The sequence below is a fragment of the Bacillus sp. LSHTCR4 genome (assembly GCF_057197025.1).
The window spans coordinates 1,222,537-1,280,207 of the sequence record NZ_JBXUNO010000001.1 but is presented as its reverse complement, the minus strand read 5'-3'; the positions used below and the strand labels follow the sequence as shown (position 1 = coordinate 1,280,207).

Below are 57,671 nucleotides of genomic sequence, written 5' to 3'. Positions count from 1 at the left end.
CACGATCACTTGGATCTATACTACGTTTAATATCAAGGCCTGTGTGCACCCAAACTGTTTTCATTCCAAGAGTAAGCGGTGTTTCAACTGGCATTTTAAATGAAAATGGAATTTCTCTTTTTTCATTCGGCTCAACAGAAAAAGGTTCTGTTAAACGAACTCGCTCTAAATCATATGTTGTTGTTACTTTTTTATCATCCACTTCTCGTACATATGATGTTGATAACGTTAAGTAAATGCTTTCAATTTGTTGGCTAACGGAACCTCCCGTTATATGAACCTTCCCGTATATCTCTTCACCAACAATATACTCACCTTTTTCAAGAACTGTATCTACTTTTGCATTACCGATACCAACGCTTGCTAAAAACTTTTGAAACATGGGGCCTCCATCCTTTCTAAAGCAAAAGCTACATCTTTTTTTAAATCTTGTACATTCTCATAATACGGCGTTTTTATTTGTAACATTCGCATCAGCATTTCACGGTTGTAATTTTCCAAAGTTAATTCGTCATACCATGGGTTTTCATTTTTTTCATTAGATTCATAGCCTGCATATAATAAAAATAACGAGAAATGACCAAGCGCATAAAAATCGCTACGAAAGTGAACTTCTCGCATCAAAGCTTGTTCACCTTCATAAGTTGTAGCTCGTTCATCACCTTCACCTTTCAATTTCGCCAACCCAAAATCAATAATACTAACTTGTTTTTCTTTCATTAATATGTTTGGAATGCGTAAATCTCGGTGAATAATACCTTTACTATGAAACACCGATACAATTTCTAATATTTCATATAAAATTTTAAAAACTTCACGTTCTGTATATACATGCCCATCCGAGAAAATATAATCTTCGAAATTTTTACCAGGCATATATTCCATCACAAAAAAGCTTTTTTTCTCCCATACGAAATGATCGTATAAGCTAGGAATTGCATGATGATTTAATGTTTGTAAAATCATTTTCTCTTGTTCAAATGATTTTCTACCAGACTCATATCTTTGTTTACTTTGTCTTAATTGTTTTAAGACTTTATATCTATTTATTTGTAAATCATTAACGACATATGTAACCCCATAACTGCCCATTCCAATTACTGATTCAATTTTATAACGTTCTGCAACAATTGTATTTTTTCGCAGTGGTCTATCAAATAAAGCTAGTATACGACGCCATTTCATCAGCTACTTGAAAAGAAGCTACGGCTTTTACGTTTTCTTTTATAATGATGATGCCCATAACCAGATGAACGTCGTTTATAATCGCTACTTGAATAAGAGCGACCTCTATGGCGATAATCACTACTAGAATACGAACGATATTTTTTCTTTCCTAATAAAGAATCAATAATTTTTTTGAACATCCCTTCACCTCTTGAGTAAAATTTTCTTTTAATTATACCAAGTATTGCTGGCTAGATTTGTGACAAGTTTGTAAAGAGTAAAAAACGACGAGTTAAGCCCGTCGTTACTTTCACTCATCCTCTTCATCAAACACTTCATCAATCATACATTTCTCTAATAAATACTCGAATGTAATATCTGCGAGATCTTCAATTTCTTCTCTTTTTGGCACGTATCCTCTTTCAATTAGTTGCTCATAAAAAAACTCCGCAATCTCTTCCGTATCAATCACGACTTCAATTTCCTTCATGAGCATCACTCCTTTATTTCTGTTTTATGAAAAAATCTCAAAATTATGTATATGAGATTAGAAAAATAGTTTTTCTTTTTTTATAGGTCATATCCTTTGGACGAGGTGCATACGATGGTAGTACAAGCTATCAAAAGGGGGAAATAATTATGGAATATCAATATGAGGTAAAGCAAGAAGTAGGACAAACAAAAGAAGAGTTCATGCATGAAGATCAATGGGCAGACTCTCTTATTAAATGGCTTTTTATTTTTTTAATAATTGTAGGCATACCTTATGCTGCATATGTTGTTGTTCAATTCATTCTCTCTTTCTAGTTAACTATTTTTTCTCTGTCAATTTAACTAAATAATTATGAACAACATCCATAACAATTTTGTATTCTTCATCTTTAAATGTATCAAATAACAATTGGTAATCGTTATAAATATCAAGTAATCCATCAATGATTTCTTGACGATTTGTCTTAACACTCACTTTTTTTGAGTTGTTAATTGACTTTAATTTTCCTAAATCTAATTTATTCATACCTGCTTTATCTTGTTTCATTTTCTTCAAAATTGCATTTGCCGTTTGAGCATTGGCAAGTAACGTTAAATCTGACTCATCCGCTTCTAACCATTCACCATCCGTAATTCGTGACAGTTCATATATTGTATCTTCCCATGCGTCATTTTTATATCTCCATACTTCTGTACGAAAACCAACAATTCGAAACACATCTTTATCGTATCCTGTTACTTGCACGAGATCACCAAATGTGAAATTATAGTTTAATTCGATCCACTCAGTTTCACCTTTTTTCATATCTTGCTCTGAAACGTGCTGCAATGTTTGCTCTACGTAAAACCCATCGTGATTATTGACTTCGTATACGTAAACTCCATCTAAAACCTTCATATTTGTGATTTTACCAACGGTTCCATATAGCGTAATCACGACTATGTCCCCTACGTTATATTTAGGTTGCTTTTTCCTTGCCATCTATATCTCTCCTTTTTTTGACGTCGTGATTTTGATAACAGTATATGCAACCTACATAAAAACGCTTATCACAGAAGCGTATATTCATAAATTTTTTCAATAAAAAATATCACCATATGAAAATTTATTTACAACGTAAAAAAAGCTAGCAAATAGACTAGCTTCTCGTCAAAAAAAAGTTCTTATAGTTTTATCTATCTTGTATGTATAAATCCCACGCTTCATCAAATATAGACATACTTGCTAGCATTCCACTTAATTCTAAGTATGAACTAATTTCATCGTAATCTTCAGATTGCTTTGGAAAGCTTAAATCATCATACATCGCCTCTGCTAAATTCGATATTTCATTACTAAATAAAGCTGCACGATGCTTCATCATATAGTGGTAAAATGTCTTTTTCAAAAATATTCCCTACCTTTCTAACTTGGGTACATTATACAAGGCAAAAAAGAAAAAAACCAGCATAAAAGCTGGTTAAAAGTCGAAATAATTTCTTTTTAATAAACGTGGCCTTCCCATTAATTCTTCATATGTTAGTTGTTTTGGTAAATCTTTCGTATAAATTAAAAACAATTGATCTTCTATTTCTTTCACTGTTTGATCTGATTGATAGTCCATACCGCATGAGGAACAAGAAATGCATGGTGTCTCTTGGATTTCAATGGCTTTCGTACCATCTGGTAATTCCCAAAATACAGTATTTAAGCTTTCTTTTGCTTCTGTACTGTCACACCACATACAATTCATACTGCATCACCCTCAGTTTTTTTGTCGTTTTCTTCTAATTTAGCCATTTGTGCTTGATATTTTTTATCTTTCAATTGGTCGCGCTTATCACGTTTATCTTTTAATGATGCATGCGTTTCATTATCTTCATAGTCTTTACGACGGTTCATACGCTGTAAATCGTCTGGAACAAGGTTAAATTTCTTATCGCTCATAAGACCCGCGATACCAACATCTGAACGTTTTTCTTCGTAGTTTGGATAGATTTCTTTAAAGTATCCTTCTGCTCTTCCTGGGATGTAGCTTTCTGGCTCTGGATACGTTGTAATAACACCTTCAAAGTTACGAAGTACAACTTTATCTGCACTTTGCGAGATTAAATAGTTTGGCTGAAGCGCAATTTTACCGCCGCCTCCTGGTGCATCAACAACGAATGTTGGTACTGCATAACCAGACGTATGTCCGCGTAAACCTTCGATAATTTCAAGACCTTTAGAAACTGGTGCACGGAAATGACCAATACCTTCAGATAAGTCACATTGATAAATGTAGTATGGACGTACACGGATTTTTACTAAGTCATGCATTAATTTTTTCATAATTGGAACGCTGTCGTTAATACCAGCTAAAATTACTGCTTGGTTTCCGACTGGAACACCAGCATTCGCTAACATTTCACATGCTTTTTTCGATTCTTCAGTAATTTCAATGGATGTATTGAAATGTGTATTTAACCATACTGGATGGTATTTTTTAATAATGTTACATAAGTTTTCTGTAATACGTTGCGGGAATACTACTGGTGCTCTCGTTCCGATACGAATAATCTCCACATGCGGAATCTCTCGTAAATTTTTTAATACATATTCTAAAATTTTATCGTTAATTAGAAGACCGTCACCACCAGAAATTAATACATCTCGTACTTGTGGTGTTTCACGAATGTAAGCAATTGCATCATCTAATTGTTTCTTCGGCACACCCATTCCAATTTGTCCACTAAAACGACGGCGTGTACAGTAACGACAATACATAGAACATTGATTCGTTACTAAGAATAGTACGCGGTCAGGATAACGATGTGTTAACCCTGGAACTGGTGAATCTTCATCTTCATGAAGCGGATCTTCTAAATCATATTTTGTTTTATATAACTCTTCCGAGATCGGTACAGATTGCATCCGAATCGGACAGCGTGGGTCATCAGGATTCATTAACCAAGCATAGTACGGTGTAATATTTAACGGGATCGTTTTCGTTGAAATTTTAACGCCCTCTTCTTCATCAGGTGTTAAGTTAATCACTTTCTTTAAGTCATCTAACGTTTTGATCGTATTCGTTAATTGCCAAACCCAATCATTCCATTGCTCTTCAGTAACATCTTTCCATAATTCGATATCCTTCCAGTGACGATTTGGTTTGTATACATCATGTAACATTGCTATTCCCCCTTTTTATACGCTCATCCTTTATATAAGCAATAGTTATGCCAACTTTACTTTATTGATAAGTAAATGTACGGAGAACCCTATTATATAAGCGAAAAAATTTTTAAAAGCACTGTATGAAATTCATACATACTATCATATTCATTACTTTTTATATATGTAAACGCTCTTTTATTGGTGCAAACACACAAAAACCGCCAATTATTCGGCGGTTTTGTCGTACTTACTCAGTTTATATTGAAGTGTTTGACGAGGGATGCCTAACATTTTTGCAGCTTGTAGTATATTCCCTTCCGTTTCAATTAACGCTTGATCTATTAATTCTTTTTCTGTTTGATGAAGTGCCTCTCTAAGCGGCAATATGCTCTTCTTCTTTGGAAAACTCTCTTTCCGAAATGTACGCGGTAAACAATTGGCTGTTAATATATTCCCTTCTGCAATAATGACAGCATGTTCAATCGTATGTTTTAGCTCCCGAACATTTCCAGGCCATTGGTAAGCTTGTAATCTTTCTTTCGCTTCCTTATCCATTTGAAGTACACCTTTTTTATAACTTTTATTATATTCTTTCAAAAAATAAGTCGCTAATAATAATACATCCTCAGTTCTTTCACGGAGCGGCGGAATATATAATGAAAAGACATTTAATCGATAGTATAAATCAGTACGAATTTTATTCTCTTTTAAACATATTTCTGGTGGCTGATTCATTGCGGTAATAACGCGAACATCTACTTTTCTCGTCTTATTATCACCAATACGACGAATAACACCATCTTCTAGTACACGTAACATTTTCGCTTGTAAATCGAGTGGCATTGAATTCAGTTCATCTAAAAACAATGTCCCTCCATCTACAAGTTCAAATAATCCCGCTCGTTCAATTGCCCCAGTATAACTACCTTTCGTCGTTCCAAACAATAAACTTTCTAATAGAGACTCTGGCAAAGCTGCACAGTTTTGTGCAATAAACGGCTTGTTCTTCCGTTTAGAAGCTTCATGAATCGCTTGTACAAATAACTCTTTCCCTGTTCCTGTTTCCCCATATATTAAAACATTCGCATCAGTTGGGGCTACTTTTTGTGCTAATTCTTTCGTCTGTTTAAACCGAGCATCATTCGTCACGATTGTCTCAAATGCAACATCCTTTTTGATCGCTTTTTTTCTAGATGATCTCTTTATTTTCGACTGCAAATCGACTATTGTATCTGTAAGCTTTTGAACTGTGGAATAATCCTTTGCGATTTCAACAGCTCCAGCAATATTTCCATCTATAAAAATAGGTAACGTCGTATTTACTGTACAAATGTCTTCCCCATTTAAATTTTGATAATGCTGCACTTGATGAACGATTGGTTTTTTTGTATCTAGTACTTTCATCAACGTACTTGTTTCCCTAGATAAAGAAGGGAACGCTTCTAACAAATGTTTACCTAGCACTTTTTCAATTTTTGATCCATCGTGTTTTGCAGCTACAGTATTATAGAAAATTGTAATACCATTTTCATCTACTGCGTGTATAGCCTCATCAATACTGCCCAAAATCGCTTCAATGACTTCTTGTGTCGAAACTGCTAGCAATGTCATCCCCCCTCTTGCCGAAAATCCAGCAAATACTATGCCGAATTTCCGGCACGCCTATGTGCGATTATAAGCATGACGATTCCGTTCTATTTTTATAACGTACTATTTAGACAAATCTTTTACCCATATATTCATATCTTCTAGCTTATCAAAAATGTAGCAATTGTTCGCCAATCTTCCTGTATACGTATAGCCTAACTGATGAAAGGCTGCATTCATTCCGAAAGAAAGCGATCGAGCAATTGTATAAGAACAGAAAATCGATTTTTCTTGAAGTTCTTCTTCTAACTTAATTAATAAACTTTTCATAAACCCATGTTTACGATATTCGGGTAAGGTAGCACAATTCGTTAATTCTGCATTTCCTTCTTTTATATTCATTTCTGCAGACGCTGTACTAATTATTTTCCCCTCGAATTCATACACATAGTAAATTGTATCGTCTTCTTTCATCGTTTGTTTTACATAACTCGCTTCGTTTAAAGGAGTCGGATACACTTCAAATACTTCTCCAAAGACAGCTGCTAATTCTTCTGCGTCCTCTTCTGTCGCTTTTCTTAATAGAAATTTCTCTGGGACTATTTTTTCCTTTACTTCTTTTGCTTTTACACCGCTTAAAATGGTATCTTCCTCAGCCCAATGTATACTATTTCGTCTTTCATCATTATTAAATTTCACGAAGAAGTATGCATCGTGACCTTGAAAATAATGTGGTAATGTTGCTTCTAATAAAAAACCGAAAGAGAGCCATGTTGAAACATGCTCTCCCTTTCCTTTAACAATACATTTAGTGAAAGAATGTTTCTCTGCTAATTCGTCAATTGTTTGGATGATTCTCTCAATATTTCCTGTGTAGTGGTCTACTCGAATACGTTTATTAAAATAGTCTAAAACGCCTTCTACTGTATAGCCATTCGTCTGTTCTCTAAAAGATTCATAGTATTTCATTTTTTCACCTCACACCAATCTAGTAATGTACATGCAATAATTTTTGCGGCAGCTATCATTTTATCAACTTCTATATATTCGTTTGGATAATGCGCTACTTTCGTTTCTCCTGGGCCAAATACTATCGTTGGTACACCTGCGATTTGTGTAAATAAACCTCCATCAGTCCCCCACGGTGATGCTTCAATAATCGGTTTGTTCCCTTCAATTTCAACAAAGTTATGTTCAAGTGTTGTAATTAACTCATGATTTTCTTCTAGTTCACCAGGAACCCATCTTGCTCCAAACCATTCCACTTCTACAGGATTTTCAACAAACCAATTGTCCACATCATTTAATTCAGCGATCCAATTCTCGAACTCTTCTTTTGCTGCCTCTATAGTCTCATTCGGCGCAATACCGCATCTTCCTTCTAAAATTAACGAATCAGGAACAGAACTTGGCCAGCTCCCGCCTTCAATTTTCCCAATATTAATTGGAATTGGAATCGGGATTCCTTTAAATAATGGGTCTGTAATTCGGTCATTTCTCTTCTCTTCCAGCTTTCTCAAATGATCTACAACAAACATACTTTTTTCAATTGCACTTACTCCTTCATAACGCGTCCCACCGTGTGCAGCTTTCCCTTTCACATGTAGACGAAACCACATGGACCCTTGTTGTTTCGGGAAAAACTTCATATTTGTTGGCTCTGGAATAATGACACCATCCGCTTTATATCCTCGTAATATAGTCGCTAATGTTCCTGCCCCGCCGCTTTCTTCTTCTATTACACTTTGAAAATAAATATCTCCTTTTAATTCAATACGAGATTCAATAATTGCTTCCATTGCAAGCATTAGTGCGACATTGCCGCCCTTCATATCTGTCGTTCCACGACCATATATACGATTTCCTATTTTCTCACCACTATAAGGATGATGGTCCCACTGATTCACATCTCCTTCTGGTACGACATCAATATGCCCATTTAATATCATGGATTTCCCGTCGCCGCTTCCTTTAAGAGTTGCCACAATGTTTGGGCTATCTGCAAAACTTGAACGCGGTGATACAAAATAAGGATGATCTTTCATTTTAGAAAATGAAGGCTCCCATATATCAAGATCTAAACCTAGCTCACGTAATTTTTCAATCACAATTGCCTGCGCACCACTTTCATCACCAGATACGCTCTTTTCTTGAATTAATCGTTTTAAAAATTTTACGCTTTCTTCTTCATGACTCTCAATATAATCACAAACTTGTTTTTTTAATTGCTCCATATATTACATCTCCCCTCATTCAATTACTAGTAAGTTAGAGCCAATTTTAAAATCCGCTTCTGTATGTTGTTTTATATCTTCCACTGTGTATGGGCTCATCAATTCTTGTAAAATAAGTCCACCCTGCGTTACTTCCATTACTGCCATATCCGTAATAATTAAATCCACACATTTTTTTGAAGTTAATGGTAATGTACACTCGGAAACAATTTTTGCATTTCCGTATTTATCGACATGATTCATCACAACAACGACCCGCTTCGCTTTTTGAGCTAAATCCATTGCTCCTCCAATACCTGGAACGCGTTTTCCTGGAACAATCCAGTTTGCTAAATCACCATTCTCACTTACTTGTAATGAACCAAGAATCGTTATATCTAGTAAACCTTTTCGAATCATCCCAAACGCCGTGCAACTATCAAAATAACTTGCTCCTGTAATAAGAGAAGTTGGCAAACCTGCTGCGTTACATAAATTTTCGTCTTCATTTCCTTTACTTGGCGTAGGTCCCATACCTACAATTCCATTTTCCGCATGAAACATAACGTTTATATCGTCAGGCAAATGATTTGGTACAAGCGATGGTATACCAATTCCTAAATTTACAATCATACCATTTTGTATTTCTTTCGCTGCACGTCTAGCAATCTTATCTCTCACTTCTACGCCCATACCCATTTCCAATTCACTCCTTCCGACGGTACGATATAATTTACAAATACTCCTGGGACAACAATTTCTTCTGGATCTAAACTTCCCAGTGGAACGATTTCTTCTGCTTCTACAATCGTTATCTCCCCGGCCATAGCAACGTGGGGGTTCATGTTACGAGCGCTCTTATCAAACACAAGGTTGCCGAACGGATCTGCCTTTTTCGCATATACAATCGCAACCTCAGCAGTTAATCCTGTTTCAACTAAATATGTTTTACCATTCATTTCAACAGTACGTTTTCCCTCTTCTACAATCGTATCAACACCTACATCAACTAATACGCCACCAAGTCCTACACCACCAGCGCGAATACGCTCTGCTAATGTTCCTTGAGGAGAAAACTCAATTTGTAACCTTCCTTCGTTTAGCTGTCTTCCTGCATTTGGATTTGAACCAATATGAGAAGTAATTAATGATTTTACTCTTTCATTCGTAACGAGACGACCGATTCCTACATCAGGAAATCCCGTATCATTTCCAATTAAATTTAAATTTGTAACTCCTTTTTCTAAAATCGCCTGTATTAAAGATGGAGGGGATCCAATCCCCCCAAATCCCCCAAACATTAATGTCATATCATCGTGAAACAAAGAAATTACTTCCTCTATCTCTTTTAATTTACTGAATGTATTCGTAATAGTTGTCATGCGATACTATGCCCTCCTTTTTGCATCATTTCCTCCACACTTTTTGCAAAAATTGAAAGTAATTCATCTAACTCGGAATATGTAGTTGTCATTGGCGGTGCTACAAGCAGTGCGCTATCTTCTTTTCCTGCTTGCCCTGAAACAGCTTGGTATAAAAGAAGACCATTTTTAGCTGCAACCGAAATAAGTTCTGACGCTTTTGTAAACGGTTGCAATTCTACTCCAATCAGCAATCCTTTTCCACGCACATCAGCAATGATTGTCGATTGTTGCTGAACTTTCTGTAATCCTTTTATTAAATACTCTCCCTTTTCCGCTGTTTTTTCAGGTAGATTATGTTTCTCCATATATTCAATAACAGCTAGAGCTGTTGCTGCAGATAATGGATTTGCACTTAACGTATGCCCACTCATAACAGAACGGGATCCTCGTAAAATCGGCTCCATAACACGGTCGCTTACAACCGTCGCTGCCATCGGTGTGTATCCAGCTCCTAAACCTTTACCAAGGGTCATAATATCCGGTTCTACACCCCAATGCTCCATTGCAAACCATGCACCAGTACGACCAAGCCCAGTCATTACTTCATCAGCAATAAATAAAATATCATAATGACTACAAATATCTTTAATAACTTTATAATATTCTTTCGGTGGAACGACTGCGCCTCCAGCTGCTCCAATAATCGGTTCAGCGATAAAGGCTGCAATATGTTCTGCTCCAATCCTTTCAATTGATCTTTCTAGTTCAGTCGCACAAGCAAGTTGACAAGTTGGATATACCTTCTGCACCGGACATCTAAAACAATATGGAGCTGGAATAGTTGGATAATCTTCTAAAATTGACACGAAACGTTGTCTACGCAGTGGGTGCCCAGACATTGATAAGGCTCCCATCGTAATACCGTGATAACTCATCCATCGTGACAAAATTTTATGCTTCCCTTGAATACCTCGCTCTTGAAAATGCTGAATTGCAATTTTCATAGCTGTTTCATTTGCTTCCGTACCACTATTTACAAAAAAGCTCCAGTTCAAATCTCCTACACTTAAATCGCTTAATTTCTTCGCTAATTTTTCAGCTGGTTCACTCGTAAACTGTGATCTATAAACGAAAGCAATCTCCTCTGCTTGCTTTTTGATAACGTCCGCAATCTCCTTTACGCCATGCCCAATACCTGCCGTAATTGCTCCTGACGAGCCATCAAAATATTTATTTCCGTTTTGATCATACAAATAGACACCTTTTCCATGTGAAATCATTGGATACGGCTGACCAACAAGTGGTTTAATTAAGTAATCGCGCATAGCGCTCCCCCATTTCTCCAATTTGTATATATATATGAAGAAAATTGACGTTTCTTTCATAAAAAAGAACCCTCTGCGAAAGCAGTGAATTTATCAAAAAACTATTATAAAATATACAAATGAGTGCTAAATACCAATTTCAAAAACAGAAAATTCAGAACTTAAATCAGAGACCAACCCTTATCTATACGCTCAAATAACCCTCCCTTATATAAAATTAACGCTTCACTAAATATTTTTCTAACATAGTGCCAGCTTCTCTCAAACACCGACATTGTGTAAACTTCGACGAAACTCCCTTTAAACTCCTTCCTGTTCTTCTACTTTATATTGCATATTTTCAAACAAATATCGACAATTAATCCTACTAAATGCATAGCAATTATTTTTATAGAACCCAATATTTCACATACATTCTCCTCCATTTATACAATAAAAAAAGAACCGATTAACCACATTAATCAGTTCGGCACGACGCTCTTTTATCAGTTAATACCGTCACTTGCTAACGTAAATAGACACAATAGTATTACAAAATCAAAATTCATCCTACAGTATAAAGCACAAAACCGTCCATAACTCCATTTACAATTCCTTGCGGGATATCCCCATCCCAAGGTTTCATTCCTTTCCTTAATTTCAAACTACCTTTCCTTTATAATTTATGTAGGACAATTATCACTTTGTATGTGTATTTGCCCATAATTAAAAAAATCCCTAGTTTCCTAAGGTTTTTGGGACATGGTTTCGAAATGTCACGTGTTATACTCTTACATTTTTCATTTCAAAATACACACTTCATCAGCCAATATGAATGATATATTGTTGTATCCTCAAGAAAATTATCACTCTCGTTCACCTAAACTTAACTTATCCTAAAAAAATACTTACTATTCATTTTCAACCTTTCTCCTTTAAAAAACAAATTTTTTTCGCATAACCTCTTTCTTGCTAAGCATATAGTTTTAATGATGACAAAGGAGGAATGTTCATGTCTCAATCTGAAATCGAAAAATATGGACAAGAAGCTACACGTTACGAACAGCTCGCTCGTTACTATCAATTTCATAATCCCCAAAAATATGCAGAACTATATATGAAATATTATGATGCGCTTACGAATCTTGTACAGGCATACGAAAAAAGAGATTCACAAGAAGCTGCTTTACCATCACACATAAGATTTTTTCACTCTGCTTCAAATACACCTGCGGTTGATATTTTAGTAAATGGGCAAAAGATTATTAAAAATATTTCATTTAAACAATTTAGTCCCTATTTAACATTAGTGCAAGGTAAGTACCGAATAGATATTGTTCCTGTCGGAAATGAAACGCCCATCTTTTCAGCTTTAGTACCAATAATGGGAAATCACACTTATACTTTTGCTGCAATAAATAGTGATAATCATCTACAATTACAGCCTATGCTTGATAATACTCATTTACCAGCAGGCCAAGCAAAAATACGCTTTGCGCACTTTTCTCCCGATACCCCTGTTGTAAATGTAAGTTTAAAAGGTGGCGATCATTTATTTGAAAATGTACTCTTTAAACAAACAACAGATTTTTTAGAAGTTAGCCCTGGTACAGCGGATATTGAAGTTTCACTCGCAGATAATCAAAATGTCTTGCTAACTATACCGGATTTCAAAGTCGAACCAAACATTATTTATACAATTTCAATTTTAGGTTATTCAACGAAAGACCCTAAATTAGAAGCCGTTATACTTACGAATTAAAACAGTCTACACCATTTATTTGGTGTAGACTGTTTATTTTTGAAATGCAATTTGAAATTCTGTCCAATCGTTATCTGAACGACACATGATGGACCCATTATGTTTTTCTACAATTTGTTTACATACAAATAACCCAATACCAGTTCCTAACTTTTTAGTAGTTACAAATGGTTCAAAAATCGTTTCTACATTTTCAGCTGGAATCATTGGCCCGTTATTTTTTATTACGATTCGAATCGATTGATCTTCTTCAAATACATCAATGATAATTTTTCGTTCTTCCTTCATTGATTCAAGAGCGTCAATTGAGTTCATTAATATATTTAAAAATACTTGTCTCACCTCACTCCGATAACCAGTAAGCGGAATTGGATATGGCAAATTCTTTTCAATCGAAACATTTGCATTGACCAAACTTGGATATAAGAACTGTATTATGTCTTGAAACAAGTCATTTAGCCAAAATCGTTCAGATTCAGTCCACATTTCTTTTTTCGATACGAGCAAAAATTGCGAAATACGAAAATTCAATTGGTCTAATTCATGAGAAATAATATCTAAATACGATAAACTAGGATGGTCTGCCTTTAATAATTTGACAAACCCCATAATGGAAGTAAGCGGATTACGAAATTCATGTACAAAACTAGCTGACATTTGCCCTAAAATCGTCAGCCTTTCTTTATGTGTTTCGTTAATATATTGCTGTTTTTCCTCTAAATTTCTTGTTATAATTTCCGAGTATTTTAAAACAGTGTAATAAATTAATTTGTCAAAACAAGTATGTATTTGGGCCATTATTGGTTTCAATTCACGTGCACTAACATCTAATTCACACATCGCTTCGAAAAGCTCATTTCTTCCCACATTTGCATTATAAACAAAGTCACCTATATTCGCATCTGCTCCTGCACGTTCAATAGCAATTTTCTCGCATAATGGCTGAAGATAATGTATATCTTTTTCTTCCATAGTAAGTTCGATAATAAACTCTAATAAATCCTCTCCATTTTGAACTGCTTCTAGTCTAAATGGATCTTTATCGGAAATTATCATTTTGTTTTTCCAGTTCTCAACGAATTGGTGCCTGTTGTTTTTCAAGTGCGAACAAAATACTTCTTTAATATCCTTATCGATTGGAAAAACCTCCATTCCCTCCATTTCCATGCGACGAACACCCTTTATATTTTGAATATTAACACAAAAATCATGATTCGTTAATAGATTATTGTCACATTTTGTTAATATGTGTTGATAAAATTTTTATAACTTTATTAATTGTTTAGATTGATACATTCCATTTTCCTTCCTCTCATTCAAATTTTTTTATATTCGATGCGACTTTTTTTGCATCCTGCTTTATTCTTTCGTACAATAGAAGAGGAAAGGTGTGAAAAATATGGTAAATAAAAATGTGGAAGATTATCTCCAAGAAGGTATTTACGGCCAAAAGCAGAACAAGCCAGAAGAACGTAATATGTATTTAACTACATTACGTGAGCGTGTAGAAATCGCTTTAACTATCGGTCAAGTAATGCAAAGTAATGTATATTCTGAAGTAGCTAGTAGCATGCGCTCTTCTCACTCATTACAAATATTCCTAAATGGCGGCATTGCTTACCCACATTTATCCAAATACATTAAATTGGCAAATGAAAAAAATATTCCTTTTACAATTGTTCAAAATAAAGGCATAGAAACACCAATCGGCTTAGTATTATCACACAGCACTGCTGTTGACAAAGAACAAATTTATGTAGAAGATGCTATTTACAAACAAGAAATGAAGTAAATGGTACACTTGATTAAATGAAATCATTCTGAAAAACGTAAAGTAAACCATAAAAAACGAGTATGGAATCGTAAACATTTCCTACTCGTTTTTTATTGCGCTATTTAAATTCTATATACTTTATTTTTTAATACATACTAATTTCATTTCTGTCATTTCTTCTATTGCATATTTAATTCCTTCACGCCCTGTGCCACTTTCTTTCACACCACCGTATGGCATATGATCTACTCTGAACGTTGGAATATCATTTATCATGACACCACCAACTTCTAATTCATCAATTGCACGCATTGCTTTAAACAAATTATTTGTAAATACGCCTGCTTGTAGACCATAACGTGAATGATTTACTTGCTCTATGGCCTCATCAAATTCTTTAAATGTATTTACGGTCATAAGTGGACCGAATACTTCTTGGCACTGTACAGATACATGCTCTGGAACATTCGTTAATACAGTTGGTTCAAAAATCCTTTCATCACGTTTGTTACCACCATATAAAACGTTCGCTCCTTCTTTAACTGCTTCTTGCACCCAGTTATCGATACGGTCGACATCTTTTTTCGAAATTAAAGCTGATACATCCGTTTCCTCAATCAGCGGATCCCCAACAACAACTGTTTCCATCGATTTCTGTAACTTAGATAAAAATTCATCCATTCTCTCTTCATGTACAAAAACACGTTGCACCGAAATACAAACTTGTCCATTATTAACAAATGCTCCCCATTTTACACGTTCAATTAATTCATCTGTTAATTCTACATCTTCATCAATAATAACTGCAGCATTTGATCCTAGCTCTAACGTAACTCGCTTTAACCCAGCCTTTGCCTTAATTCCAATTCCAACTTTCGGACTTCCTGTAAAAGTAATGGAAGCAACATCATCATTTGTAACTATTGCCTCACCAACAGTTGAACCGGGACCAGAAATAATATTTAAAGCCCCTTTTGGCAATCCTGCCTCTTCAAATAATTCAACTAATGCGTAAGATGATAAAGGCGTTTGATCAGCTGGCTTTAATACAACTGTATTTCCAGCAGCAATTGCAGGGCCAACTTTATGTGCCACTAAATTTAATGGGAAATTAAATGGTGTAATAGCCCCTATAACCCCAATCGGTTTACGTATTGTGTATGCAATGCGCCCATCTGCACCAGGTGCTGCATCAAGTGGGAGTGTCTCACCGTATATACGCTTCGCTTCTTCAGCTGCAAATTTGTACGTCTGAACAGTACGATCTACTTCTCCCCTTGCAGCACGTATTGGTTTTGCAGCCTCTTTTGCAATAATTTCTGCAAATTCTTCTCTTCTTTCATCCATTTTTTGTGCGACTTTCTCTAAAATAGTCGCACGATCATATGCAGATAATGTATTCATTGCTGTCATTGCATTTTTTGCAGCAGTAACAGCCTCTTTTACATCTTCTTCCGTTCCTTGCGCAATTTCCGCTAATGTTTCTTCAGAGTACGGTGCGTATAATGGTTTATACGTGTTTACAGACTTCCAATCTCCATTTATATATAAATGCTTTTTCATAATTCTTCCCCTTTCAAATATATGTATACAACAATACTTCACCTAGTGAAAGGTCTGACTTATTTCATTTTAACATAGCCCTTATTCTGCCAAAAATATTATGCTCAAAAAAACTCTGCCATCTAGCAGAGTCTACGAACTAATTTGTTCTTGTAATGAAATTTGTTTTTCATCTTCTAAAATAACAATTGATTCTACAGTTTTTGTAACTTCTAGTCTCTTTATATAGTGTCCATCTAATTCTTTTACGCAAAACTTATAATTTTCGATTTCAATGAAATCCTCTTCGGCAATTTCTATATTTTTCGTTAAAATCCATCCACCTATTGTATCAACACCATTATCATCAATCGTTAAACCTAATAACGTATTTACTTCACTAACAAGTACTTTTCCCTCTAGTATCGTTTTCGTTTCACTAACTTGTTGAATTTCTGGCTGTTCATCTGTATCAAACTCATCTTGAATATCTCCAACTATTTCTTCTAAAATGTCTTCAACAGTAACAAGTCCAGACGTACCACCATATTCATCTATCAATATAGCAATATGTGTTCTTTCTTTTTGCATTTTTAAAAATAAGTCGTGTATTGGGATAGAGTCGATAACTAAAATAATCGGCCTAATATATTGCCCTACTTTCTTATTACTAACCGCATTATGCTGCACAAAATCTGTGAAAATATCTTTAAAGTTTACAAATCCTATTACGTGATCTTTGTCGCCATCAACAACTGGATATCTCGTATATTTTTCCCGAGACATTTTTTGCAAAGCTTCTTCAGCAGGCATTTCTTTACTTATAATATGCATCTCAGTTCGGGGTACCATTATTTCTTTTGCTATACGATCATCAAATTCAAAGATTTTATTTACATATTTATATTCAGACTGATTAATCTCTCCGTTTTTGTAACTTTCTGAAACTAATAACCGTAATTCTTCTTCTGAATGAACTTCATCGTGCCCTTTCGGTGGTTTCAGCCCTAGCAACTTCGTAATAATTCGAGCTGATCCATTTAAGACCCAAATAAATGGAAACGCTATACGATAAAAGAAAATTAACGGTTTAGCAACAAATAAACTCACCTGTTCAGCTTTTTGAATCGCAAATGTTTTTGGGGCCAATTCTCCTATTACAACATGTAAAAATGTAATAAACAAAAACACTAAAATTACAGCAAAAATGTCTGCTAGTTGAGTTGAAATGTTCAAATTCAAAAAAAGTGTATCAAACATTTGCTTTAACGCAGGTTTACCAAACCACCCAATTCCGAGTGCTGTAACTGTTATTCCTAGCTGACAAGCAGATAAATATTCGTCTAAGTTTGTAATGACTGTTTTGACAGATGTTGCGCGATTACTTCCTTCTGCAATTAAATAGTCAATTCGTGAACTTCGCACTTTAACAATTGCAAATTCTGCTGCAACGAAAAATGCCGTTAAGGCAATTAAAACAATCACTATACTTATACTATATATGTCCAAATACTTTTCCTTACTTACATTGTAAGCAAGGAAGCCACCTCCTACTTAATTTTATTCAAGTGAAGTAAGCATTCTAATACTCTAACAAAATTCTACATTAGCAACCACCTTTTTATATATTATATGCATACATAAAAAAGATATTTATCATTATGATAATCTAATTTATTTCCATCAGTCAAATGATTCTAAATTTTAAAATATTTTTTATATACACGGTATATTCTTTATAGCTTCTTTTCGTGAAAAAACACTTTCTTTGCCGATTCCACACTTCTTTTGTCATACCGGAAGGGAACTCCATTCATAAATCGAAATCATTCAACAGGATAAATATAGGAGGGATTATTTTGGAATATAAAACACCATTTATCGCAAAGAAATTAGGTGTTAGCCCAAAGGCTGTTGTCCGGATTGCACAACAATTAAATCTTACTATTGAAAAAAACAAATATGGTCACTTTATTTTTACACAAGATGATTTAGACCAAATGTTAGAATACCATCTTTCACAAATTGAGCAGTCCCAAAACAATCACCCTACTCAAAAAACATCATCAAATGATGTTGAAGAATTAAAAACTCAAGTAAATACAATTGTTCAAAACATATCATCACATGATTTTGAGCAATTAACCGCTCAATTAAACACAATTTCGAGAAGACTAGATCGAATGGAAGAACAAATGCAAGATAAGGCAAATGATGTTGTTACGTACCAACTTTTACAACATCGCCGTGAAATGGAGGAAATGTTAGAGCGAATTCAAAAACTAGAAGCTACCCTCAAGAAAGAAGAACCAATATATATTACTCCCGATACAAAACCAACATATGAACGTGAAAAGAAACCGAAGCGCCGTAAAATGATCTTTAGTATATTTGGATTATAATATTTAGACCCTTATTAAAATAATAAGGGTCTTTTTCATGAAGAATGATTTCATTTTAAAATCGTATTCTCTTTATTATACATATTCGTTTCGTTTTATTTGGTTAACATAATATTCTTACTGTATTCTGCGATTAATGCCTGTGCATGGCTATTCCCTTGAATCACATCTCGAAATTCTTTTAAAGAATACAAATGCGTAGCCCCTTTTCGGGCATGAATTCGTACTGGTACACCTTGTAAAGTATCATGAAATTGAAATGGCTTATCTATCGGTTCAATTGGAAAACCGAGTGTTAATAAATACATATACATTCTTTTTGTAACTGCCGCAATATACCATTCTGCTTTCGTTTCTAATGCATGCACAAATAAAATAGCTGTTAGTCTTTTGAAGTGTCCTCTCCCACGGGACGTTTTCGCGATACTTAACTTGCCGATTTCATATACATTTTGTAAATCTTTCACTAAATCATTTTTAGAAAACGGATAGAAAAACTCAGAATTCGATTGCTCTGGTACCGTATACTTCATACATTCTACTGTACCGATATGATGTTCATCTTCTATTAATAAAAATCGTGATGGATTTAAATTACGTTCTACGAACATTAAGTTTCTTTCTTCACAAAAATCTCCCCATAGTTGCTCGAACCAAAAATGTTCTTCCTTTGTTTGAACACGCTGGAACATATTTCCCCGCCTTTCCCATCGCCGCTCTGTTTTTGATAACGCTTTCACTATCTATCATATAAGAACAAATCTTCGTATGCAACTAAAAATATTTATGACTTATTATATTCTGCAAAATGAATTAAATTCCATCTTAATCGTCTTTTATCCCTCATGTACCGTTCGTCTCACAATATATTTCTATCACTTGCAAATTCATATCGTATGAAGCTGTCTCCCATACTGCATATAATTCTTCTTAATCTAAAAAAATCCTTTATAAAAAAGGATTTCTTTTACTTCTTCATGCTTTTTAACCACTTCTCAAAAATTTGTACCATTCCATGTTTTCCCGCTAATTTCTCCTCCCCTTGTTTCGTTTTATATGGATATAATTGTAAGAAAACACCACATCCAGACTCAATTTTTTTACCATGCATATGACTTCCTGGATATACACAAATGACTTCATAAATGGCCCTTCGATGAAAGACTCGCTTTCCATCCTGTTCTTCTACAAATTTTATAGACCAATACTTATACATTTGCTCAGTTGCTTTCGTATTCCCAACGTGCTGAAAAATATTGTACATTGGGCTATACTTCACTTCAATAATAATAGAAGATTGATATACGTATTTTTCTTCTTCCTTTACATAACAGTCTAAGCGAATATCTGGTTTCTTCGTGTCTTCTCCATTATAAAAATTACTCCCTTTACTTAATGCAATGAGAGGATGTGTTTCAATTAAATCATTAAATGCGACATGGACTTTCATATCATCTCGATGTAAAACTACTGTCGTGCCATCTTGTAATCCATCTACATAAAAATGTTCTTGTATTTGTTCACGAATGGAATTTCTAGCTTCAAAACCAATTTGCTCTAACATGGAAATAACGATAAAAAAAGCGTAATATTCATACACTAAAAAGGTTGGTTTATAAACAAATAATAAAGATGGAGATTGATCTGTATATTGTGGAAGTAAATCTAAATGCTGTAGTAATTGTTGGTGTGGTATCGGTAAATTATGTGAGTGCATCTTACCCGTTTCAGAAACTTCTCTCCAAAATGGAGTATGCATTAAAGTTTGAAAGTATTGTACACTATCATGTACAAAATGCGCTAAAATTTTATATTCTTGTATCTTCATAGAACTTTTTCGTAAATCCGCCTCTTTTAGTAAATGTATATTTTTATATTTTTGTTTCTCTCTATCGGTCACTGATCCATTACGCTCAATTGTTTGTATAATCGTTTTTACAGCTTGAAATTCTTCTGATTTTTTCTTTTTTGCTCTTTCTAATATTTCAATTGTTTGACGCAAAAAACTTTCAGCTTCAAGTAAATAAAGATAAAATTGCATCGCTTTAAATTTAAGAAATGCATTTTCCATACTACTTTTTTGTTCGATAAACTTGCGATTATAATATTTGGCATACGGTTTTTTTTCCGCCACTACCGCTCCTTTCCTCGTTGCTTTCCGCTCCTTTTCTTCCCATTTATATTCATGTATAAATGTTGAACTCGATTCTATTTTCTTAAAAATTTGCTTTATCTTTTTCATTTTTTGCGGCAACTTTCTAAGCAACACTAAATAAGAAGAATCTTCAATATCGCTAAGTGCAGAGAAAGTCTTTTTATAATAACCTCTATCTAAAATCAACTCATTTAAAATGGACTTCACATAGTTTTGAATCATTTCAAATTGATCATCAAAAAAATTTTTTGGAATGACTTGAAAAGCGCCATAATACGTTCGATCTTCTATATTCACCTCAAAGTGGTATAAACCACAACGCCATGGATAAAAGAATTCTGTTTTTCCATGTTCATATATTAATACCTTTTGTTTTTTTTCATTTATTTCATATTTTGTCTCTTTTATATTTTTCTGTCCCTCATATACTTTATTCCATATAAAAGTAATATTCATTGGATTTTCATAATGGCATTGCAATCTGATTGGTTTTAATTCTTGTACTTTATAAATACATTGAACTAATGCTGTAGTAGAGGTACAAAGACGATTTAATAAAATATATTCCCCTTTTGTTTCCGTTCCAATGATTAACTTTAATACAAAAGGGAGCGTTTCTTTCGTATCAACGATTTCTGTTTCATATCGCCCTTCATTTTGCATAACCATACAACTCCAGTTCTCTACGCTTTTCTCTTATATATGCTAAAGAGTGTTCAAATGTAGATACTCTGTTTGCAAGTGGAGATTGCAAAAGAGGTACTAATGTTGCTCCCCTTTTTACTTCCTCTGAAAGTAAAGACCCAACCATCATTTCAGTCCCTCTTATTTTCGTTAATACACGTTGCTTTATTTGCAAATCAAATCCTTCTTCTCTACTGATCATATAGGAATGATTATTTTGGAACGGTATATTTTGCAAGTAAGTAGCTATTGCATTTGCACATCGAAAAGAAATTCCCTTTGACGTATCGTGTGATGACAATACACCATGTAACTTATCTAATAGCTCTAACTCTTCTTCAGAAAACACCTCAATCATCGTTTTATTTCTGACCCAATTTATGCGGAATTCTCCTGCAGTTACTTTCAGAGGTGGTTGTAATACAACTTTCTCTTGCTCCATACACATCTCACAAAACGGAATCTTTCGTAAAGTTATGACATTCGTCCGATCTAATAATCGATCTGAGAGCTCCTTCGTTGTTTCATCAAAATTCACAGTACCAACAAACATAATATTTTCTCCAATTTCAATTGTTGGTGGAATGGGATTTTCTTTTTCTTGTACACCTTCATACAAATTTAAAATTCGGTTTTGCTTTTCAAGTTGAAGAACAGATAGAAATGGCGTAAACCAATGCTCAATATGTGACATATTCATTTCATCAAAAACGATTATATACAACTGATTTTGATTTTCTTTTGCCTTCATTAACGTCCTAACTAATTTTGTTTCACTTTCAATAAAAGTACCATTTGGGTGAAGGTAACCAAGTAAATCATGTGGTTCTTGATACGATGGTGAAATCGGAATCCAAACCAATTCTTCCCCATACTGTAATCCAAGTGCTTCTCCATACGCTTGCACAAAACGGGATTTTCCAGCGCCTGGTATCCCCCCCAGAATCGTCAACATATTTGTTTTTGCACTTATATGAAAGTTATAAATATCTGTTTCATCCAAATATAGCCCTTTATTACGTACAAAACTTTTCACATACTGTAAAAAGACGGATTCACGCTCATCCCATTCCCATTCATCCTTTTGCACTTTTATTTCCTCTACCTCTACAAGCTTACCTTCTTCAGTTATTCGTTTTTTTAATTGCTCATACACATGATTGCTTACAAAATATAATTGATCTTCTACCGCTATTTCTACATACTTCATCCAGTCATGAAATTCTATATACTTACATTCCCGCTGCTGTTCAAAATATGCGATTGAACTAATTGACGATGACTTTAAAGATATACTTCCATATAACCTTCCCTCGTGCCACAATAACTCAGGAGGCTCAAAGTCTTTCGGATATTTTGGCATTAGAAATGACAAATAACCATTACTAAGTTTTCTTTCTAAAGACTCTCCCTTTTTATAATCGGAAACTTTAGGTACTGGAATCATTTTATAACCGTTTGCTATTTCTCGCGGTTCTTCTGTACAAATTAACTCCACGTATATATGTCCTCTTTCATAATAAAGACGAAACATAACCAATTGCTTTTCTAGTTTTCTTTTTTTTAATTCCGAAAAGACTTTTTCATTCTTTTTATTGCTACATAAACCTTCAAATACATATGGTTCATTTTTTAATTGCTCTTGCAACGTGAATGGTATTGGCGATAGGCATTGTATAAAGAAATTCTCTCCACTCTTCTCACTCTCTGCTTTTGTAAACTTCCCAATAAATCTCATATAGTACATTCGTTTTATAAAACTTGGCTGAAGAGCTTTATGTAATTTCACCTTCGTCACCTTCTTTTTTCATACTATTCTTAGTGTATGAAAGAAACGCAAAACTAGAAACAAAAAACCTGACGTTATCCGCCAGGTTCAAAATAAAATCGTATATTAATGAGATGGAAATGCGTTTTTCTCTTGTAAAATGGCATTATGAGCAATTTTCATTTTAGCAAGTACATATCGTAAACGATCTTCAGCGTTTTCATCTTTATTTTGCTGTAATTCCGCCAAATTCTCTACAGCACTCGCTAAATTTTCAATCACTCCTCGCAGTTCAGGATGATGATTAAAAAAAGATTCTTGCACTAATACTTTCCTTACTTCACTCGCTAAATCAACAATTCTGTTCAACTGTTCTTTTTCTTCCATTTTCATCCCTCCTGAATATCTTATGTATTAAATATTCTATAGACAAAGAAAAAAGCCCTTTAAATGAAAAGGACTTTTACATTTTTATATTTCCAGTCAATAACATATAAAGAGATGTAACAGCTGCTACAACAATTGCCCACATTACATATCTCTCTATACCAGTAAAACAACGATTTCCTTTTTCTTTTCTTGCATACACATAAACAATGATTCCAATCCCGTATACGATTGAAACGAGCAATAAATTTTTCAAACCAGCTGCATAAATAAGCCATACAGAGTAAAGTGAAGCAATTAAAGCTAGCGAACCATTTTTTACTTTCGCATCTTTTAGTTCATTTGTAATGACTAATTTGAATTGGAATAACGCTGATAATAAATATGGTACTAAAATTGATGTTGACGCTATAAAATACATAATTTGATATGTTGACTCTGAAAACAGAACGATTATAAATATAACTTGGGCAACGCCATTTGAGATCCATAATGCCATATGCGGCGTTTGTTTTTTATTTGTTTTCGTAAAGACTTTCGGAAACACACCATCTTTTCCTGCTACGTGAGAAATTTCAGAAACAAGTAAAAACCAGCCTATTAATGTACCTACAAGTGAAGCAACTAACCCTATGTTAATCGCAACTGCCCCCCATGTCCCAACAACATGTTCTAATACATGTCCCATTGACGGAGTTTCTAAAACAGAAAGTTCTCCTCTTGTCATCGCTCCCATTGACAAGACAGAAATTAAAATATAAATAGACATTACTAAAATAAGTCCTAATACTGTCGCTTTACCGACATCTCGACTATTTTTTGCTCTTCCAGATAATACTACCGCTCCTTCAACCCCGATGAAAACCCAAAGAGTTACAAGCATTGTATTTTTCACTTGACCAAGTATAGAGGAAACTGAAATAGTTCCTTCTCCCCAAAAATCATGTGTAAATGTATCCCAACGAAACGCTGTTACCATTACAATAATAAATAATACAATTGGAACCAATTTCCCTATCGTTGCAATCACATTCATAATAGATGCTTCACGAATTCCAAATAAAATTAGAAAATGAAGTGTCCATAATAAAAGTGATGCTCCTACGATAGACGCAACACTATTTCCACCTTTAAAAATGGGGAAGAAATAACCTAATGTACTAAACAGTAACATGATTGTTGCAACATTTCCTAAAATTCCTGCTAACCAGTATCCCCAAGCGCTGTTAAATCCAATATATTCACCGAAACCAGCACGTGCATAACTATAAATTCCGCCCTCAAGCTCTGGTTTTTTTCTTGCTAACGTTTGATATACGAGTGCGAGTGGAATCATTCCCATCGCTGTAATACACCAGCCAATTATGATAGAGCCACTATTTGCTCCTACTGCTAAATCATGCGGTAAACTAAAAACACCGCCACCAACCATTGTTCCGACTACTAATGCAATTAATGGAAAAAACCCTAACTTCTTTTCTATTTGTACCACCCCATCTGTCATTCTAGGTGTTATGTTCGTTCAACTATTAAAGTCACCTTTTTCTCTAATAGACGCTTCTCTTATATTTTTTCAGGAAAACATTACTTATTCTAAAAGAAAATGAAGAAAAATGGAATACTTTTTTGAAAAAATGTATAAGTATGCACAAAAAAACCGTTCATTTTATAATGAACGGTCATTTCATACATATGAATTTGTATATTTTTTGTAAATTTAACGAAGTAAATTCTCTTTTTGTAAAAATTGTTTCGCTACTTCTTCACTACTTTTACCATTCACATTTACTTCATAATTCATTTTTCGCATTTCTTCATCTGTAATTTTTCCAGATAATTTATTTAATACTTTTTCAAGTTCAGGATATTTTTGTAATGTCTCTTTTCTTAATAACGGTGCACCTTGATATGGTGGGAATAACCCTTTATCATCTTTTAACACTTTAAGTCCGTACTGTTCCAATTCACTATCTGTTGAATATGCATCGATTACATTCACATCCCCTGATTGAATTGCACTGTAACGTAATTTCGGTTCCATCGTTTTCACATTTGAAAATTTATAGTTATATATTTTTTGCATTCCTTTATAACCGTCTTCACGATCAGCAAATTCTAATGTGAACCCTACTTTCGCATCCTGTGCAATATTTCCTAAATCAGAAATTGTACTTATATTCTTTTGATTTGCTATTTTTTTCGGCATAGCTAGTGCATATGTATTGTTATACTCCATTGGTTTCAACATAACCATACTATATTTCTTTTCCATTCCAACGCGAGCCTGCTCATATACTTCATCCCGATTTGTACTTTTTGGCTCTTCTTTCACGAATGTAGATAAAGCTGTTCCCGAAAACTCAGGGTATATATCTACTTCTCCTGATTTCAACGCTTCGAATACAAATGCTGTTTTTCCAAGACCTGGTTTTAATTGTACATGTAAATCGGTATCTTGTTCAATAAGCTGCTTATACATTTGAATTAAAATTTCAGGTTCTGATCCAAGTTTGCCCGCAATAACAATATCTTTCTTTTCTGTATTCCAAAGAAATGGAGAAGCAACCATTATACAAACAATACATATCGTCAATATAACACGCTTAGACGAACGTTTTGGACTCTCAAGCACCCGAAGTACTACATCAAAGAATAAAGCAAGTAACGCGGCTGGTACGGCCCCTAAAATGATAAGCGCATGATCATTCCGATCGATACCAAGTAATATGAGTTTACCAAGCCCACCAGCACCTATTAGAGCTGCTAATGTAGCCGTTCCAACAATTAATACCATTGCCGTACGAATACCGGCCATAATAATTGGTAACGCAAGAGGAAGCTCTACCTTCCACAGTCTTCTCCAGCTATTCATCCCCATAGCTTTCGCGGCTTCTATTAGAGATTCATCTAATTCCCGTATTCCTGTATATGTATTTCGTAAAATAGGTAATAGTGCATACACAACTAATGCGATAATCGCTGGAAGTTTTCCTATACCTACTAACGGGATTAATAGTCCGAGCAATGCAAGTGATGGCACTGTCTGCATTACTGCAGAAGTTCCTATTATAAATTCAGCCATTCGTTCTTTTCTTGTTAATAAGATGCCAAGCGGTACTGCAATAATTACTGCAAAAAATAATGAAATAAGCGATATTTGTAAATGCTCACTTAATGCAGTTAGTAATTCTATTTTTCGTTCTTGGAACGTTTGTATAAAATCAGTCACTGTTTAGCCTCTTTCCTTCATTTGTTCAACAATGTAATTGACAATATGACGGCTTGTTAAAGCTCCAACATATTGACCATCTACTTCAACTGGAACTACTTCGTCAGCTCGTACACGAACTAATGCATCTTGTAAAGAAGAATGTAATGATAGTGCTTCCCCTTCTACCCGCATACTTTTATCAAGTGGCAATACATCTTCTATACTTTTCCCCTCATACCAAGGTCGTCCACGATTTCCAATGAACTCTTCTACAAATTCATTTTTCGGATTATGTATAATTCCTTCTGGTGTATCTAATTGAACTACTTTTCCTTCTTTCATAATACAAATACGATCTCCAAGTGATAATGCTTCTTGCATATCATGTGTTACAAACACGATTGTTTTTTGAATCTTTTTTTGTAATTGTACAATATCCTTCTGAAGCTGTTCCCTACTTAATGGATCTAACGCACTAAATGGTTCATCCATAAGAACGATTTTCGGGTTTGCGGCTAATGCTCGCACGACACCGACACGTTGTTTTTGACCTCCTGACAATTCATCAGGCATACGATCCCGATATACATCTGGATCTAGCCCGACCATCTGTAGCAACTCATCGACACGAGCTTTTATTTTTTCTTTGCTCCACTTTCTCATTTCAGGAACAACTGCAATATTTTCAGCAATTGTCATATGCGGAAACAAAGCGATTTGCTGCAACACGTACCCTATATCCCAGCGTAATTCATTAATATTGTATTCTTGAATATCTTTTCCGTCGATTAAAATTGATCCTTCTGTCGTTTCAATTAATCGATTAATCATTTTCATTGTCGTTGTTTTCCCACAACCACTCGGACCAATAAGGACAAAAAATTCTCCCTTTTTAATTTCTAAATGCAATGAATCCACTGCTTTTGTGCCATCTTCATATGCTTTTGACACTTGATTAAACTGAATCACAAATACAACTCCTTTATCGTTGTTTCCTTTATTTTGATGGAATATGGAATTCATTTCAAATGATACGCATTATTCAACAAAAAAAAGAGCTCACATATGAGCTCTAACGGTCGAACAATATTGTTTTCATAATAGCAGCATATTCGCGAACATACATTTTTCTCTTAGTACGCATTGGTGTTTCGGCAGCTAGTGCCTCCATCTTCATGCCTAAACGCTTTGCAATTATTTTCGTTCGATATAAATGATACGTATTGCTTACAACTACTGCATGTTTCACATCATATAAATCTATACTAAACTTTATATTCTCATACGTATTTGTAGATTGGTCTTCTATTAAAATACGACTCTCATCTATACCGTGTACCATTAAATATTCTCTCATACTATGAGCTTCCGGTATATCTTCATCTTCTCCTTGACCACCTGAAACAATCACTTTCGCTTCAGGATGGGAAACTAAATATTGTAATGCTACATCCAAACGGTTCTGAAGAGATAAAGACGGTCTATCTCCAAATAACTTTGCACCTAATATAAGAACATACGGAGAGTGATGACTCAATTTTTCACGAGCAACTTTCTTCATTCGAAAGGTCATATAAAGAATGTTTAGTGGTGGTAATAATAAGATAATAAGCAAAATCCATTTGTTCATAAATAAGTTTATCCTCCCTTTCTTTTTATTATATAGAAAAAGAAAGGAAGGCAGAAGTGTTTTTTAAACGATCGATTTATTAGAAACACTCGCTTCGAATTTACGTTTTGAGATTACATAGTTTATAGCAATTCCTAACGAAAGGATCAATATGAAACTTAGTAAATAAAACGGTACCATGACACCTACTTTAGAAACACCAGCTGTAAACAACATTAACAATACAATTCGTATTCCTGTACCAATTAATCGAAATAAGCTGTCTACACGTCCCATTACTTCATTTGGAATTTCCTCCATCATCAATACATTTCTCGCCACTCTTGTACCCGCATTTCCAACTGCATGAAAAATTGCAAGTCCATATAAGAAAATTACGGAAGGTTCAATACTCATTGCGGTAATTGAAATTACATAAATGAACATCGTCATAACGATTGAAACTTCTGTTTTGACATATTTCATTATGAGTGGAATACAGATTCCTGCAACAACCGCTCCAACACCGTACATCATCCCCTCTATTGCGTATACAGAGGCATTGGCTTTAAGTATATCCGAAATATACACTGGTATTAAATAATTTGCCATCATAACACCTATAAACGGCATATAAGTGGCCAGTAAGAACCAAAAGAGCTTAGGACGTTTTTTCATAAAGTGAATTCCTTCAAACAATTGCTTCTTAAATGTTATTTTTCTTTTCACTTCTTTTTTCTTTACGTACGGTATACATAAGAAAAGAAAAAATGCTCCAGCAAAAGTTAACATGTCTACTAACAAAATCCACTTCAAAGATACAATTTCAATTAAGAAGCTCGCGGCCGCTCCAGAAATAACTTGTGTTAACTGTCCTTGTATTTCCATCGTTCCACTTAAACTTTTATAATGTTCTGCTTGAAATATCTCTTGGTTGAACGCAAATATTGTAGGATAAAATAATAAATAGTAGAATGATCCGGCTATATAAATAAGAATATAGTGAATAGAATGATAAGGTTGCCCAGCAAATCCCCATATAACCATTATTCCGATTACGGCTATTCCGATTCCTTCGTTACATAGCAATAAAGATTTTCTTGAAAAACGATCAATACTTTGCCCAATGAATGGTGTTAATAAAAACATAATGAGAGTTGCAATGATAGAAACATAACCAAATGTTGTCTCTCCTCCACTCTCTTTAATTAACAGCCAAGGAATCGTTATCATAACAATCCCGGAACCAATAGCAGATAGACTATTGGCTCCTAGAATGTAATACAAGCGAGAATCCTGATAAAGTGAGGACATATCACTCCACTCCTAGTTGTTTTTTCACCTCTTTATATACGCTCATATATGCTTTCAATTCTTTAACTACATCATGAATTAATGGTTTTGCATCTTCCCCAAGTTCACCATCTTGCACATGTAATCCATCAAGCACAACTTGTTTTGGAATTGCATTTGCATAAACACCTCTAGCGACCGTTCGCATGCTGTTTAATGCATTTATTCCACCTTTACCGCCACCAGCAACCGCTAATAACGCAACTGGTTTATGAATAAATTCACTACTACTTAAGTAATCTAAAGAGTTTTTCAGCGCACCGCTCATCGCATTATGATATTCTGGTGTACATAATACAACCCCATCCGCAGCTTTCACTAACGTTTTTAATTTTTTCACTGCCTCTAAATCACGTTGTGACTCTTCTCCATTGTATAAAGGTAACTCCTCAATTGCTAAATCATATAATTCCCCTTCAAATTGATCCGCAATATATTTTGCCACCACGCGAGTTCTACCAAATTTTCTTGGTGTACCGTTAATAACAACTAGTTTCATGATTATTTCTCCCCTTTGTTTTCAAGTTCTACTTATATATTATCAGAAATTTCTATACAAAACACAATATAAAGAGTTAACTTGTTTCATAAAATAGTATGATAAACAAAAAAAGAACTCATACTTTCGTATGAGTTTCGTACAATTACTTTGTTTCATCTCTCATGCTCAATGTACCTAAACTTTCATTTGCTTCAAAATGATTATATGCTTTTTCCGCTAATCTTTTCCGTTCTTCTGGTAATTCTATATATTTCATTACGTTTTCAATTATTTTTTCGTACGGAGTAAATACAATTCCTGGCCACTCTACCTCATCTTCTGGATTACTATTTTCGGAAATAATAAATTTCTTATTTGCGACTGCATAAGATACGCGAGGTGTTTCAAGAATTCCTGATAAGTAAAAATGAATATTTAATATAATTTTAGCTCTAGCAATCAATTCATTTCTAACAATTCCCCACGCATTATTTTTAAAAACTATATTTAAATTCGGGGCAATCGCTTTTAGATGATCCAAAATAGCTTGTCGCCTCGGATTAAGAGCACCTATAAACAGAATATCAATATCTTCAATAATCTCATCTTCAAACGCATCTTTTTTTATTTCCAAAGTTGGGGCATAGTTCATTTCTACATGTTTTATTTCTTTTCCTACCCCTTTTTGTTTAAGCCATTCTATATTTTGTTTACTATAATCCCAAATCACTCTATCTTTTAATAATATTAAATAAAGGGGGTGCGCATATGGACTTCCTTCGTATAGCTGTTCTAAATTATAAATAATTGCATCTTTCGGAAGAAGGTTCGGGTTATATGCGTATGTATGTGCTCCAAATACAACTGTATTCTTTACATTTTCCAGTATTGTTTCTGATATAATTACTGTATTTCCCTCCTGCTCCAACCGCCATTTTAAAGCTCGCGCAACATCTATGAAACTACCGTATGTCTTTGGGCATATAAAAAGACAATAATCATATTCTTTATTCAAATAAACTTCCATTAATCTTAAATTATTTTTATATAAATCTACATCTGGATGTTTAAGTACCAACTCATTTGCATGTTTTCTTGCTACTTTATATAATCCAGCATAATAAGCAGCGATGCATCTTCTTAATTCAATTCTTTCCCGATCCTCATCTAATACATCCATGTTTAAAAGAAGATTTGCGATACAATACGCTTTTAAATGATCACGATCATAATAATAGTCTAGTAGTGGCATCAATTCTTCATACGTATTTCCATGCACAGATTCCCCTAGTTCAATCGCCCATCGTATTAATTCCATGATTACTCCACTACTCCTTTAACCGAAAATGTATTTAATAAAATTTCGCATTATTCTCTACTATATTTGCTATATGAAATGGAATCTTTTCTTTTATCGATTCCAAATACTTTTGTGACACCGCCCCTAAATGTTTTTTATGCGGTATATAGAAAGCACTAATAGAAATTTCATAGTCAAATAAGTAATCATACACATGATAATCTACAAATAGAAGATCATCCTTTGGAAAAGGAATTTCCTTCCCTTGCAGAGCATACATCAAAGCAATATTGTTTTGAGATCGTAATCGATATAACCTTGCAAGTTGGTATAATGGTTCAGCCCGGGTTGGTCTATATTCCCACGCTTTTTGAAAATAAAAAACAGCTAATGCTAAATATTGCTCTTCTTGCCCTTTAACAGTTTCTTTTTCATTAGCATCTGTCACTTCATTTTGTTTATTTGCTGAACGATTTGCTAACTGCTCATAACAAAATCCTATTCGCAATAACGAATAGAATACCTCTTCAACCCATCCCCCTGCTTCCACTCGTTTTTTATACCATTTAATTGAATTCTCAAATTGACTTAAATGAAAATAAGTCTGAGCTAAATAAAATAAATATCTTATATGCAAATCTGGCGTTGTTTCTGGGTCGTTTATTCCTTGTAACAACAACCTCTCATCTCTTTCAAATTTATCAGCTTTGCTCCCGCCATCTCCGGGATCATTCACGACAAGAGTCTCTAACCGAGCTACCCTCGTATTGTAATTCACTTCAACTTTTGAACGATCTATATCCCAATACTCATGAGTAACACCGACAGATTTCCATGGTAAAGAAGCTTTCAAAAGACGTGTAAGCCAATATTTAATATGAACATCATATTGCAATGTAAGATAATGATCTTCCGTTAAGCTCGTTTTATCGAAATTCGGATCAACCTCTAAAATCATATCCGCATCTAATATTAATAAATAGTCTGCTTCTGGGTATGTTTTTTGCGCTAACGAAACAGCTAAGCTTCTGTTATAACCAAAGTTTTTAAACGGCTCATGATGAACCGTCCCAGGTATCTCATTTTCCTTACACCAATTTTCAATAATTTCAGGCGTATTATCCGTCGATCCAGTATCACAAATAGAAACAAAATCTACAATTGATTTTGTTGCATTTAAACATCTTTCCATAATTCTAGACTCATTTTTGACGATCATACAAAGACATAACTTTTTTTCTTCCCCTGCATTCTTCACTTGTTCATTTCCCATTTAACCACCTCATATTTTTTTAACACGCTCTCTACATATGTAACATCATTTCTTAGCTACACTGATGACATAATCATCCTTTTACTATTTATGAAAACTTCATTTTATTTATTCTTATTTTTATGTTGGGACATATTTCATGCCTTCCTTTATATTTGATACATCCAGTACAAAAAACGATGATTGATTGGTATTTTTAAATTTAATATTTCTTTTCAAAAACATCCTTATTTTTTCACAACTTCATGTCCACCGAACTGATTACGTAGTGCTGAAACTACTTTTCCATGGAATGTATCATCTTCCTGAGAACGATATCGCATAAATAATGACATAGCGATAACTGGTGCTGCAGCTTGCAGTTCAAGTGCAGTTTCAACAGTCCATTTTCCTTCTCCTGAAGAGTTCATTACACCTTTAATGCCATCTAGTTTCGGACCTTCTGCAAATGCTTTTTCAGTTAAGTCCATTAACCAACCACGGATAACGGATCCGTTCGTCTATAAATGTCATGCCCATTCATATGTTGTAATAAATCTTCCGCTTGTTTCGTACTACGATTATCTGCCCAAATAATAGAGCGCGTTAACGGCGCACCGTTTTTATCTACTGCAATTAATGCCTGCATAGCGGTACATATTACATCAGGATCTTGCTCAGCCCATCCGACGTTCGGTTGAATAATTGGGTAATCGATTGCATGTGATGCAATGACTTTTCCTTTTTCTGTGAACACAACCGTTTTTGTACTTGTGGTACCGATATCAATCCCGATTACTCTCCCCCTTGTTTCCATGCGAATCTTCCCTTCATTTCTAGCAAAATGCGATTTAGTAAACCGTTTACATGAATTAGTACATAAAATATTTTTTCATTTATCAAGTTATAAAAAGAAAATTTTTTTCATAACAAAAAAATAAATCCCCTCATTCCATTCCATTTACATACTATATATAGCTTTTCCGTTCGGTAAAGTTACATAATATCCGTTTCGAAACACACTCTTTTTCTAGTTTTTGAGTAACTTGTTCTTTAGCTTAATAAGTATGTGGTTTCTTGTATAAACTCAACATTTTTAGTAAGATCTCGTAAGGTGTTAGGGGATAAAAAGTTTTAAATTTCGTGAGCAAATTGTAGTAATAGATTAAATCAAAAAACGCCATCCTTTCCTATGATTCTATAGAAAGAATAGCGTATTTTTTCATTTTAGGTAGAATTTTATTTTGTTAACTTGATGATACTGTGCTTCTATCCCACATCGTCTCTAATTTAAAAACATTTATTCCATTTAATAATTCTTTAATGAAAATAACCTAACTGACATATTCAAACAACTCTATTGACACTTAACACTACACTTCATTAAGGTACATTATTCTAAATTTATTGATGTAGTTGAGATGGACTCACTTTTTGAATTTGAACAAGTATATCAAACGCTTTACCTAATGATATATCAACTGTTTTTGGTATATCCGGCCCTTCAGTAGTTACTCCAGCGAAAATTGGATGTTGTTCGTTCAACCAAGTTTTTGTCACGCCGTTTGCCTTACGTAAATCCATAAAAAATTGATCTTTTTTAACTTGTCCAAAGATGTAGTTATAACTGTTTGGATCATCCGATTTTAATATTCCATATGGGCCAAATTCACCATCGCTATTTTTGACATTGTATTGTCCTTCATAAACTGACGTTCCAATAGATACGTACCGTTTTCCATAATACTCTGCTAAATACTGCCCAGCTACTTTAGGGTATACAAAAGGAAGCATATTTGTTTTCGAAACGTGGCCATTATGCCCCCATACAATAGTTTTTCCTAAATGTTCTTCAGTCCACTTCGCATTTTCATACATTGCAATATCATGTTTCAAATATAAATCAGATGGTTTATCAGGAGGTGACGTTAACATTGTAGTAAACTGTTCAATAATACGAGCATTTTGTTTTATCCATGCGAACTCTTTAGATTTCCCATTTAAATAACTTTTATTTTCCTCTAATAAAGCACTAATTTGTTTAGCATCTGAAATATACTTTTCTTTTTCTTCTTTCGTAAGGCTTTCAAAAGTATTCATATCCTTTGTTACAGGAATAAGACCTTTTATCTTCTCTTCTATCCTCGGCACAAGTTTTGAATTGGTTCTTTTAATATATTCTATTATATTATTATAAACATTCTCGTTTACTGATTGAATGTCCATCCCGATGATACGCACTTTAGATTTATGTTTTGGATTAGCATTATATTGCCAAATCCAATCAAGTAAATCTAACATTTCTTTCGTCTTAAATACAGGTGATAGATGTTGGCTTGGATTTCCCTCACCAGTAAGAACATATCGATCAAGTTCTAAAGCTCTGTCCCACCCCTCTTCTAAAACTAGGTTGGTAAAGCCCTTTTCAGATACTAAATAATTCACAATACGGTTTTTCATCGTAAAAACTTCATGAGCCCCATGCGTAGCTTCACCTAAACCTACAATTGAAGCTGAACCTACCATATTCTTAAGTGGTTTTAAATCATTAAAAGGTGAATTTGGATTCGTTGTTTTTAAAGGCTTCGCGTGCATTTCTAACCATTCCGCTATTTGATTTTTATTGTAGGGAGCTGTAACAGAAACTACTGTTTTCGAGTCTGCATAAGTACTTCCTACAAAATTAGTCAGTATTATAGCAGAAACACCAAGTGCAGTAATCATTTTCTTTTTCATAAAACCCTCCTGAAATGCTTACTTAAAAAGATAGCGTTTTTTGTGCTTAATTACGAATATTAAAATTCCTTGAGTCGATAGCGATGTGTTGCTCTCAACACTCATCAATTTAAGAAGAAAGGATAAAAATGAACTGACATCTCAAAGTGACTACCTGTAGAGAAACAAAATTCTATTTAGGGGATACTCCAAAAAACTAGTTTGATGATGACGTGTCAGGACCTCATGCCTATCGACTTAAGAACTTGCTTTATTCAATTTTTTTAGAGTAAGGTGTTTTTGCACCAAAATGGTATATTTTAAACCATAAAATGATGACAAAACTTATCCATTTTTCCTTTTTGCCTACTTTCTAAATTCAGCAAGTAAAATACTTTTAAAAGGATCAGGATTACTAAAGTTAAAACTGTTCAAATTGACGGCCAACGTATGCTTACCTCCAAGTGTTCCACCAACAAAAGTGGAAAACCCTAGCACGCTACCTCTGTGTCCCCATACCGAGACACCGTTCGGAAGCTTAAATTCAACGATTCCGAGACCATATCCCGTTCCTTCTCTATCTGTAGGAACTGTAGTAAGCATTTGATTTAGCTGCTGTTCCTTCAGTAATTTACCACTGAGTAAGTAAGAGAAGAATTTATTTAAATCGTCAGCAGTAGAAATTATATCTCCATCCGAGCTACCTGGGTTAATATATGTAACGTCTTTTAGCTCACTTGCTCCGTCTAGTTGGAAATAGCCACGGGCATGCTTGGTGCCTGGGATCACGCTTGAATTACCAGGTAGGAATGTATTTGACAAATCAAGCGGTTCAATAATCCGATTTTCAACCTCTTCCGTATAGCTGTTGCCAGTTACTTTTTCAATAAGGATCCCCAGTAATACGTATCCTGTGTTTGAATAAGACCAACCCTTTCCCGGGGCAAAGTCTGGGGGAAGTGAAATCCCCATCTTTACAAATTCTTCAGCCGTATACGATTTTTTTATATCCGTAATATCAAAGTCTTTTGAATTCATATAGTCAGCAATACCACTTGTATGATTCAATATTTGCCGGATCGTAATCTGGTTACCATCATATCCGTTTCCTTGAATGACACCAGGCAACCATTTTTCAATGGAGTCATCTAGATTCAAACGGTTCTCTCCAGATAATTGCAGTAGCACTGTTGCAATGAACGTTTTCGTCACACTGCCAATACGAAAGCGAAAATCTGCTTTCATTGGTTTCTTAGTTCTCAGATCCGCTACCCCAGCGGTATAACTCCAAGTTTTACCACCATTAGAAATTTGAGCGAGTATTCCCGGGTATCCAAGTTGTAGTGTATCTCGCATTGCTTTCTTAACGGAAGTACGATCGCTTTGCGTACTTGTTTGTAAAGAACTAGATACATTTTGCGCCGGTTCGGCTTTTACAATTGAGGCTGGTGTTATGTATATCAGGGAACTTCCAGCTATTAAAAGTGCTAGACTTGCACATGTAATTTTACTGCGTGTTTTCATAAAGCATTCCTCTCTTCTATTTAAATTGTATTGATGGTGAATAGTTATGTCATATACTAACCACACAGCTATCAACTCTCCCAATGATAAAAGTCAACACTGAATTTGCAACCATCTATACACCAATTATTTCTACAAACAACTCTCTGACCTAATAAATGATTAAATCCCTCTTCTTCAGATGTCCGTTAATTTCTATAATTTCATCTTTTCTTCCATAGAGTTTTATTAATTCATTTGTTTTCATATAAATATATAGTAACTATCCCCCTCTCGTTCTTCTCTATATTTTGATCATACACATTGAAAATCTCTTTTTTCTTACTCCTTCCTTACAAATTCCTTACGTTCAAAACTACTTCTATATTTCGGTGGTTTTTTGTTTTAAGAAAACTTATTACTATTAACTTGGTAACAATGGAATAACACCAAATGCCAATCAACTGAAGAAAAGTAAATGCCTCTAAAATGGAAATACTACGCATTTTTCTTGATAGATATAGGGGCTCCTCGATATAACCTTATTTCCACATAAAAGTATATCAAGTATTTTAATTATAATTCCCAATTAATTTCTTATTTTTCAGAAAAATAAAACAACATAATGGATTTTATTGTATAATGTTGTAAAAAGATGTCGGAGGGATTTAATGTTAAATAAAATATCTCAATTCACAATTAAGCTTTCATCCATTCTTTTATCACTCTTACTATTATTAAATTTACCTTATTTATTTATCACTCAAAATGGATTTACCTTTCAACCAGTTCTTTTTTTTAATCAGATTGTTACAATGTTAAAGGATGTTTTATCCCCTGAATCATTAGTGGTTATAGGATCAGACCCGAAATTTGGTAATTTCAAAAAAACACCCTTATTCCCAACCGTTTTAGAACCTTACCTATATTCATTTACTGTATTATTTTTAGCCTTTTTACTTGCGCTCTTTCTATCATCTAGCATGGCATTTTTTTATTTTTTAGCAAAAGATTATATAAAAAAATGGATAAATCGAATTGTGTTCATATTAGAAGCTGTCCCAGATATGATGATGATGATCTGTTTGCAAATATTTTTCATATGGGTACTTAAGCAATTCGGGGAATCTCCTGTCACCATTATTTCGTTTAATGAAAACCGGGCTTATTTACTCCCTATTTTATCTTTAGCAGTCTTACCTACATTACAAATGTTTCGGATGATGGTGTTATACATAAAAGAAGAACATGGAAAAGATTATGTCGAAGTTGCCTATGGAAAAGGTCTTTCATCAAGTTATATACTATGCATTCACTTATTCAAAAATATATCTATCCACTTCTTCCACCATTTAAAAACGATTTTTGTTTTCTTACTTTCTAATCTATTCATTTTAGAATTTGTTTTTAATATGGATGGCATTATTCAATTTTTATTTAATAAGGCGTTTATTTCACCTCCCGCTGCATTTATCATACTGGTCATGATTATTTTACCGTTTTATACTATTTTTCAAATAATCTCATTCATGATGAATAGATGGCAAAAACACTTGAAAGGAGTAGCATTATGAAATCTATTTGGAAATCAAAACGATTTTTAATCGGCTTTACTTATCTATTCATACTTATTGCAGCTAGTTTTATTTATAGTTGGTTCTTTAAAGATAACATCCCAAAACCTCCTCAGTTACTTTACAATGACAATAACGAATTACTTGGGAAGGCCCCCTTTCCGCCATCGTTAATTCCGCCTTTTGGATCAGATCGTTTTGGAGAGTCTGTTTTCTTACAAATTATAGAAGGAGCAAAATTCACTATTTTATTAGCCGTGGCAATTAGCTTCTTTCGAATTTTATGCGGAACATGTATAGGAATTCTCTTAAGTTTATTTGCTCCAAAACTCAAGAGATTTTTCCAGGCGTGCTCAGAAGTTTTTTATTATATTCCAACTCTATTTATCGCATTCATACTCATCACGCCCGTTAATATTGTAATCACATCAAATGCTGATGGGTTAAATCCAAATATTTCATTTACGTTTTATCAAGTACTCGTACTTATTTTCGTCGCTCTGCCTACACTTTCTTTATATATATCCTCAGAGGTTGATGAATTTATGAAACGAGATTACATTTTAAGTGCACAATTATTGGGTGCTAGTCGTTTTCATATTATAAAAAAACACTTACGAGTCTTATTACTTGACCGCTTATTTGTATTATTTATGGAACATATCGTCCAAACACTTATACTCGTTATCCATTTAGCGTTGCTTAACATTGTAATTGGTGGGATACAAATGCGTGAACTGTATGATGGAGTGCTCAAACCTGTTTCTCTATCTAATGATTGGGCAGGCCTTATTGGCTTAAATCGTAATGAAATGAATCTTTCATGGTGGATCATTTTTTATACTCTCGCTTCATTCTTTATTACGATTCTATTTATTAAGCTTATGACACTCGGGATTCAAGATGCACTGAAAGCAAGAGATTCGCAAACTGTAGCAATTCAAACCGTCCCAGATCATAAAAAATTTGTTAAAAATAAAGATTCTTTTTCGTTTGTAAATAAAGTGAACCTTTAATCCTGTCTCATTAATCAAGTATGAATTGGCATTGATATTTATAGAATATAAAAAAATGATCCCTATTGCATACAGGGATCATCTTTTTATGCAGTCTAACTTTTTTACATGTACTTTGTTAGACTCATACTTTTTATATTTAAAGTGAATTATTTGCAATCACAATTATGCTGTTTAAAATCGATTACCATACGTCCTTGAATTCGACCTTGTTCCATTTCTTCGAATACATTTTGTACTTTATCTAGAGAACAAGTTTGAACAACAGGCACTACTTTTCCTTCTGCACCGAACATAAATGCCTCTTCTAGATCCTTACGAGTACCGACTAGAGAGCCAACCACTTCAATTCCATCTAGTACAAGTCGCGGAATGTTTAAATCCATAGTTTCTACTGGTAAACCTACTGCAACGACTTTACCACAAGCACGTACTGCATCAACTGCAGAGTTGAATGCTACTTTTGAAACAGCTGTTACTACAGCAGCATAAGCACCACCAAACTCATCTTGAACAATCTTATCAGCAGGACCTTGAGAAATTGGATTGATTGTCATATCAGCGCCAACCTCTTTTGCTAAGGCTAATTTATCGTCATTAATATCTACTGCAATTACCTTTGCACCAAATACATTTTTAGCATATTGAATAGCTAAGTTACCTAATCCACCGCAACCATAGATTACGATAGGTTGACCAGGTTTAATATTTGATACTTTTATAGCTTTATATGTAGTTACACCCGCACATGTGATTGATGATGCTTGAGCAGGATCTAATCCTTCTGGTACTTTCACCGCATAATCAGCTGTCACAATACATTGTTCAGCCATACCACCATCTACTGAATAACCAGCATTCTTAACTTCACGGCAAAATGTTTCCCTACCTGTTACGCAATATTCGCAACGCCCACAAGATTGGAACATCCATGCAATACTTACACGGTCTCCCACCTTTAGTGAAGTAACATCATCAGCAATCTTCGTCACAATACCTATACCCTCATGACCAAGAATACGGCCATCTGTATTTCCAAAATCATGATTCGCAACGTGTAAATCAGTATGACAAACCCCACAATATTCTACATCTACTAGTGCTTCACCTGAGTGTAACGGGCGTAATTCCTTTTCAATCACTTCAATGTTTGCTTTACTATTTTTATTAACTACTACTGCTTTCATATGTGATCTCCCCTTTAGTGTTTTAGAATTTTTCATGAGTTCATCTCATAACTTCTGTCTTCACTAGTTTGGCTAATCATTACGCCAAATGTAAGTGTCCAATCATCATAACATGACACTTCATAAACAATTTGTGAAATTATGAACAATATTTGAATTATTGCATAAGTTGGTTTTTATTTTATATTTTTAAAATATGAGAGTCTCTCACTGCCTAAAAGTAAGTCACATATTTCTACAAGAAAATAAATCAGTAAACTATTCGCCAATAAAAAAAAGCCCTTCATTTGAAGAGCTTTTCTTATATTCGCTTCATCGAAATCGTTTCACGTATACTTTGTAAATTTTTTAACGTTTCCTCTTGTCGTTGCAACGACAAACCTACATACAAAGTATCAATTAAACTTAACTGCGCTAATCGTGATGAACTTGCTTCTGTGCGGAATTCTGTCTCACGTGTTGAAGTATAGAGCGTTATATCAGCAAGTTGACTTAATGCCGATTTCTCATAGCTCGTAATCGCAATAATTTTAGCTCCTCTTGCTCTCGCTATTTCTAATGCTTCAAGTAACCCTTTATTGCTACCAGAATGAGAAATGCCGATAACAACTGAATTTTTCGAGAGCAAACCTGCTCCCATAATTTGAAAATGCGAATCCGTATGAGCGATACATGAAATACCCGTTCTCATAAACTTATGATATGCATCCATCGCAATAATACCAGAGCCACCATTTCCGTAAAACTCAATACGGCTTGCTTCTTGTAAGACGTTGACAGCTTGCTCTAATGCTGTATCATTTAACAAATGCAATGTATCTTGCAGTCCTGTAATATGCGAATGAAAAACTTTCTTAGCAACAGTTACCATACTATCTTCTACTGATACTTCTTCATGAATATTTTGCATCGGTGTATGTACAATTTCACGAGCTAATGTAATCTTTAAATCTTGAAATCCTTGCAAACCAAGGTGTTTACATAAGCGGAATATCGTAGCTTCAGAACTATTCGTAACTTCTGCTAATTCAGTAATAGATTTATGTACAACATCTTGCGGATGTTTCAAAATATGTTCGGCAATACTTCGTAATTTCGGTGACAAACCGTTTAACGAAGCCTGAATCTTTCCAATCCCACTTCTCGTTTCAGGCATAGCATATCTTCCCCTTCCATCGTAGCTTTATCCCGTAAAAAAACAATTGGTGTGGGCTAATAATCCGTGGGGATAGACCCTCCACGGATTAAAGTTTTACTTTATTGTACCTAATTATTGAAAGAAGAAAAACCTTTATTCAGCATTACTATAAATTTTTAATTGTTCCTATGTATTCTGTCATAATAAGTGACACAATTATTCATACTTATTATTTCTCGCCATGTTTCACTGCGTACAGTGCAGCTTGCGTACGATCATCTACTTCCAATTTAGCTAAAATATTTGAAACATGTGTTTTCACAGTTTGTTCTGTAATATGAAGCTCTGTTGCAATTTCCTTATTACTTCGCCCTTTCGCAATTTCACGAAGTACCTCTTGCTCTCTTTTTGTTAACATGGAAAAAGGATTTTCTTTTTCTTTCTTGACTGCTGACCGTCCTAATAGTGCTGGTGTTATTTTCGGATGAAAATTCGCATTTCCTTGGTGTACTGCAACGATAGAAGCTACAAGTTGTTCAGGTTGTACTTCTTTTAATTGATAGCCATCTGCTCCAGCTTCTAGTGCTGGTATAACATAATCTTGCTCTGAAAAACTACTTAATATAAGTATCTTTATTGTTTCATCATATTGTTTTATTCGTTTTGTTGCTTCAATACCATCCATCTTCGGCATTGATAGGTCCATTAACACTACATCTGGTCTTTCCGTTCGAACGAATGTGAATGCCTCTTCACCATTTCCTGCTTCCCCAACAATTTCAAATTCTTCTCTCGTTTTTAAAAAGAATACAAGTCCTCTTCGAACGATATGATGATCCTCAACTAGTAGTAATTTAATTTTCAACCTTCTTCTCCCCTTCAAACCGGTAATTGAATTTCAATTTTTGTGCCCTTTTTTAGCTCAGTTTTTATTTGAAATGATCCGTTCATCAACTGAATACGCTCCTTCATACTTTTTAAACCGAGTGCCGACTCTCGTACCTGATCTTGTATAAATCCTATTCCGTTATCCTCTATGTAAAAATACAACTGGTTATCTTCTATTTTTAAAAGAACATTTACCTTTTCACACGAAGCATGTTTTTTACAATTATGTATCGCTTCTTGACTAATACGCCATAAAACTTCTTCTATTTCATCTCCAATTGAAACCATTCCATCAATTCGAACTTCCACATGAACCCCTAACAACTTTCCATAATTTTGAATTGCTTCTGCTAACCCTTTTTCTAGTCCTTCCGGTCTTAATTGCCAAATCAAAAGTGTCATCTCTTGTAATGCTTCCTGTGATAATTCTCCAATATAGCTCAGCATCTCTTGCAAGTCTCTATCTTGCGTCATATTTAGCGTACCTTTTGCGGTTAGCATAATAGAAAATAACAATTGTTTTACTGAATCATGTAAATCACGTGCAAGTCGATTTCGTTCAGCTACTACTACATATTTACGTTCTTTTTCCACTAACTGAATACGTTGGATTGTCGTCCCTATTTGAAATGCAATTGATTCTAATAATGCTAATTCTTCCTCTGAAAAATGTGTTTTTTGAGGCGCGGCCACATTTAAGAGACCAAACTTCTCCGACCCGGACCTTAATGGAATTGTCGCATGGTGCGTAACATCTTCGGTATCTCCCCAATTACATTCAATCGCATCCTCTATCCGCTTACATTCAATAATATTCGTCGCTTTTTCTAATCTTCCATTTACAAAACGCTCTACACACCAGCAGTCTCCTTCACACATCGGCTTCTTCTCTTGCCACGTAAGAGCCGCTGGTAAGTTTTCATCTACAAGCATACGGTGCTTTCCACTTTCATCAATAAAAAAAATCCAGCCTGTTTGTAAATTCATAACTTGTAACAATGTGTGTAACACTTTTTCTAACATGTCTTGTAAATCTGTTGCTTCATTTAATAATTCAGCAATTGCTTTTAATGCTTCTAAACGATGCATCTCTTTTTCTTCAAAGTTCATTTTCATCACCATCTACCATTATAACATTAAGAAATTTCTAAATTCTACAAATTAAAAAGAACTGAATTCCTTCAGCTCCTTGTTTATATCGATTATTTTATTATTATTTTTCTATCCAATGTTGAAAGCAGCATTTCCGTTACCAAACTATTCTACTTTAGCTGTCCGATAAAGATTGTCCACCTTGGCTATGCTGTAAACTTTCAGTAGTAACAACCATATTTGCTGCTGGCATTTGCACTTGATTCTTATGAAACATAGACATTAATTCAAACCTTACTTGTCTAGAAGTTTCAAAATAATCTTCTGGCTTTATTAAACCTGTAATACAAAATTCATATCCAACATATTTCAGATTCGGGTTTAAATCTGTAACACCTACATATTTAAACGGTTCAACAGCTTCACCCTCTACCTGATAAAGACTTTGGGCCAATTTTTCATTACAATTCACACAAACTTCCTCTAACAATTCCTTAACTCTTGTAGGATCTTCCTGATAACTTACCGTAATCCGTTCAATTACGCGCATCCAGCCTTTATTAAAATTTTGTATCGTTCTAATCTCTCCATGTGGTATGGTAAGGAGTTTTCCTGACCATTCACGAATTTGCATAAAACGAATACTAATTTCCTCAATCGTTCCTGAGTTTGTTCCGTTAAAAGTAACAAAATCGCCAACGCGAAACTCTTTGTCCGCTAATCTCGCAAAGCCTAATATAACATCTTTCAGCATCTGTTGTGCAGCAAAACCGATAACAACCCCTGCTATCCCTGCACCTGCAATGATACTTTTTATATCTACAAATTGGCTAATTAAATATATAATTAGACTGATGATAATGATATATCTAAAAATAGATCGAATCACACTTTGAATCGTTTGCTCTACCTCTTCATCAAAAAAGCTTGATTTCCTAAAAAACCAATCAATAATGCGGTTTATTACAAAAGAAATAATGAGCAGAACGAAAGCAAATAGTAAAAATCTTAAAAGCAAAAACTCCCTTACATAATTAAAAAATTCTTCCGTATACGTTAATAAACTCATCTAACCACTTCCTTACTAATTAAAAAATTCATAATCATCTCAGTTTATTCTAGGAAAATCTATTATCCTAATCTAAAATGCCACTACCCTTACTATGTATTTTGACTTTATTACTAATTCAGCTTATACAGTATGTCTAGATGTTGTTTTCTTTTCCTTTCCTTTCCTTTCCCTTTAAATATACCCTTTTTAATAACCTAAGGGGAGCAAATCGTGAAATTTTTTTATACGTTAAAACTTTATTCATCTCATTACGATTCCAACTCATTTATTCATTAACTACGTAAAAAAAGAGCTGAATTTATCAGCTCTTTTATTCAATATTAATTGTTGTCTTACTACTTTTTTCTTCTTTCAATTTTGGCAATTCAATTGTCAATATGCCATCTTTATAATTTGCTTTAACATTTTCTTCCTCAACTTGTTTAAAATTAAAGCGTCGAGTTACAGAACCTATAGAACGTTCTTTACGAATATATGTGCCATTCTCGTCTTTTTCTTCTACTTCATTATGATTCGTTGCTTGGATTGTTAATATATCTTGTTCAAAATCAACTTGAATGTTTTCTTTTTGAAAACCTGGTAAATCTGCTTTCACAGTATATTTACCAGATTGCTCATGAACATCTACTTTAAAAGTATCCATGTTCAGTGGCTTAAAGAAAGCATCTGTCATCCCTTCTAATAAAGAAGGCCCAAAATCAAAAATGCCATTTTGACGTTTTGTTATCTCTGGAAATAAATTACGCATATTTTTTCCTCCTTATTATTTATGAATGAAAGATTATCTCTTTCTGCCTTTATTATAACATTTGGTCAAAAAAGGTCAAAGTTTTTGTTTGACCTTTTTTGATGTATATTTTACCAAATAACACAAATAAGTTATATGTCATCTCTCCCCTTATAAAGAGGAATATATTTACATAATAACGAATAGTTTATTTACTCTTATTTTTTCTTACGGAGGTTACATACAATGGGATATATTGAAGAACTTAGAAAAGTTGTCGGATCAAGACCACTCAATCTAACAGGAGTTGCTGTAGCTGTTTTCAATGAACATGGACAAATAAAAGAGACCTTTTTTAAAGGCCTCTTTTTTCACTTCACTTCTGCATGTAGGCATGACTTAAAATGTCCAAGTGCATATTCATGCCCTTGTGCATTAAAAGATGCAACCGCCTTTTCATAAACAACAATTTTAAACCCTTTATTATAAGCATCTACTGCTGTATGAAGAACGCAAATATCAGTACAAACACCTACAAGATGAACTTCTTCTATTCCTCTTTCTCTTAGCTTCATATCTAAATCCGTTCCAGCAAACGCACTGTATCGCGTTTTGTCCATATAATATACATTCTCTGCATTTTTATATGTTTCGTACACATCTTGTAATTCACCAAACAAATCTCTTCCACTTGTACCAGCTATATTATGAGGCGGGAATAACTTTGATTCTGGATGATATACATCGTTTTCTTCATGTTTATCGATCGCAAAGACTACGTAATCTTCATTTTCAATATATTGCTTCGTTAAATGGACAATTTCCTTCTCAATTTCTTGTCCTGGTTTTCCGCAGGTTAAAGCGCCTTTCTCAGCTACAAAATCATATGTATAATCAATATTTATAAGAGCTCGTTTCATTACTATCTCTCCTTCTCCTGTTTCACAGTAAACAATAGAAAATTTGTTATTACGACATCGTATGTACTATTCGACATTTCAAATGAAATACCTACATTTTTCGTCTGAAACTTACCTTAATCCGAGTTTATCATATAATAGATAAACAATGGTAAAACAAATAGCTCCTATTAATAAATCATGAATTTGATAACGGAGCGTAACTTGCATAACCTCTTGTATCATAAACCACATTACTGACATCATCATACTAATCAAGACGATACGAATACACCGATTCACATCTTCAACCTCTTTTTCTGTCATAGTAGTAATAATTGATTTCTTCCTATTTAATCGTATTAGAAAACGAAACAAGTGATTCACTATTGCACACTCTTGTCCAAACAAAAAAGCACACTACTTTTTTGAGTAATGTACTTTTTATTCCTATTAAGACGCAGGTTTTGTCTCAAATGTTGCTTGATTAAAACTAATAACCTTTCCTTTTGGGTCATTGTTTTCATACTGAACTGCAGTAATTGTATGACTACCTGTTTCAAGCGCCTTTTCTTTTAATTGTACTGTTGTCTGTGTTGTACTAGTTACTTGATGTTTATCTGCAAATACTTGATCTACAAATACGAATGTTTCTTTATCATTTTGAAAATTAGAAAGCTCTAATTCCACGTGTTGAATTAAAGTATCCTTTTTGATAAATACGGTTGGTATATTGCCATTGTCAGACGTACCATCTGGAGTAATAACTTTCACTTTTCCTTCTCCAATTGGCATTACTCCTTCAGGAAATACAACTATATTCTCACTACTTGCGTTTACGACTTGTTCTTCTGGCTTTGATTGTGTACCCTCTTTTTCCTTTGGAGCACCGCAACCAACTAATAACAATACAGACAATCCAGTGATTATGAATTTTTTCAAAATTCATCCCCCCTGTCATTTCATTATAATTTATTATACAAAAATAACTTTAAAATTTTAAGACTACTTTCAACACATTCATGAACAACTAGAATCTTGCTCACGATTAATGTATCATACTTTCCTTAATAGAACATTAATTTTTTTTATGAAATAAATAGTAATTCCCTCTTATCTATCATTTTAGCCTAACGGATTAATTACATACCTATCCAAAATAAAAAGACATTGTTTCATTCAATGTCTTTTTATTTTCGGCTTTAAAAAACAAATGTTGTAATCTCATCCACTTCTTTTCTTGGAAGTTTCTTCGGTTTATCCTTCGGAAAACCGAGTGAAATAACCATATTTATTTGTTTTTCAGGCCCAATTTGTAAATATTGTCGTAGTTCATCTTGAGCTAATAACACCGGCCCTGTCATTGGGCATGTACCAAGCCCCTTCGCATGTGCAGCCAACATTAAGTTTTGTGCCGCTAAACAGCTGCTTTTAATTCCTTCTTCTTCCCAAACTGAATCTGGAACAAAAGCAATTGGATCAAATATTTTTTCACGAAACTTTGATTCATATGGCGTTGCCAAACATACGATTAATACTGGGGCCTCCGAGAAAGCTGTTGCATATGGTCCGAAAGATCGTGTAAGTAATTTCCCTGCTTTCTCTTCTCCGTTTTCTGCCGCTTTTTCCGCAAGTTTATGTAATGCATCCCATGTCATTTGTTCAATTTCTTTAATTTTTTCTCGGTTCATAATGACCAAGAATTCCCAAGTTTGCGAGTTCGTATCACTCGGTGCATAACGAGCACAATCAATAATTTCTTTTATATCACTAGTGGATACTTCTTGTTCTGTGAACTTTCTAACACTTCGTCTTCCGTGAATTACTTCTTTAAAATCTTCATAATGCATACATTAAATCCCCTTTTTACAGCGTTTTCAAATCTTGTCCTATCCTTAAATTATATCATGAAAAAAAGCTGGAGGAATACCAGCTTTTTTCTTCAATATTAGTTCGTAACTTTAAACAAACGAATACTTTCTTCATATGCAACTTGGAGTTTCTTTGTAATCGGTCCTCTTTCGCCGTTTCCGAACTGCTCGTCACCAATTTGAACGACTGGGAATATTTCAAGTGGTGTCGCTGTGAAGAAGCACTCATCGGCCTCATACACTTCTTGAAGTGAAAATTCCCTTTCTTCTACTTCAATATGTAACTCTTTCGCTAATGTAATAACGTAGTGACGTGTAATGCCGTGTAGAATGAAATTGTCAGCCGGATGTGTAATCAATTTATTATTTTTCACCATAAAGAAATTTGAATGACAACCTTCCGTTACAATTCCATCTCGCACTAATATCGCTTCTTGATAGCCTTGTTCGTTTATTTTATTTTTAATCATAATATTAGGTAGCAAGTTTAAAGATTTTATATGACAGAACTTCCAGCGTATATCCTCTTCTACAGTAACTTTTATTCCTCGTTCCATAGCAGCAATTGGTCGTGGAAAAGAAACAATGTTTGCAAAATATGTTGGTTGCATATTTGACTCATATACATGATTACGTGCTTGAGCACCTCTTGATATTTGCAAATATACATTCCCATCTTCTTGAAATTGATTTTTTTCAATCATTTGATGTAACTCTTCCGCCAACTCTTCCTTAGTAAATGGTGGAATTAGTTTTATTTCTTCCATAGAATGAAAGAATCGTTCTAAATGTAAATCTAATAAATGTGGCTTCCCATCATATAGTCTGAATACCTCGTATATACCATCACCAAATTGAAAGCCTCTCTCCTCTAATGGAATCATCGGTTGTTCTTCCTTCGTATTTACAATTCTTCCGTTAAATAAAATCCAATCTTTATGAGTAGCTTTCATTTATTCCCACTCCTTTATTCCATGATTATTTTAATTGTACAACTTATGCACGTTCAAAAGAAGGAATTTTCTGTATTTTAATAAAATAAAAAGTGCATCACCTATTTAAAGTAATGCACTCGATTATTCATTTACTTCAGAAAATATTTTTCAATATCATCTAACATAAGATTTGCAGCTACAATACCACCTGCTGTATTCCAAATCACTTCATCTACTTGGAATACTTTATTATCTTTAGAAGCCTGCAGTTGCTTAAAGAGCGGATCTTCTGTCCATTCTTTCGCTAGTGTGTTTCCTTCATTATTCTTATCTGCGTCTTTATCTGATGTGAAATAGAATAAGTAGTCCCCGTCCATATTTGAAATTTGCTCTTTTGTAATTCCTTTAATTGCAAATTCATCTTTATCTTGTAATGGTGGTCGTTTAAATCCAATATCATTTAATACAGCACCTGAGAATGAATTTTTTTGATAAATACGAACATCACCAGGGACGAAGCGAATAATGGAAACTTTAGAATTAATTTTATCACCTAATTGTCCTTTTATTGCTGCAATACGCTTTTTATAATCATTTAGAGCATTTTGCCCTTCTTTTTCTTTATTTACAGCTTTTGTATACAGTGTAAAGTTTTCTTTCCAATCACCGCGTAATGTTTCAGCATATACTGTTGGCGCGATTTCTTTTAACTGCTCGTATATTTTTTCGTGACGCATTTTATTTCCGATAATTAAATCCGGCTGAAGCTTCATTACTGCCTCTAAATTAATGTCACGCTCAGTTCCTACTACTTTTGTATTTTTTAACTCTTTCGCTAAATGAGGATACCATTCATCACCAGCTCGTGGTTTTGTCGTTCCAACTGGCGTTACTCCAACAGATAAAAGTGCCTCAGCGCCCTCATTTGTTAAAACAACAACTCTTTTTGGCGTACCATTCACTGTCGTTTCGCCCATTGCATGTTTTATCGTATACGAATCTTTTGCTTTAGCTGCTGTATCATTTTCTTTCTTCTCTTCTTTACTACACCCTGCGATTATGATCGTTAGTAGCATAACGCAAAATATAAGTATATTTTTAGTGCGTGTCATAAGTCCTCCTAGTTGAAATTGATTATCATTTACATTGTAAAGATTAATGTATATCTCATACATTGTCAATAGATATATCAGAAAACCTTTTCAATATATATAATTTAGACCTCGTTTTTATTCAAACTATTTTTGTACTTATTTGTTACTCACATTTTTTAATCGTAACATGTGAAACATAAATAGACATAAGAAAGTAATTGTAATTCCAGTTAATACAAAAAAACCGCCTTATGTAAGGCGGTTTCTATCATTTTGTTTTAACCAATTTAAAATAAATATATACGATTGATAGTGAATATAACGTATGCAAAATAAAAGGAATAAAAGGGCTATTCCAGTGGTACTATACAGCAAACCGAACTTCAAAAAAATATGTAACAGCGGTGGAAAGTTCGTTATGTTTTGTAATGTAAGTAGCATACAAAACAAAAGGAAAAACACTGGAGCATATTGTAATTCATACGGATTTCTCTTCTTATTCATTCTTTTTCGAATAAACTTATGGCTTAGCTCTGCTACTAGGAAACACCCTCCAATTAATACAAGACCAGAAGTCATTGTCATACATCCACCTGCCTTATATTTATCCTGCATAAGTACTCATCGTTATATTTTCTTCACATATATTCCATCTTCCTCATTAAAACCAAAGCTCTCAATGAAAGATTTCGCTTGTTCTGTTAATTCCGTTTGTACTACCTTTATCTCTTTCACATTTCTTTCTTTCATCATCGTTTCAAATGTAAAATACGTATTTGTTCCATAACCGTAACTTTGATAATCAAAGTGAATAATTAACTGAGATAAAACCGCAGTCTCCCCTTGAACACGATAATCTATTACACCAATATATGTATCATCGACTTTCACACAATACTGTACCTGTTTCTCACTTAAACTATGTGAGTGAAACATTTCTTTAACAACGCTTTCATTTTCTACAGTTACTTTTTCAAACGTAATCATATGTTGTCCATCCTTTTACTATTATTGTATCAATCATACGTCCTATTTATGAAAAAAACCTTAAGACCGTATGCGATCTTAAGGTTTTTCTAATTAAACTAAGCTATACGCACGTTTCGTTTCTTCGTGGAACTTATTCGTATCGTATTTATGCTCAACATAAATTTGATGCCATACCATAAACGCAAGTACAGTCCAAATTTTACGGCTATAATCGCCTTTATCTGCACAATGTGCTTCCAGTAAGTTTAATACATACTGTTTGTCGATTAAATGCTCTGTTTTACTCTCGTTTATAATATTGATAGCCCAATCATGCATTTCGTCTTTTAACCAGTGACGAATTGGTACTGGGAATCCAAGTTTTTTACGATCTAATACGTGATCTGGAACGATTCCGCGTGCTGCTTCACGTAAAATAGCTTTCGTAGTTCCGTTAGCAATCTTAAATTCAGTTGGAATTTTAGATGCAACATCGAATACTTCTTTATCTAAGAACGGTACACGAAGTTCTAATGAGTTCGCCATTGTCATTTTATCAGCTTTTAATAAAATGTCACCGCGTAACCAAGTGAACATGTCAATGTACTGCATTTTGCTTACATCATCATAATCTTTAATCTCGTTATACAATGGTTTCGTGATATCCATATAGTTAACACTTTCATTGTAATACTTCATTAATTCAGCTTTCTCTTCTTCACGGAAGATTTTCGCGTTTCCATAGTAACGCTCTTCAATTGGCGTACATCCACGCTCTAGGAAGCTCTTTCCTTTAAAGCCTTCTTTAAGAGCACCACTTAATGCTTTTAGAACGCTCTTACCTGGGCTAGGAATGTAAGAGAACATTTTCAGTGAGTTTGGCTCACGGTAAATGTTATAACCACCAAATAGCTCGTCTGCACCTTCACCTGAAAGAACAACTGTTACATGTTTACGTGCTTCTTTAGCAACGAAGTACAACGGTACAGCTGCTGGATCAGCTAAAGGATCATCCATATGCCAAATGATTTTTGGGAACTCATCCATAAACTCTTTTGCAGAAATGAATACATTATGGTTTTTAACACCCAATTTCTCAGCAGTTTCTTTCGCAACATCAACTTCACTGAAACCACGTTGCTCAAAACCAACAGAGAATGTTAAAAGATTTGGATTCATTTCTCTTGCGATAGAAGCGATGATAGATGAATCGATACCACCAGATAAGAATGAACCTACTGGTACATCACTGCGCATATGCACTTTTACTGAATCATATAACACATCACGAATTGCTTGGATATGCTCCTCTTTCGTTGCACTTGAAGCATTGAAATAAGGCTTCCAGTAGCGATGGATTTCCATCTCTTTACCGATTTCTTTTACGAAATAATGACCGGGCTCGATTTTATTAACATCAATTGTTAATGTTTCTGGCTCTGGACCATATTGGTACGTAAAGTAATGTTGTAGTGACGTTGGATTAACACCTTTATCTTCCATCACATGCATAATACTTTTCTTCTCAGATGCGAAGAATGTAGTATCACCTTGTTGTGCGATGTATAAAGGTTTAATACCGAAGTGGTCACGTGCACCGAAAAGTTTCTTTTCTTCACGATCCCAAATCATAAATGCAAACATACCACGAAGGTAGTCTACACATTTTTCTTTCATATGTGCATACAATGCAATGATAACTTCTGTATCAGATTGCGTTGCAAACGTTGCACCTTTTTCAAGTAACATTTCACGTAATTCTACATAGTTGTAAATTTCACCATTAAAAATAATTACATATCGATCATTTTCATAAGTTAGCGGCTGATGTCCTGCCTCTAAGTCAATGATACTTAAACGGCGGAAGCCAAATTGTACATGTTCATCACGAAAATATCCTTCGTCATCTGGACCACGGTGGAAAATCATCGTGTTCATATTTTCAAATTGATGTTTTTCTGTTTCTGAAAACTCTCTAGGGTTTTCACATAAACATCCTACAAAACCACACATACTTCTTACCCTCTTTCAGTTTTCATTCTGTCTCTATACTACTATATCAACCCTATTTATACTAGCATAATCAACTGAATATGGCGACCAAAAACTATAAAAAAATCACTCCATTTCACATTTTTAACAATTTTTTATGAAAACATGAAAACTAGGCACTCACCTTTCTCCGCTTTTGTCATATGATATTGCAAATTGATTTTTAGGAGGGAATATCATGAGTGAAGAAAAAAAAGACTCTTCTCGCCCACCGGTTCGTAATTATTTAAAGCAAATTGATGATTTCTTCGAGCAAACACCACTTCGTAATGTAATCGCTGATTTAAATCATTTTTTCCAAAAAGGAAACCGTTTATTAACATTCCCTGTAGATTTATATGAAGTTGGTGAAGAACTCGTTGTTACAGCTGAACTACCAGGTATACAAAAAGAACAAATTCAAATTGAAATACAAAGTGAATACTTAAAAGTCTCTGTAAAAGAAGAAATACTCGAAGAGGCTGAAGAAGAAACATCTCATAACTATTATCGCCGAGAACGTTCCATTTCAGAAGCATCCAGATTAATTAAATTACCGTACTCAATTAATAAAAAAGCAGCGAAAGCTTCGTATCAGAATGGCGTGTTAGAAATTCGGGCACCAAAACTTCCTCAACAACATGACATTTTATCCATAGACTAATGTAAAAAAGAAGGGTGCTTGAATCTGCACCCTTCTTTTTATTCTGCTAATCGCTTCATATCACGTATAATGTCCTCATACGGCGTATTACTAATACCACTATACTTTTTCATTACTTTTCCGTTTTGATCAATTAAATAAAATGATGTACCATGCATAACTTGACCATTCTCAGGTTTATCTACAAGCGTTTGGAAATTATCTTTTGCAAACTTTGTAATGTCCTCTAACGAATAACCCGTTAGTAAATTCCAGTTACTAGTATCCTCTGTAAACTTTTGAATGAAAGCCTTCAAATTCTCCGGCTTATCAAGGTCTGGATCTACACTAAACGAAACAAACTGAACGTCTAATTTCTCTTCTTTTGCCATCTTTTGCAGTTTTGCCATATTAGCAGTCATAGGCGGACAAACTGTTTGGCAGTTTGTGAACATAAAATCTGCAACCCAAACTTTCCCTTTTAAATCTTTTGTACCAAATGGCTTTCCATCTTGATTTGTAAATTGGAAAGTTTCTAAATCCCAATTTAATGGTTTACGAAGCTTTGAACCTGATCCACTACATCCAGCAAGTACAAAGAGACAAAATACAACCATAAGACCAATTATTTTTTGATAACGCTTCATTTATAAACCTCTTTTCTCTATCCTAAATTTAAATAGGTTATGTTTATCATAACAAAAGTTAACACTACGAGAAAATTGTTTACTACATTTGTTCACGAAATCGTACGAATTTACGTATGTTACTTCTTTATTTCAAGCGAATTACTAGACAAAATATTTTTTTCACTATTATTTCTCTAAATAGAAGTTGCAAAACTAATTTTGTTGTTACTTTTGTAAATAGATCCCCCTATTTTTTAACAATTCCTTAAACATTCATCCATGTTATACACTGTATTCCTTAACAACATTTCGGTACAATACAATTACAATGATTTTAAATGAGGTGATGTTCATGGCAAAGCGCTATGAAAATATGGATAATGTTAGCACAAAAAAATCAATTCGCTCTTTTATACGCTGGCGTAAAGAACGAAAGCAAAACAAAAAAGATTTTTCTTTCTTAGTAGAACAATCACCTGTTAAACAAAGTGCATTTTTGCAAAGTAATGTTGAAAAAACGACTGTCACATGGATTGGGCATTCCACTTTTCTTATCCAAACAAATGGACTTAATATATTAACGGATCCAGTATGGGCCAATAAATTAAAGCTAGTCCCAAGACTTACAGAACCTGGACTTTCTATAAAAGAACTACCTAAAATTGATATTGTTCTTCTTTCACATGGTCATTATGATCATTTAGATTTTTCAACACTTCGCCAACTTAACGATGACGTATTATACTTAGTACCCATTGGGTTAAAAAAATTATTTACTCGTAAAAAATTCAACAATGTAGAAGAGTATAAATGGTGGGAAAGTACGACTATTGATGATGTCTCCTTTCACTTCGTACCTGCTCAGCACTGGACGAGAAGATCATTATTTGATATGAACACATCTCACTGGGGTGGATGGATTATTAAGAATGACAATATGGAGGAAACCATTTATTTTTGTGGAGACAGTGGCTATTTCCAAGGTTTCAAAGAAATTGGCAAACGCTTTTCAATTGATGTTGCCCTTATGCCAATTGGAGCTTATGAACCAGAATGGTTTATGAAAATATCTCACGTTTCACCTGAAGAAGCAGTGCAAGCTTATTTAGATTTAAATGCTACACACTTTATACCAATGCATTACGGAGCTTTTGCACTCGCCGATGAAACACCTCGCGAGGCAATAACAAGGCTTCGAAATAATTGGAATTTGCGTATGTTACCGTGGGAACAACTGCATGTACTCTTTTTAGGTCAAACTTTCACTTATAATATCGAAACACATGCTAAGAAAGTGAATGAAAAAATTGAAACGTTACATGTGTAACGTAACTACTGATTTTCTATATCCAACATATAATATAGAAAATCATAAAGCGAAACTTTAATCAGTGGGTGTTTTCTATGAATGAATATTTACAGACTCGCTATATCATTAGCGGAAGTGCCTGTATAGCCCTTCTTATTTCTTACTTTCTATTCACATAAAAAAGCTACTTGAAATAAATTTCAAGTAGCTTTTTTATTACTCTGCTAAATACATAAATCCGATTGCACCAGGACCTGTATGAGTACTAATAATAGGCGTTGTAAAGAAAATTTCTGATTGAGCAAATCCACTTACTTTTTCAACAGCCGCTTTTACATTTTCAGCTAAAGGAATTGCTTTCGCATGCGGAATTGCCACAGCTTTTACAACTTTTCCAGCTGTATCTTCCTCAAATAACTTAGCTAACGTTTTTACAATTTGCCCTTGGCTACGTACTTTCGTTACAGGGTTATAAACACCATCTTCAAGGCTAGCAATTGGTTTTATATTAAGTAGTGAACCGATAAACGCTTTTCCTTTACCAATACGCCCACCCTTCACTAAGTTTTCTAATGTATCTACTACTACATATAAACGAGTATTCTTTCTTACTTCATCTACACGTTTTAAAATTTCTTCTAGTGAGCGTCCTTCATTTGCCATTTTCGCAGCTTCAACTACTTGATATGCTAAAGCATGTGTAATAAATTGCGAATCAACAACTGTTACTTTTGTGTCGGTCATTGATGCAGCACTATTTGCAGTCGCCACAGTACCACTCATTCCACTTGTCATATGAATAGAAAGTACTTCACTTCCATCTTCACCTAACTTATCATACATTTCTACAAATGTACCCATTGCTGGTTGTGATGTTTTTGGTAGTTCCTCTGATTTAATCATTTCTTCAATAAATTCATCTGGTTGTAGATCAACGCGATCTAAATATGTTTGTCCATTTACAGAGATTGATAATGGTAGAACATGAATGTCATACTTCTCAATTACCTCTTGTGATAAATCTGCCGTTGAATCTGTTACAATTTTAATTTTTTGCATATTATATTCTTCCCTTTCCAATACGCTCTCCTTGTTATTATACTAGTATTCCCATTGCTTTCAACAATTTGGAACGAAATTTAATTAAATTAATTATATTTTTATATCTAAAATGAAAAAGACAGGGCTCTTAACCCTGTCCACACTCTATATCATGCATTTTTTTCAAGAGTATTTGTTTTATATACATTTAAATAATCATTCCACTTCAAACAATTTTGTAAATATTCACGGAAAGAATACGAAAATCTTGGGTGCTTTTGTTTTTGAATTTTTGCAATAAATAATTGAAGACGAGACTGAATTAGAAACGATAATGGATGCTGCGCCTGTAGGACAGGGATTTCAAATATTTTAATACAATCCCCTGTTGAATG

57 protein-coding genes and 3 pseudogenes (2 of these 60 only partly in view) are annotated in these 57,671 nt (G+C 34.1%); 9 read left to right on the top strand and 51 right to left on the bottom strand.

Annotation, left to right across the window (positions count from 1 at the left end):
• The 4 genes from AC2CGR_RS06565 to AC2CGR_RS06550 form a co-directional block, all read right to left on the bottom strand.
• On the bottom strand, positions 1-382 hold the 5' portion of the coding sequence (locus AC2CGR_RS06565; protein ID WP_087967983.1) for a sporulation protein. 374 nt of this gene lie to the left of the window's left edge; the window shows 382 of its 756 coding nt (coding positions 1-382); its start codon is at positions 380-382; the stop codon falls past the left edge of the window.
• Entirely contained in the window at positions 364-1,185 is an 822-nt protein-coding gene (locus AC2CGR_RS06560) for a serine/threonine protein kinase (RefSeq protein WP_270185241.1), read from the bottom strand. The genes AC2CGR_RS06565 and AC2CGR_RS06560 overlap by 19 nt, the downstream gene beginning before the upstream one ends.
• Positions 1,185-1,367, bottom strand: coding sequence for a hypothetical protein (locus AC2CGR_RS06555; protein ID WP_000473370.1), 183 nt, complete (start codon positions 1,365-1,367; stop codon positions 1,185-1,187). Before AC2CGR_RS06555 ends, AC2CGR_RS06560 begins: the two co-directional genes overlap by 1 nt.
• A 110-nt stretch (positions 1,368-1,477) precedes the next feature.
• Positions 1,478-1,657: a YozD family protein gene (locus tag AC2CGR_RS06550; RefSeq protein ID WP_000658451.1), complete on the bottom strand. Its 180-nt coding sequence runs from the start codon at positions 1,655-1,657 to the stop codon at positions 1,478-1,480.
• A 149-nt stretch (positions 1,658-1,806) separates the two neighbouring features.
• On the opposite strand from AC2CGR_RS06550, the gene AC2CGR_RS06545 reads away from it, so the two are divergent.
• Positions 1,807-1,974 carry a DUF3930 family protein gene (locus AC2CGR_RS06545; protein WP_270185242.1) on the top strand — a complete coding sequence of 56 codons (168 nt, stop codon included), beginning with the start codon at positions 1,807-1,809 and terminating at the stop codon, positions 1,972-1,974.
• 4 nt (positions 1,975-1,978) lie between these two features.
• Here AC2CGR_RS06545 and AC2CGR_RS06540 read toward each other — a convergent pair whose 3' ends face one another.
• From AC2CGR_RS06540 to AC2CGR_RS06495, 10 genes are all read right to left on the bottom strand, one after another.
• A complete protein-coding gene (locus AC2CGR_RS06540) occupies positions 1,979-2,641 on the bottom strand; it encodes a hypothetical protein (protein ID WP_000101496.1) in 663 nt (220 codons plus the stop codon).
• A gap of 190 nt (positions 2,642-2,831) precedes the next feature.
• Positions 2,832-3,047, bottom strand: a complete 216-nt coding sequence (locus AC2CGR_RS06535; RefSeq protein WP_001972299.1) for a YozE family protein — start codon at positions 3,045-3,047, stop codon at positions 2,832-2,834.
• Between the two features lie 72 nt (positions 3,048-3,119).
• A complete protein-coding gene (locus tag AC2CGR_RS06530) occupies positions 3,120-3,392 on the bottom strand; it encodes a YokU family protein (protein WP_001972298.1) in 273 nt (90 codons plus the stop codon).
• Positions 3,389-4,810, bottom strand: a complete 1,422-nt coding sequence (gene kamA / locus AC2CGR_RS06525; protein WP_001972296.1) for a lysine 2,3-aminomutase — start codon at positions 4,808-4,810, stop codon at positions 3,389-3,391. The genes AC2CGR_RS06530 and kamA overlap by 4 nt, the downstream gene beginning before the upstream one ends.
• A gap of 210 nt (positions 4,811-5,020) precedes the next feature.
• Complete coding sequence (gene rocR / locus AC2CGR_RS06520) at positions 5,021-6,406, bottom strand: arginine utilization transcriptional regulator RocR (RefSeq protein WP_002021296.1); 1,386 nt, start codon at positions 6,404-6,406, stop codon at positions 5,021-5,023.
• Between the two features lie 99 nt (positions 6,407-6,505).
• Complete coding sequence (gene ablB / locus AC2CGR_RS06515; RefSeq protein ID WP_087967979.1) at positions 6,506-7,351, bottom strand: putative beta-lysine N-acetyltransferase; 846 nt, start codon at positions 7,349-7,351, stop codon at positions 6,506-6,508.
• Complete coding sequence (locus AC2CGR_RS06510) at positions 7,348-8,616, bottom strand: peptidase (RefSeq protein WP_131102062.1); 1,269 nt, start codon at positions 8,614-8,616, stop codon at positions 7,348-7,350. The genes ablB and AC2CGR_RS06510 overlap by 4 nt, the downstream gene beginning before the upstream one ends.
• Positions 8,617-8,631: 15 nt before the next feature.
• The gene (locus AC2CGR_RS06505; RefSeq protein ID WP_000525283.1) at positions 8,632-9,294 is read right to left on the bottom strand and encodes a CoA transferase subunit B; all 663 of its coding nucleotides are present in this window, start codon (positions 9,292-9,294) and stop codon (positions 8,632-8,634) included.
• The gene (gene atoD, locus AC2CGR_RS06500) at positions 9,279-9,977 is read right to left on the bottom strand and encodes an acetate CoA-transferase subunit alpha (RefSeq protein WP_087967975.1); all 699 of its coding nucleotides are present in this window, start codon (positions 9,975-9,977) and stop codon (positions 9,279-9,281) included. The genes AC2CGR_RS06505 and atoD overlap by 16 nt, the downstream gene beginning before the upstream one ends.
• Positions 9,974-11,284, bottom strand: a complete 1,311-nt coding sequence (locus tag AC2CGR_RS06495) for an aspartate aminotransferase family protein (RefSeq protein WP_001205894.1) — start codon at positions 11,282-11,284, stop codon at positions 9,974-9,976. The genes atoD and AC2CGR_RS06495 overlap by 4 nt, the downstream gene beginning before the upstream one ends.
• Positions 11,285-12,275: 991 nt before the next feature.
• Between AC2CGR_RS06495 and AC2CGR_RS06490 the strand changes: the two genes are divergently transcribed.
• Positions 12,276-13,025: a DUF4397 domain-containing protein gene (locus AC2CGR_RS06490; RefSeq protein ID WP_087967971.1), complete on the top strand. Its 750-nt coding sequence runs from the start codon at positions 12,276-12,278 to the stop codon at positions 13,023-13,025.
• 33 nt (positions 13,026-13,058) lie between these two features.
• On the opposite strand, the gene AC2CGR_RS06485 is transcribed toward AC2CGR_RS06490, so the two are convergent.
• Positions 13,059-14,192 carry a BA2291 family sporulation histidine kinase gene (locus AC2CGR_RS06485; RefSeq protein ID WP_080449316.1) on the bottom strand — a complete coding sequence of 378 codons (1,134 nt, stop codon included), beginning with the start codon at positions 14,190-14,192 and terminating at the stop codon, positions 13,059-13,061.
• Between the two features lie 232 nt (positions 14,193-14,424).
• Between AC2CGR_RS06485 and AC2CGR_RS06480 the strand changes: the two genes are divergently transcribed.
• Positions 14,425-14,817 carry a YueI family protein gene (locus tag AC2CGR_RS06480; protein WP_000247567.1) on the top strand — a complete coding sequence of 131 codons (393 nt, stop codon included), beginning with the start codon at positions 14,425-14,427 and terminating at the stop codon, positions 14,815-14,817.
• A 120-nt stretch (positions 14,818-14,937) separates the two neighbouring features.
• On the opposite strand, the gene AC2CGR_RS06475 is transcribed toward AC2CGR_RS06480, so the two are convergent.
• On the bottom strand, positions 14,938-16,362 hold the full coding sequence (locus tag AC2CGR_RS06475) for an aldehyde dehydrogenase family protein (RefSeq protein WP_087967969.1): 1,425 nt from the start codon (positions 16,360-16,362) through the stop codon (positions 14,938-14,940).
• A 132-nt stretch (positions 16,363-16,494) separates the two neighbouring features.
• Positions 16,495-17,850, bottom strand: coding sequence for a hemolysin family protein (locus AC2CGR_RS06470; RefSeq protein WP_087967967.1), 1,356 nt, complete (start codon positions 17,848-17,850; stop codon positions 16,495-16,497).
• A gap of 350 nt (positions 17,851-18,200) precedes the next feature.
• Here AC2CGR_RS06470 and racA point away from each other — a divergent pair, with 350 nt between their 5' ends.
• A complete protein-coding gene (gene racA / locus AC2CGR_RS06465) occupies positions 18,201-18,743 on the top strand; it encodes a chromosome-anchoring protein RacA (protein ID WP_087967966.1) in 543 nt (180 codons plus the stop codon).
• Positions 18,744-18,838: 95 nt separating this feature from the next.
• On the opposite strand, the gene AC2CGR_RS06460 is transcribed toward racA, so the two are convergent.
• The 16 genes and pseudogenes from AC2CGR_RS06460 to AC2CGR_RS06385 all read right to left on the bottom strand — a co-directional run bounded on the left by AC2CGR_RS06460 (position 18,839) and on the right by AC2CGR_RS06385 (position 37,182).
• On the bottom strand, positions 18,839-19,435 hold the full coding sequence (locus tag AC2CGR_RS06460) for a hypothetical protein (protein WP_000487807.1): 597 nt from the start codon (positions 19,433-19,435) through the stop codon (positions 18,839-18,841).
• Between the two features lie 275 nt (positions 19,436-19,710).
• On the bottom strand, positions 19,711-21,561 hold the full coding sequence (locus AC2CGR_RS06455) for a hypothetical protein (protein WP_270185243.1): 1,851 nt from the start codon (positions 21,559-21,561) through the stop codon (positions 19,711-19,713).
• Entirely contained in the window at positions 21,551-23,371 is a 1,821-nt protein-coding gene (locus tag AC2CGR_RS06450; protein WP_131102056.1) for an AAA family ATPase, read from the bottom strand. Before AC2CGR_RS06450 ends, AC2CGR_RS06455 begins: the two co-directional genes overlap by 11 nt.
• A 105-nt stretch (positions 23,372-23,476) precedes the next feature.
• Positions 23,477-23,737, bottom strand: coding sequence for a hypothetical protein (locus tag AC2CGR_RS06445; RefSeq protein WP_029438147.1), 261 nt, complete (start codon positions 23,735-23,737; stop codon positions 23,477-23,479).
• 76 nt (positions 23,738-23,813) lie between these two features.
• On the bottom strand, positions 23,814-25,241 hold the full coding sequence (arcD, locus tag AC2CGR_RS06440; RefSeq protein WP_061686196.1) for an arginine-ornithine antiporter: 1,428 nt from the start codon (positions 25,239-25,241) through the stop codon (positions 23,814-23,816).
• Positions 25,242-25,454: 213 nt separating this feature from the next.
• Entirely contained in the window at positions 25,455-26,966 is a 1,512-nt protein-coding gene (locus AC2CGR_RS06435) for an ABC transporter permease/substrate-binding protein (RefSeq protein ID WP_087967958.1), read from the bottom strand.
• A gap of 3 nt (positions 26,967-26,969) precedes the next feature.
• Positions 26,970-27,917, bottom strand: a complete 948-nt coding sequence (locus AC2CGR_RS06430; RefSeq protein WP_087967956.1) for an ABC transporter ATP-binding protein — start codon at positions 27,915-27,917, stop codon at positions 26,970-26,972.
• 103 nt (positions 27,918-28,020) lie between these two features.
• Positions 28,021-28,578 carry a YdcF family protein gene (locus AC2CGR_RS06425; RefSeq protein WP_087967955.1) on the bottom strand — a complete coding sequence of 186 codons (558 nt, stop codon included), beginning with the start codon at positions 28,576-28,578 and terminating at the stop codon, positions 28,021-28,023.
• Positions 28,579-28,641: 63 nt separating this feature from the next.
• Positions 28,642-29,871, bottom strand: a complete 1,230-nt coding sequence (locus AC2CGR_RS06420; protein WP_087967953.1) for an MFS transporter — start codon at positions 29,869-29,871, stop codon at positions 28,642-28,644.
• A gap of 1 nt (position 29,872) precedes the next feature.
• Positions 29,873-30,409, bottom strand: coding sequence for an NADPH-dependent FMN reductase (locus AC2CGR_RS06415; RefSeq protein ID WP_000780355.1), 537 nt, complete (start codon positions 30,407-30,409; stop codon positions 29,873-29,875).
• A 145-nt stretch (positions 30,410-30,554) separates the two neighbouring features.
• Positions 30,555-31,709: a CgeB family protein gene (locus AC2CGR_RS06410; protein WP_087967951.1), complete on the bottom strand. Its 1,155-nt coding sequence runs from the start codon at positions 31,707-31,709 to the stop codon at positions 30,555-30,557.
• Between the two features lie 34 nt (positions 31,710-31,743).
• Positions 31,744-32,964, bottom strand: coding sequence for a glycosyltransferase (locus AC2CGR_RS06405; RefSeq protein ID WP_087967949.1), 1,221 nt, complete (start codon positions 32,962-32,964; stop codon positions 31,744-31,746).
• Between the two features lie 227 nt (positions 32,965-33,191).
• Positions 33,192-33,461, bottom strand: a pseudogene (locus AC2CGR_RS06400) (hypothetical protein); the annotation flags it as partial.
• A pseudogene (locus AC2CGR_RS06395) lies at positions 33,458-33,760 on the bottom strand (FGGY family carbohydrate kinase); the annotation flags it as partial. The pseudogenes AC2CGR_RS06400 and AC2CGR_RS06395, both read right to left, overlap by 4 nt.
• A 587-nt stretch (positions 33,761-34,347) precedes the next feature.
• Positions 34,348-35,679 (bottom strand): erythromycin esterase family protein, encoded by a 1,332-nt coding sequence (locus AC2CGR_RS06390; RefSeq protein WP_131102052.1) that lies wholly within the window; start codon positions 35,677-35,679, stop codon positions 34,348-34,350.
• 345 nt (positions 35,680-36,024) lie between these two features.
• A complete protein-coding gene (locus AC2CGR_RS06385; protein ID WP_131102050.1) occupies positions 36,025-37,182 on the bottom strand; it encodes a serine hydrolase domain-containing protein in 1,158 nt (385 codons plus the stop codon).
• A gap of 650 nt (positions 37,183-37,832) precedes the next feature.
• Between AC2CGR_RS06385 and AC2CGR_RS06380 the strand changes: the two genes are divergently transcribed.
• On the top strand, positions 37,833-38,735 hold the full coding sequence (locus AC2CGR_RS06380) for an ABC transporter permease subunit (RefSeq protein WP_484480670.1): 903 nt from the start codon (positions 37,833-37,835) through the stop codon (positions 38,733-38,735).
• On the top strand, positions 38,732-39,751 hold the full coding sequence (locus AC2CGR_RS06375; RefSeq protein WP_131102048.1) for an ABC transporter permease: 1,020 nt from the start codon (positions 38,732-38,734) through the stop codon (positions 39,749-39,751). Before AC2CGR_RS06380 ends, AC2CGR_RS06375 begins: the two co-directional genes overlap by 4 nt.
• A gap of 149 nt (positions 39,752-39,900) precedes the next feature.
• On the opposite strand, the gene adhP is transcribed toward AC2CGR_RS06375, so the two are convergent.
• The 6 genes from adhP to AC2CGR_RS06345 all read right to left on the bottom strand — a co-directional run bounded on the left by adhP (position 39,901) and on the right by AC2CGR_RS06345 (position 45,876).
• A complete protein-coding gene (adhP, locus tag AC2CGR_RS06370) occupies positions 39,901-40,938 on the bottom strand; it encodes an alcohol dehydrogenase AdhP (protein ID WP_000649112.1) in 1,038 nt (345 codons plus the stop codon).
• Positions 40,939-41,239: 301 nt separating this feature from the next.
• Complete coding sequence (locus AC2CGR_RS06365) at positions 41,240-42,094, bottom strand: MurR/RpiR family transcriptional regulator (protein ID WP_087964174.1); 855 nt, start codon at positions 42,092-42,094, stop codon at positions 41,240-41,242.
• 211 nt (positions 42,095-42,305) lie between these two features.
• Positions 42,306-42,941: a response regulator gene (locus tag AC2CGR_RS06360; protein ID WP_484480669.1), complete on the bottom strand. Its 636-nt coding sequence runs from the start codon at positions 42,939-42,941 to the stop codon at positions 42,306-42,308.
• A gap of 14 nt (positions 42,942-42,955) precedes the next feature.
• Positions 42,956-44,074, bottom strand: a complete 1,119-nt coding sequence (casK, locus tag AC2CGR_RS06355) for a two-component system sensor histidine kinase CasK (protein ID WP_087964175.1) — start codon at positions 44,072-44,074, stop codon at positions 42,956-42,958.
• Between the two features lie 157 nt (positions 44,075-44,231).
• Complete coding sequence (locus AC2CGR_RS06350; RefSeq protein ID WP_087964176.1) at positions 44,232-45,125, bottom strand: mechanosensitive ion channel family protein; 894 nt, start codon at positions 45,123-45,125, stop codon at positions 44,232-44,234.
• Positions 45,126-45,438: 313 nt separating this feature from the next.
• Positions 45,439-45,876 (bottom strand): Hsp20/alpha crystallin family protein, encoded by a 438-nt coding sequence (locus AC2CGR_RS06345; RefSeq protein WP_484480668.1) that lies wholly within the window; start codon positions 45,874-45,876, stop codon positions 45,439-45,441.
• 225 nt (positions 45,877-46,101) lie between these two features.
• Here AC2CGR_RS06345 and AC2CGR_RS06340 point away from each other — a divergent pair.
• Positions 46,102-46,197 (top strand): annotated as a pseudogene (locus AC2CGR_RS06340) (DNA mismatch repair protein MutT); the annotation flags it as partial.
• A 29-nt stretch (positions 46,198-46,226) separates the two neighbouring features.
• On the opposite strand, the gene AC2CGR_RS06335 reads toward AC2CGR_RS06340, so the two are convergent.
• From AC2CGR_RS06335 to asnB, 9 genes are all read right to left on the bottom strand, one after another.
• A complete protein-coding gene (locus tag AC2CGR_RS06335; RefSeq protein WP_087964178.1) occupies positions 46,227-46,775 on the bottom strand; it encodes a cysteine hydrolase family protein in 549 nt (182 codons plus the stop codon).
• Positions 46,776-46,886: 111 nt separating this feature from the next.
• Positions 46,887-47,141, bottom strand: a complete 255-nt coding sequence (locus tag AC2CGR_RS06330) for a hypothetical protein (RefSeq protein WP_087964179.1) — start codon at positions 47,139-47,141, stop codon at positions 46,887-46,889.
• Positions 47,142-47,207: 66 nt separating this feature from the next.
• The gene (locus AC2CGR_RS06325; protein WP_029438131.1) at positions 47,208-47,696 is read right to left on the bottom strand and encodes a putative periplasmic lipoprotein; all 489 of its coding nucleotides are present in this window, start codon (positions 47,694-47,696) and stop codon (positions 47,208-47,210) included.
• Between the two features lie 260 nt (positions 47,697-47,956).
• Complete coding sequence (locus AC2CGR_RS06320; RefSeq protein ID WP_087964180.1) at positions 47,957-48,604, bottom strand: nitroreductase family protein; 648 nt, start codon at positions 48,602-48,604, stop codon at positions 47,957-47,959.
• A gap of 98 nt (positions 48,605-48,702) precedes the next feature.
• The gene (gene dat, locus AC2CGR_RS06315) at positions 48,703-49,578 is read right to left on the bottom strand and encodes a D-amino-acid transaminase (protein WP_087964181.1); all 876 of its coding nucleotides are present in this window, start codon (positions 49,576-49,578) and stop codon (positions 48,703-48,705) included.
• Positions 49,579-49,709: 131 nt separating this feature from the next.
• Positions 49,710-50,672: an ABC transporter substrate-binding protein gene (locus tag AC2CGR_RS06310; RefSeq protein ID WP_087964182.1), complete on the bottom strand. Its 963-nt coding sequence runs from the start codon at positions 50,670-50,672 to the stop codon at positions 49,710-49,712.
• Positions 50,673-50,903: 231 nt separating this feature from the next.
• Positions 50,904-51,233 (bottom strand): hypothetical protein, encoded by a 330-nt coding sequence (locus AC2CGR_RS06305; RefSeq protein ID WP_087964183.1) that lies wholly within the window; start codon positions 51,231-51,233, stop codon positions 50,904-50,906.
• A 48-nt stretch (positions 51,234-51,281) separates the two neighbouring features.
• Positions 51,282-51,641, bottom strand: a complete 360-nt coding sequence (locus AC2CGR_RS06300) for a GNAT family N-acetyltransferase (RefSeq protein ID WP_087964184.1) — start codon at positions 51,639-51,641, stop codon at positions 51,282-51,284.
• A 93-nt stretch (positions 51,642-51,734) separates the two neighbouring features.
• Positions 51,735-53,636 (bottom strand): asparagine synthase (glutamine-hydrolyzing), encoded by a 1,902-nt coding sequence (gene asnB / locus AC2CGR_RS06295; RefSeq protein ID WP_000333816.1) that lies wholly within the window; start codon positions 53,634-53,636, stop codon positions 51,735-51,737.
• 217 nt (positions 53,637-53,853) lie between these two features.
• Between asnB and AC2CGR_RS06290 the strand changes: the two genes are divergently transcribed.
• The gene (locus tag AC2CGR_RS06290) at positions 53,854-54,318 is read left to right on the top strand and encodes an Hsp20/alpha crystallin family protein (protein WP_001288083.1); all 465 of its coding nucleotides are present in this window, start codon (positions 53,854-53,856) and stop codon (positions 54,316-54,318) included.
• Positions 54,319-54,356: 38 nt separating this feature from the next.
• On the opposite strand, the gene AC2CGR_RS06285 is transcribed toward AC2CGR_RS06290, so the two are convergent.
• Positions 54,357-54,944 carry an SCO family protein gene (locus tag AC2CGR_RS06285; RefSeq protein WP_087964186.1) on the bottom strand — a complete coding sequence of 196 codons (588 nt, stop codon included), beginning with the start codon at positions 54,942-54,944 and terminating at the stop codon, positions 54,357-54,359.
• Positions 54,945-55,278: 334 nt separating this feature from the next.
• Here AC2CGR_RS06285 and AC2CGR_RS06280 point away from each other — a divergent pair, with 334 nt between their 5' ends.
• The gene (locus AC2CGR_RS06280) at positions 55,279-56,253 is read left to right on the top strand and encodes an MBL fold metallo-hydrolase (RefSeq protein WP_087964187.1); all 975 of its coding nucleotides are present in this window, start codon (positions 55,279-55,281) and stop codon (positions 56,251-56,253) included.
• A 198-nt stretch (positions 56,254-56,451) separates the two neighbouring features.
• Here the strand turns inward: AC2CGR_RS06280 and AC2CGR_RS06275 are convergent, their stop codons facing one another.
• Positions 56,452-57,294 carry a DegV family protein gene (locus tag AC2CGR_RS06275; RefSeq protein ID WP_003266758.1) on the bottom strand — a complete coding sequence of 281 codons (843 nt, stop codon included), beginning with the start codon at positions 57,292-57,294 and terminating at the stop codon, positions 56,452-56,454.
• 152 nt (positions 57,295-57,446) lie between these two features.
• Positions 57,447-57,671 carry the 3' portion of a DUF2535 family protein gene (locus tag AC2CGR_RS06270; protein WP_000629012.1) on the bottom strand. Its footprint extends 27 nt past the window's final position, so only the last 225 of its 252 coding nucleotides appear in the window; its start codon lies beyond the right edge, outside the window; its stop codon occupies positions 57,447-57,449.

Excerpts from the sequence above, each read along its gene's own strand:
- AC2CGR_RS06490 (WP_087967971.1), top strand. The coding sequence starts at position 12,276 with ATGTCTCAATCTGAAATCGAAAAATATGGACAAGAAGCTACACGTTAC.
- AC2CGR_RS06545 (WP_270185242.1), top strand. The coding sequence starts at position 1,807 with ATGGAATATCAATATGAGGTAAAGCAAGAAGTAGGACAAACAAAAGAA.
- AC2CGR_RS06560 (WP_270185241.1), bottom strand. The coding sequence starts at position 1,185 with ATGAAATGGCGTCGTATACTAGCTTTATTTGATAGACCACTGCGAAAA.
- dat (WP_087964181.1), bottom strand. The coding sequence starts at position 49,578 with ATGAAAGCTACTCATAAAGATTGGATTTTATTTAACGGAAGAATTGTA.
- AC2CGR_RS06505 (WP_000525283.1), bottom strand. The coding sequence starts at position 9,294 with ATGGGTATGGGCGTAGAAGTGAGAGATAAGATTGCTAGACGTGCAGCG.
- AC2CGR_RS06480 (WP_000247567.1), top strand. The coding sequence starts at position 14,425 with ATGGTAAATAAAAATGTGGAAGATTATCTCCAAGAAGGTATTTACGGC.
- AC2CGR_RS06425 (WP_087967955.1), bottom strand. The coding sequence starts at position 28,578 with ATGAACAAATGGATTTTGCTTATTATCTTATTATTACCACCACTAAAC.
- atoD (WP_087967975.1), bottom strand. The coding sequence starts at position 9,977 with ATGACAACTATTACGAATACATTCAGTAAATTAAAAGAGATAGAGGAA.
- AC2CGR_RS06375 (WP_131102048.1), top strand. The coding sequence starts at position 38,732 with ATGAAATCTATTTGGAAATCAAAACGATTTTTAATCGGCTTTACTTAT.
- AC2CGR_RS06300 (WP_087964184.1), bottom strand. The coding sequence starts at position 51,641 with ATGATTACGTTTGAAAAAGTAACTGTAGAAAATGAAAGCGTTGTTAAA.
- AC2CGR_RS06405 (WP_087967949.1), bottom strand. The coding sequence starts at position 32,964 with ATGGGAAATGAACAAGTGAAGAATGCAGGGGAAGAAAAAAAGTTATGT.
- AC2CGR_RS06385 (WP_131102050.1), bottom strand. The coding sequence starts at position 37,182 with ATGAAAACACGCAGTAAAATTACATGTGCAAGTCTAGCACTTTTAATA.
- AC2CGR_RS06510 (WP_131102062.1), bottom strand. The coding sequence starts at position 8,616 with ATGGAGCAATTAAAAAAACAAGTTTGTGATTATATTGAGAGTCATGAA.
- AC2CGR_RS06310 (WP_087964182.1), bottom strand. The coding sequence starts at position 50,672 with ATGACACGCACTAAAAATATACTTATATTTTGCGTTATGCTACTAACG.
- AC2CGR_RS06445 (WP_029438147.1), bottom strand. The coding sequence starts at position 23,737 with ATGGAAGAAAAAGAACAGTTGAACAGAATTGTTGATTTAGCGAGTGAA.
- AC2CGR_RS06305 (WP_087964183.1), bottom strand. The coding sequence starts at position 51,233 with ATGACTTCTGGTCTTGTATTAATTGGAGGGTGTTTCCTAGTAGCAGAG.
- kamA (WP_001972296.1), bottom strand. The coding sequence starts at position 4,810 with ATGTTACATGATGTATACAAACCAAATCGTCACTGGAAGGATATCGAA.
- casK (WP_087964175.1), bottom strand. The coding sequence starts at position 44,074 with ATGAACTTTGAAGAAAAAGAGATGCATCGTTTAGAAGCATTAAAAGCA.
- asnB (WP_000333816.1), bottom strand. The coding sequence starts at position 53,636 with ATGTGTGGTTTTGTAGGATGTTTATGTGAAAACCCTAGAGAGTTTTCA.
- AC2CGR_RS06275 (WP_003266758.1), bottom strand. The coding sequence starts at position 57,294 with ATGCAAAAAATTAAAATTGTAACAGATTCAACGGCAGATTTATCACAA.
- arcD (WP_061686196.1), bottom strand. The coding sequence starts at position 25,241 with ATGACAGATGGGGTGGTACAAATAGAAAAGAAGTTAGGGTTTTTTCCA.
- AC2CGR_RS06350 (WP_087964176.1), bottom strand. The coding sequence starts at position 45,125 with ATGAGTTTATTAACGTATACGGAAGAATTTTTTAATTATGTAAGGGAG.
- AC2CGR_RS06530 (WP_001972298.1), bottom strand. The coding sequence starts at position 3,392 with ATGAATTGTATGTGGTGTGACAGTACAGAAGCAAAAGAAAGCTTAAAT.
- rocR (WP_002021296.1), bottom strand. The coding sequence starts at position 6,406 with ATGACATTGCTAGCAGTTTCGACACAAGAAGTCATTGAAGCGATTTTG.
- AC2CGR_RS06320 (WP_087964180.1), bottom strand. The coding sequence starts at position 48,604 with ATGCATTATGAAGATTTTAAAGAAGTAATTCACGGAAGACGAAGTGTT.
- AC2CGR_RS06280 (WP_087964187.1), top strand. The coding sequence starts at position 55,279 with ATGGCAAAGCGCTATGAAAATATGGATAATGTTAGCACAAAAAAATCA.
- AC2CGR_RS06495 (WP_001205894.1), bottom strand. The coding sequence starts at position 11,284 with ATGCGCGATTACTTAATTAAACCACTTGTTGGTCAGCCGTATCCAATG.
- AC2CGR_RS06390 (WP_131102052.1), bottom strand. The coding sequence starts at position 35,679 with ATGAAAAAGAAAATGATTACTGCACTTGGTGTTTCTGCTATAATACTG.
- AC2CGR_RS06420 (WP_087967953.1), bottom strand. The coding sequence starts at position 29,871 with ATGTCCTCACTTTATCAGGATTCTCGCTTGTATTACATTCTAGGAGCC.
- AC2CGR_RS06555 (WP_000473370.1), bottom strand. The coding sequence starts at position 1,367 with ATGTTCAAAAAAATTATTGATTCTTTATTAGGAAAGAAAAAATATCGT.
- AC2CGR_RS06285 (WP_087964186.1), bottom strand. The coding sequence starts at position 54,944 with ATGAAGCGTTATCAAAAAATAATTGGTCTTATGGTTGTATTTTGTCTC.
- AC2CGR_RS06410 (WP_087967951.1), bottom strand. The coding sequence starts at position 31,709 with ATGGAATTAATACGATGGGCGATTGAACTAGGGGAATCTGTGCATGGA.
- AC2CGR_RS06485 (WP_080449316.1), bottom strand. The coding sequence starts at position 14,192 with ATGGAAATGGAGGGAATGGAGGTTTTTCCAATCGATAAGGATATTAAA.
- AC2CGR_RS06345 (WP_484480668.1), bottom strand. The coding sequence starts at position 45,876 with ATGCGTAATTTATTTCCAGAGATAACAAAACGTCAAAATGGCATTTTT.
- AC2CGR_RS06540 (WP_000101496.1), bottom strand. The coding sequence starts at position 2,641 with ATGGCAAGGAAAAAGCAACCTAAATATAACGTAGGGGACATAGTCGTG.
- AC2CGR_RS06380 (WP_484480670.1), top strand. The coding sequence starts at position 37,833 with ATGTTAAATAAAATATCTCAATTCACAATTAAGCTTTCATCCATTCTT.
- adhP (WP_000649112.1), bottom strand. The coding sequence starts at position 40,938 with ATGAAAGCAGTAGTAGTTAATAAAAATAGTAAAGCAAACATTGAAGTG.
- AC2CGR_RS06290 (WP_001288083.1), top strand. The coding sequence starts at position 53,854 with ATGAGTGAAGAAAAAAAAGACTCTTCTCGCCCACCGGTTCGTAATTAT.
- AC2CGR_RS06475 (WP_087967969.1), bottom strand. The coding sequence starts at position 16,362 with ATGAAAAAGCATTTATATATAAATGGAGATTGGAAGTCTGTAAACACG.
- AC2CGR_RS06455 (WP_270185243.1), bottom strand. The coding sequence starts at position 21,561 with ATGCAAAATGAAGGGCGATATGAAACAGAAATCGTTGATACGAAAGAA.
- AC2CGR_RS06335 (WP_087964178.1), bottom strand. The coding sequence starts at position 46,775 with ATGAAACGAGCTCTTATAAATATTGATTATACATATGATTTTGTAGCT.
- AC2CGR_RS06460 (WP_000487807.1), bottom strand. The coding sequence starts at position 19,435 with ATGTTCCAGCGTGTTCAAACAAAGGAAGAACATTTTTGGTTCGAGCAA.
- ablB (WP_087967979.1), bottom strand. The coding sequence starts at position 7,351 with ATGAAATACTATGAATCTTTTAGAGAACAGACGAATGGCTATACAGTA.
- AC2CGR_RS06415 (WP_000780355.1), bottom strand. The coding sequence starts at position 30,409 with ATGAAACTAGTTGTTATTAACGGTACACCAAGAAAATTTGGTAGAACT.
- AC2CGR_RS06365 (WP_087964174.1), bottom strand. The coding sequence starts at position 42,094 with ATGCCTGAAACGAGAAGTGGGATTGGAAAGATTCAGGCTTCGTTAAAC.
- AC2CGR_RS06550 (WP_000658451.1), bottom strand. The coding sequence starts at position 1,657 with ATGAAGGAAATTGAAGTCGTGATTGATACGGAAGAGATTGCGGAGTTT.